This is a genomic window from Paenibacillus sp. 2RAB27 (genome assembly GCF_052115445.1).
Lineage (GTDB): Bacteria > Bacillota > Bacilli > Paenibacillales > NBRC-103111 > Paenibacillus_E.
Window position 1 is genome coordinate 172,524 of the sequence record NZ_JBFRGR010000007.1, and the last position, 57,671, is coordinate 230,194.

Here is a 57,671-nt window from a genome sequence, read left to right on the forward strand (position 1 = left end):
AGGAAAGAATGAGGCAGATAGAAGCTCATATCTACAAAGAAAGCAATGAACACGGCGCAAGGGATGGCTTCGGATTCAAGAAGAAAGGCTTCGCACTGCGAAATGTTCACTGGCGAATCCGACTATTGTTCGGACCGAACTATGGGTTATTTCTAGATAAGAGCAATAAGCAAGGCACTCATTTTATTGTGAAAATTCCATTGCAGTGGGAAGGGGAATGACAAGTGCTTCGAATTTTATTAGTTGAGGATGAGATTAATCTTCGGAATGGTTTTCGTCATTTACTTGAGCATATCATAGGCGGGGTTCAGGTGGTTGGGGGAATGTCCAATGGCCAGGAAGCGATTGAATGGCTGAAGACAAATACGACAGATGCCGTCATTACGGATATCCGTATGAAGGAAATGAACGGGATTGAGATGATGCGGAGGCTTAGTGACCAATACCCTGAACTGCCAGTTGTCATCGTTAGCGGGTACAGTGATTTTGAATATGCACGGGACGCACTAAGGTATCATGCTGCTGATTATTTATTGAAGCCTGTAGACAAGGCTGAACTAGCCATTGTTATAGATCGATTAAAGAAGGAGCTTCTCAAAAATAATCCCCTGCAAGCCGAAATTGCCTCTTCTGCAAAGGAAGGGCAAGAGGAGCGGCAAATCATAAGAAAGGTTAAGGAGCTTATCGATAGTCATCTAGATCAGAACATCTCACTGCAATACTTGGCTGATCAGGTTTTCTTGAACCATAGATATTTGTCCGCATTGTTTAAGTCGGAAACGGGACAGAACCTATCGGAATACTTGACGCAGCGCCGAATAGAGAAGGCCAAGCAGCTATTAAAGACGACACATATGAAGGTTCAAGACATCGGAAGAATGTCGGGATATCCCAATGGCAAGTATTTCATGTCTTTATTTAAGCAGGTCGTTGGGTTGACGCCATCAGAATTTCGAGACCAATAGGAGTACGAATATTCATGCAGATTTTAAAACCAATATCGATACAATTCGAACCTATTCTGAATTTTAGGCCATAAAAGAGCGGGTTCGTTTTCTTTATAATAAAGTTTGTAAACGTTTCACTGAAGCGGTTACATAATACAAATTAAAGGGGAACCCGAATATGAATAAAAAGTTTAGCTTACTTATGGGCACGCTGCTAGTCACAACGTCAGTAGTAACTGCCTGCGGTACCAAAACAGATACGCCGGCAGCAACCGGAGCTACAACAGTGCCAAGTTCGTCAACAGAGGTGAAGGCGCAGAAGCCTGTTACACTGAAATTCAGCATATGGGGAAACGACACGCACAAGAAAATGTATGAGGATATGATTGCCAAATACAAGGAGAAAAACCCGAACATCAGCGTGGAGATTACGATCATTCCTTTTGCTGACTATCAGCAGAAGCTATCGATCATGCAAGCATCAAATTCAGCTCCAGATGTCGCATGGCTCGCTGAACGTATGATTCCGCAATTCATTCAGGGCGGTCAGCTTCTTGAAGTAACTTCTTTGAAAGCGGATACGGCGTATAAATTTGATGAGGTATATCCGACAACGCTTGAATTGTTAACCAAAGACAGTAAAATCTATGGCATTCCATTTTCTACACCTACATCGATGATCTACTACAACAAAACGATGTTCAAAGCAAAAGGACTGGCAACGCCAACTGAACTGTATAAGCAAGGGAAATGGAACTATGAGGAGTTCCTCAAAGCGGCAAAGACATTAGCTGACCCTGGAAAGGGTGTATATGGAACGAATTTTGTACGCAATGGCTGGACCAACTGGCCGGATGCCCTGCAAACCGTATTTAATTCATACGGCGCCGAACTGTTAAGTAAAGATGGTACGAAGTTTACTTTGAACTCCAAAGAGGGCGAGCAGGCGCTTCAGTTGTATTCGGATATGATCTTCAAGGATAAAGTGCATCCGAAGCCAGGGGATCAAACGACGTTCGACACGGGGAAAATTGCCATGCAAAAGGAATTGTTCAGCTATATGGGTAAAGCTAAGGCGATCAAAGACTTCGAGTGGGATATTGCTCCATTGCCTCAAGGGCCTAAAGGTGCGGGCACTACAATGGGATATGCTGGCGTTGTCGTTATGAAGGATAGTAAATTCCCGAAAGAAGCAACAGACTTCTTAAAATATATTACGAATAATGAGAATATGAACATTACGAGCCAATATTTCGTGCCAAGCCGCAAATCGATTTTGGAATCGGAATCATTCCTAAAGCAAGGGCCATCACCTGAGAGTGTGAAGCTTGCCGTCATCGATCAAATGGTAGGGGCTACTACGTTGCCAGCTCACAAAAATTGGCAGCAAATTGATACCAAGATGCAAACGATTCTTGATTTGCTCTATGCGCAGTCAGGTACGGTGAAGGATGTATTGACCAAAGCCGAAAGTGAAGTAAGCCCGTTACTTAAATAAAGAAGCATCATGGTAGTGGAGAAGTTTAGAGTAGAAGGAGTGTCTGACCGCGAGTTATGACCTAATACTGGCTAGCTGACTGAGCATTAGTCAGATCCCTTTTACTCGAAGCTTCTTGCGCTGCTGTGGATTTCGTGTGCTTTTTGATCGAATAACTTACAGAGAACGGAGAGAAACAACATGGATTCCGCAGGTGCGAAATTGACCCCATCCCTGCAGACAGGGCAACCCGTTTCCATCAGGAAACGTGCCAAGAGCCGCCTTGCTTCAAGTGGGGCATGGTATGCATACTTATTTATTTCTCCGATGGTACTCGGATATATCATCTTCTTATTGGTTCCAATTGTGGCTGCATTTGGCATGAGCTTCACCAATTACTCTCTCCTTCACGATACGGAGTATGTAGGGTTGGATAACTACGAGAAAGCATTTCTGAACGACCCTTTATTTTGGAAGACGGTATGGAACACATTGTACTTTTCGGCGGGGCTCATTCCCTTGAATTTGATGCTCGCGCTTGGTTTAGCACTTCTGTTAAATAGAAAAATACCAGGAATCAGCCTGTTTCGAACCGCTATATTTACGCCGGTAGTGACTTCGATTGTCGTATGGGCGATTGTGTGGAAATACATTTTTGCGACGGATGCTGGCTTGATCAATCAAATACTGCTGTTATTTAACATACAGGGACCCGCATGGCTTTACAATTTTAGCTTGGCGATGCCAGTAGTTATCGTAGTCAGCGTATTGAAGAATGTAGGTCTGAATATGGTGATTTTCCTTGCTGCGTTGCAGGAGGTTCCCAAAATGTACTATGAAGCTGCCAAGATTGACGGAGCCTCGCGCATGAGAACCTTCTGGAATATCACCTTCCCTATGATCTCACCAGCGTTTTTCCTAGCGCTTATCCTAACCTTAATCGGTTCGCTGAAGGTATTCTCCCAAATCCAAGTCATGACGGACGGTGGTCCGGGGACTAGTACCTATGTGCTTGTGTACTATATTTATCAGCAGGCGTTTAAGCAATTTGAATTCGGTTACGCATCTTCAATCGCTTTCATTTTGTTTTTCCTAGTGCTGATCTTGACCATCGTGCAATGGAATATGAGAAAAAGGTGGGTGCATCATGAACAATAACCAACAGGGTATACTTCGAAACCTGCCTATTTATACAGTGCTTTCTCTTATATCACTCGTTATCTTGTTTCCATTCCTATGGATGATCACGACTTCACTTAAGGATCCGACAAAAATATTTCTGTTTCCACCGCAATGGATTCCTGATCCCATTTCCTGGTCCAATTTTAAGCAAGTATTCGTCAAACAGCCCGAGTTTCCTCTTTACTTCTTCAATAGCGCTTATATAGCCATCGTGGTTACCATAGCTACTTGCTTGTTTGCGGCACTGGCTGGGTATGCGTTTGGCAAGATGAATTTTCGTTTCAAAAATATCATCTTCCTCATCCTGCTGACCGGTATGATGATTCCGACGGAGGTGACGGCGATTCCGATGTTCGTGTGGATGTCTAAGCTGCATCTGACCGACACGCACTTCCCGTTAATTGTTCCTTCCGTATTAGGTGCAGGCGGAATATTCGGCGTATTTTTACTTCGCCAATTTTTCATCATGGTACCAGATGAGCTGGAGGAAGCGGCGAAAATTGATGGCTGCACACCATGGACAACATTCTGGCGTATCATGCTGCCGCTTTCTACGCCGGCGTTATCCACGCTCGCTATTTTTACATTTCTTCACAGCTGGGATAACTATTTCGATCCGCTGATCTACATTAGCGATAATAAATTATTTACTTTACCTGTTGGACTCAAGTTATTCACGGATACGGCAGGGACGGATTGGCACTTATTGATGGCAGCCTCCGTTATGGCGACTGTCCCTTTATTGCTTGTTTTCTTTATCGCCCAGAAGCGATTTATCGAAGGTGTAGCTTTGACTGGTTTGAAATAAGTAGGGAAGACAATCTACAATTAAAAAGGAGCAAGACTGATGCTAAAAAAAGTGATAGCCAGTTTTATATGTTTTATCATGGTGCTGAGCATTGTAGTCGTTGTTAAACCTAAACCAGCGTCCGCTTTAGCGGGTTTTCCAATTTTCAAATACCAGGGGCAAGTCTTGGATCCGCTGAAATTAAAGTATAATCCTACCGACGAGATTATATTTCCGCAGGTTATTAACGCGAGGGATCACATCGCGAATCCGTTAGGCAATTATTATTTGTACTATGCTCCTCACGATGCGCCAGGAGGGATTAATCTGGCTTACTCCGATTCCTTGAACGGGCCATGGACGGAATACGAGGCTAACCCGTTAATCGCCAATGTTTGGTCTCCTCATTACAGTGTGTCACATGTGTCCTCACCGTATATGATATGGAACGATGCAGCTCAGAAATTTTACATGTATTACCATGGGGAAAATACGACGACAAGGATTGCCTCAACCTTAGACGGCATCAACTTTACGTATGAGCAAAAAGCGCTTGGCACTAGTGATTTTGTTGGCTTGATGGAAACCTCCTATGCCAAGGTGTTCAAGTATACGATTCCCTCCAAAAATAATACTTACATCATGCTGCTGATGGGTAATACCACAGCGAATAAAAGAAACATTTATCTGGCATGGTCGAATGATGGTCTCAACTGGACAACCCAAAAGAATCCATTGATTACCTCCAATGCATCTGAAGGAACCAACTTGTCCGGTCCCACTTATTTTCCATGGAATGGCAAGCATTATGTAGCTTACCATGCGTCTTCGGGCAATGTGCATATCACCGAGGTTGGTGCTAATTTTGATTTGGAGAACCATCTGGGCGTATTGCATGACTCTGATGACGTGATTGACCGGGGACGAACAGCCTCGGCTAACTTTGTATATGATGGCGAAGACTTATACATGTTCTATGAGCAGGGCGACCGATTAGGCGGCGTGCTTGCCTATGCCAAGATGGATCCGAATGCAGTTGAGCCTATAGACGAGATACCTCCACTGCCGCCAGGCCCATTTAAATATTTTAATGACGATATGAATAAGTATTCACGAGGCTGGTCCAAATTGGTCAATGGCCCTGGTTCCGTAACGCAGGACAGCGGGAATGTGAAAATTATAGATGCGAGCACCGGTTTTTCAACGTATTTACTGAAATCCGATTTCACACCTATGGTGGGAGCCTTCACTGTAGAGTATAGAGCCAAGGTAAATGCGGCAAACACCTTAAACGAATTTACAATCAGAAGTGGAAATTATCAGATTGGACTTTATTTAAAGTATGGCGCACAAGGTACGGCACAAAATAAAGCAAGCAGCCCAACAAAGACAACTACTTTGGATACAACCGTGTATCATGATTACAGAGTAGTTGTCCACGCTAATTATACCTATGACTTATACATTGACGGTCAATTAGCCTGGGCTGGAGCAGCCAGTTTAGGTACCGGCGGCAATGTGATGAAAATTGGCGGAGACACGTCTCCGATCGCTGATATTACATTGGACCATGTCAAAATGGGCAGTGGAGAAATCATTCCAGGAACAGCGGTTATTAATGCGGTATCACCCGTTGACGTGAATACGTATGTCAACGTTGCTCCAACATTGCCTTCAACCGTTTCTGTTACGTATAGTGACGAGTCGGTCGAAACGCTGCCAGTTACGTGGGACAGCCTAACACCTGTTCAATATGCGGCGGAAGGTACCTTTACTTTACAAGGAACTGTAGCGGGGACAGCCATACGAGCGGAGGCGCATATCACAGTAGGAGCTAGTCCGGCTGCTATTGTCAGCTTCGAGCCTAAGTTGGTTACGACCGCTGTAGGAGCAGCGCCAGTATTGCCTACTCATGTGACTGCCGTGTATGATAATCAGTCTCAAAAATCACACCCTGTCATCTGGGATACTGTGGCACCCTCGCAATATGCGCAGGCAGGAAGCTTTGTTGTGTATGGTTCAGTAGAGGGGACAGATGTGAGAGCGGTGGCTCAAGTCACTGTTAATCCTAACCCAGTGATTGTTAGTATCAATCCGATTGGGGTGTTAACAACGAAAGGCATAGCTCCAGAGCTTCCTACAGTAGTAACAGCCGTGTATGATGATCAATCTACTTCATCGCAGTCCGTTACATGGGATCTCGTGGAGGCTTCCCAGTATGCTGGGGCAGGCTCGTTTGTCGTAAATGGGGATGTCGCAGGCACAAGCATTCGTGCAGTAGCGAATATTACGGTAACGGAAATTCCGGCTGTTATTTTAGCAATTGAGCCTGTTGCCGTAAGCACGACAACTGGGATAGCGCCGATATTACCGACGGTTGTAACGGCTGTATATGATAATCAGCTAACCTCACAGCTTCAGGTTGTTTGGGACAACATCGCTCCAACGCTTTATGCACAAGTAGGTGCCTTTGTAGTTCATGGATCAGTATCCGAAACTGCGCTGCAAGCGACTGCGAATATAACGGTGACAGCCAGTAAAGACAATGGGGAAAACACGGATGATGGCACGGACGATACGTCTAATGGATCGGGTAGCGGCGGCGGTATCATAACTGTACCTGTCAAAGAAGAGCCCAAGGATCCGAATACATCTACAGTTACCATCCAAGATCTAGACATGGTTAACGCCATTGGGGGAGCTACGAACGGAACGATAAGCTTAAGTGTTTCAGCAGAGTCGACAACGAAGAAGCTTGTCATACAAGTTCCTGTTGCGTTGCTGAACAAAGCGGATGCCAGCCAAGTGAAACAGATCGCATTCCATGCAGGGACCTCTAAGGTCATCCTACCTATTCAAGCATTAAAGCAACAGGCAGGGACAGATGCGAAGAATATTCAGGTTGTCGTAACGAATGTTGAACAGGGAGTGCTTTCAGAACAGGTAAGGCAGTCCATTGGGAGCGGCAGTGTATTCCAATTTGACTTGCAAGTGGATGGAAAGTCGATTAAGGATTTGAGTGCCGAGGTTGCCCGCATAGCTCTTAATTACAAGCTGAAACCGGGAGAATCTCCAGAGAAAGTAATCGTAAGCTATGTGAACGCATCAGGGAAGTTAGAGGTACTTGTGAATGGGGCATACAATGCAGCTACAGGACAAGTGGAGTTCTCAACTGCAGCGTTTGGCAACTATGCTGTATTCTACAAGGATGTTACTTTCCAAGACATCAGTGAAGTATCTTGGGCGCAAGCAAGTATTGACGCATTGGCAGCGAGAGAAATAATCCGTGGTGTGAGTGAAACGAGCTTTGTACCGAATAGCCCGGTTACAAGATCAGAATTTGTGACACTGCTGATGAGAGCCTTCAGCTTCGATCATGAACAAGCTACGTCAAACACCTTCTCAGACATTGATCAGGAAGATTGGTACTACAGCTCTACTGCGACAGCTAGGCAGCTTGGTATCATAAGTGGCAGAGAAGACGGAAGCTTTGGTGCAGGGGATGAGATATCCAGACAAGATATGGCGGTTATGGCTTATCGCACCTTACTGGCGCTAAACGCAAGTATCCAGACGAATGCTGGCTCCAAGGTCTTTGACGATTGGGCTGAAATCTCGGATTATGCGGTAGAAGCAGTCAGCACCATGCAAAAAGCAGGTATCCTTGAAGGAAGTGATGGCAGCTTTATGCCGAACGACAACACGACAAGAGCGCAAGCGGCTGTGATCATTTACCGTTTATTGAATAAGTTAAAATAATAGAACGATCGACAACTAAAAAGGACTGCCGCTAAAGCTTCGAATTCACGAGCCTTGGCGGCAGTCCTATATGGATTTGAATCCATGTTGTGTATTCCGATTTAAAAACTTGGGAAAGGATGCTAATTCCAACCCTACCCGATCACATTCACCAGCCGACCCTCTGCAAAACTCTGCGCATTACTGCTCGCAACAGCCATCAACCTCGCTCTAGCTTCCTTCGTTGCCCATGCGATATGCGGCGTAATGATCACATTTTGCGCATGCAGCAAGGGATTATCTGGCTTTGGCGGTTCAACCGTTAGTACATCGAGTCCAGCGCCTGCTAGGCGGCCTTCATTCAGCGCCCGAGCCACATCCGCCTCGTTAAGCAATCCACCTCTGGCCGTATTAATCAGAATGGCCGACGGTTTCATCATAGCAATCCGTTCCGCATTGATCAGCTCATTCGTTGCAGGTGTCAATGGACAATGCAGACTAATCACATCAGCACGCTGCAGCAGCTCCTCAAGCGATACCCATTCAATGCCTTCCACGGGTTGTGGCACAGTGCGGCCACTGCCTGTTGCAATGACCTTCATGCCCATCGCCGATGCCATAAGCGCTGTTTGCTTGCCGATCTGACCGAGACCAATCAGTCCCATCGTTTGACCGCTTAACTCTACGAGAGGAGAGACACTATAGCTGAAATCAACCGACCCAGCCCAATCTCCTTGAAGCACACTGTCACTATGGCGCTGCACCCGATGGCAGAATTCCAAGACGAGTGCAAAAACCAACTGAGCAACCGAATGCGTGCTATACGCAGGAACATTGGTCACTACAACACCGCGCTCTTTCGCGGCTTGGACATCCACAATATTGTAGCCAGTCGCCAAAACACCCACATATTTCAGTGTAGGCAGCTGCTCCAGCGTTTGTGCGGAGAGAGGTGTTTTGTTCGTTAGCACCATGTCAGCATGTGCGGCGCGTTCTACAATTTCGGACTCAGCGGTACGTTCATAGACCGTCAACTCGCCAAGCGCTTGTAAACCACTCCAGTCCAAATCGCCTGGATTTAACGTATAACCGTCAAGTACAACAATGTTCATGACTCTACTCCTTTAGTCGGTTTGCTTAGAGTACTCCCAAACTATTTTCTACTTCTTCACACCAGGCTCTTTAAAAGGGTTCAAAAACACCTTCGGTATATGCGTCTCGAAACGCATTAACTTGCCTGTCGTCGGGTGCAAAAAGGCTAGCACTCGCGCATGCAAACCAAGTCGATTGATCTCCTTCGATTTGGAGCCATACTTTTTATCCCCAGCAACGGGGTGCCCGATATCCTGCATATGAACGCGAATCTGGTTTTTGCGCCCCGTCTCCAAATTCACCTCAAGCAGAGAGAAGCTCTTGTTCGCTTGCAGCGTTTTGTAATGCGTGACCGCATGCTGTCCGTCGTTGGGGTACGGTGTGGAGAACATTTTGAGCGATTTCGCGTGTTCTTTGAGCCAGGAAGAAATCGTTCCCTCTGGCTTACGCACCATGCCTTCCACTAGCGCAACGTACGTCCGCTCCTTGACGCTCTCTTGCCACGTGTTTTGCAGGTGCTGCTGCGCCTGTTCATTTTTGGCAAACATCATGACACCAGATGTGTCCCGATCTAGCCGATGAACGACAAAAATCCGCGCCTTCGGGTCATGATTCCGCACATGCGCCGTAAGTTGGCGATACGCCGTAATTTGATTTTCCTGTGTATCCGTTGCAATGGATAGAAGTCCTGCATCCTTTTGAATGACAATGACATCGTTATCTTCGTGCAAAATCGTCATGCCAGCGAGCGGAATATCCTCGACGACTTTATCCTTGTTGATCGTGACCGTCATCTCTGGCTGCAAGGGGTAATTATAAGCCGTTACCGCTTTGCCATTCACGGCGACTTGTCCACGAGCGAGGATAGCTTTGACCGCATTTCGGCCTAGACTCGATAGCTTTTCCAACAAAAAAGGTAGAAGCTCTATAGGTTCTTTCACCGTATACTGGCGAGTGCTCGACTCCTGACCACCCTTAACTGCGCCTGCTTGCAACGAGTAGGTTTGCGCTTTCTGAGTACCGAACTTGGGTTTATGGCTGGGGCTTCCTTTTGGACGTGAACCTTGTTTCTTTTGCATCTTAAAATACCTCCTAGTACGATGGCTTACCTTCCGGTCAGATCATTCGACCTCCAATATACCACGTTCATAAAAGCAAATGAAATGATCTACAGCTTCTGAATCGTACTCCCCGTAAAAAAATCCCCCTGCAGCCGCACATGCTCAAAAGGTAAATGCGGATTGGCAATCCGCCATAGCATGCGATCCGCTGCGCGATAGCCAGCCTCTCGTATCGGCAGCTGAGGGCGAGAACAGAGCGGCAGCGTGTCGCTTTGCTCATTCAAGAGGGCAACCAGCGAGCATTGCTGCGGCACATTAACCCCTAATCGGCGAAGCGTGTGATACACAGGCGCAGCTTCTTCATCAATGCCACAAATGACTGCCGTTGGCTGACGCAGCTGATACTTGCTCTCAAAATCCTGTAGCCACTTCTCCGAACCATCCCGCTCTACCGCGTGCTCACTCGGATCCACCGTCAAGCCCGCCTCTTTCATCGCTTCGGCAAAAGCCTGCCACCGAATAACGAATCCGCGTTGATCCTTCGTATCACCTACATAAAGGATGTTCCTGTGGCCCATTCGCACCAACCTTCGCACCGCCTGATAAATAGCCTCGTACACATCCCAAATGACACTGTCGACCCTAGACTCCGGCGGCGGAAAGTTCAACAAAATCCGCGGCAGCTGCAGCTCTAACAGTTTTTGCTCCAAGAGATCCCAATTCATCCTTGGTGCGATAAACACCCCCTCCGCATATAACAAACCTTCTTCTTCGGCCCAGTCATCAAATTGCGAGGGCTTCAATTTAGGTGGTATAAGCAGCGGTTGAACCGTGTGGCCAAATTCCATGAAGCGTTCATGCAAGCCTTGCAGCAACAAGCGATTGAAGTTCAAAGATTGCTTGTTCTGAACGAGCACGAACCTGCGTTGCACAATGGGATACGGTGAGATGAGATCTTGCTGAAGTGTTTGTTTCTGATCTTTAGTCATGTAGCCCAACTCGCGTGCGAGTTTGAAAACTTCACTTCGTGTCTGCTCTGACATACCAGGCAATCCGCGCAGCGCTTTGGATACCGTTTGTATCGTTAAACCGAGCTGTGCGGCCAAATCGTGGAGTGTAATACGTTTACGCATATGTCTGAGATGCTCCTTTTCTGCTACCTTCTGTACCTTCAATTTTAAACTAAATTTAAACTAAAAAGAAGGTTAATTTTAAACTACACTAAGAGAGAAGTAAGGCATGGAATATACATCGGAGTACCAAATAATTAACTTAAGGGAGCGAGTCAGATGATCAAACAGATAGAAGCAGATGTGGTTGTAGTAGGTGGAGGACCAGCGGGTGTCAATGCGGCGATTGCAGCAGGGAGAAGCGGAGCCAAAACCGTTTTAATAGAGAAATACGGCTTCATTGGCGGCATGTCGACGGCAGCGCTTGTGTATCCTTGGATGACGTTTCATACAACGGATGGCAAACAAGTCATTGCAGGGCTCGCGCAAGAAATTATTGACCGCCTCATGGCGATGAACGCATCCCCGGGACATCTTCGGGATACCGTTGGTTTCGTGAATACGATCACACCTTATCACCCTGAAATATATAAAGTTCTTGCTGTCGATATGCTCAAAGAAGCGGGAGTTAAGCTGCTTTTCCATAGCTTTGTCGATCATGTGGAAACCGTAGACAATCGCATTCAATCGGTACAGTTGACGTCCAAATCCGGCCGAATTGATGTAAGTGGCAAAGTGTTTATCGATACAACAGGTGACGCTGATCTTGCGTTTCTATCTGGTGCCCCGTGCCTCAAAGGGCGTGACGGCGATAAAGCAACACAACCAATGACGATGAAATTCAGAATGCGCGGAGTAAATCTGCCTGCCGTGAAACAATACATGATTGACCACCCAGATGAGTTTTATAAAAAGACGCCTTTCTCCGAGCTCGCTGATCTCCCTCTTTCTGGTGTACTCGGCTATTTCAAACACTGGAAGGAAGCGAATCTTCCGATCAATCGCGATCAAGTGCTGTTCTTCACAGGTCCTGAGGACGACGAAGTACTGGTCAATACTACGCGTGTGCAGGGGCTGGATGGCACCAATGTGGAGGATTTGACAGAGGCCGAGGAGCTTGGTCGCAAACAGGTGTTGATGGTTGCTGAATTTATGCGCAATAACTTGCCAGGCTTCGAAAAAGCCTCCATCTCCAACGTTGGCGCACAAATTGGTATTCGTGAAACGCGCCGGATCGATGGTCAATATGCGCTGCAAGTGGATGATGTTGTGCAGGGCCGTCATTTTGATGACGTGATCGCACGCAGCGGCTATCCGATCGACATCCACGATCCATCTGGTAAAGGCGTAACTGCAGCTTGGGTCAAAGGGGACGGTGCCTACGACATCCCGTACCGCTGCCTGCTGCCGCAAAAAATCGAAAACCTGCTCACCGCAGGTCGCTGCATCTCCACCACGCATGAAGCGCTGGCGACTACACGCCTTACGCCAAGCTGCATGGCCACGGGCCAAGCAGCAGGCTCCGCAGCTGGGCTCGCTGTGAAGCACGGCGTTCTTCCAGCGGAGATTAACGTCGCCGAATTGCAAGCTGTCCTTGAGAAGGACGGAGCTTTGTTGAAGTAGTATTGGGTGTCGAGGAGTAACGGATAAATTTAACGTGAAAAAGTACAGTTAATTTCCTGCATGTTTAGGTTGAAACTACTTTAAATGGAAAACCTCCAGCTATTTTTCGGGTTCCTAGCTCATTTGCGGGAAATCCCCGAAATTAACGGGAGGTTTTCCATTTATTTACATTTTCAAGATGAAATCGCGGAATTAGCTGTAGATTTTCCAGTTAATCCTGTGTCTGGACGGGATGGAGGTTGGGCACTCGAATATGCCCCCTCAAATCAGGGAACACTAGCACATACGTATCCTATGAGTATGAGAGGTGGTACCCTATGCTTTTATACCAGTTAACGCAATGGTTCGAAGAACGCACCAGCCTACAGCAAGCACTGCAACGTGAACCGGCAGAATCGGCCGGCGAAATCAGTCAGAAAATCCAAGAGGTCGAGCAGCAGCTTTACTCACATGCTGAACGCTGGAAAAACGCTATCGAAGAAGCCTCCTACCTGCAATTCCCTTATGAAGTCCCCCATTTGGACGATGACATGGTTCTTTAAAGATTTGTTATATTTGCATAATCGCCACTAAAGTCGTCCCGCATGGGAGGGCTTACCTTTGTATTTCCGCGGTTTTCGTGTAGAATTAGAGGGCACGATAACCCAGAATAGAACGAGGTTTTTCCATATGAACGTACTTTTATCCACATTGAACGCCAAATTCATTCATACCTCCTTGGCTTTACGCTATCTCAAAGCGTTCTGCGAGAAGGATTTTGATGTTGAAATAACCGAATATACGATTAAAGATCCCGTTATGAATGTGGTCTCTGACATCTATCAGAAGGCGCCAGATGTGCTGGGCTTTTCCTGCTACATATGGAATATCGAAGAGACGATCAACATTATCAAAATGATCAAAAAAATCCGTCCCGAACTCATCATCGTCCTTGGTGGACCTGAGGTTTCTTATGACACGGATTACTGGATGGAGCGCATCCCTGAGGTGGATTTCATCGTGATGGGCGAAGGGGAAGAGACCTTCCATCAGCTGCTGACAGAGATCTCGACAACACGCAAATACCACTTCGTCTACGGCGTTGCCTACCGCAAGGAGCAAGAAGTGATCCTGATGCCGGGCAGACCGAAGTTGAAGCTGGATGATATCCCGTCACCACATCGCTTCAAGGAAGATCTTCCGAGCTTAGCGAATCGTGTTGTCTACTTCGAGACGAGCCGTGGTTGTCCGTTTTCCTGCCAATTCTGCCTATCGAGTATCGAGGTGGGTGTGCGGTATTTTGACATGGAGCGGACCAAGGCGGATCTGCTGTACTTGATTGATTCGGGCGCAAAGCTGATCAAATTCGTGGATCGAACGTTTAATATTAAACGGGATTATGCGATGGAAATCTTTGAATTCCTTATTCAAAATCACCGTGGCACGGTGTTCCAATTCGAGATTACGGCAGACATTATGCGTCCTGAAGTGCTTGATTATTTGGCTGAAAATGCTCCTCCGGGTACGTTCCGTTTCGAGATCGGCGTGCAATCGACGAATGACACGACGAATGACCTCGTGCAGCGGAGACAGAATTTCTTCAAGCTGAGCCGTACCGTGTCTAAGGTGAAAAACAGTCTCAAAATTGATCAGCATCTCGATCTGATTGCCGGACTGCCGGAAGAAGATTATAACTCGTTCCGTAAAACGTTTAACGACGTTTTCGAGCTAGGACCAGAAGAGTTGCAACTTGGCTTCCTCAAGATGCTGCGTGGCACAGGCATGCGTAAAGATGCCCATAAATATGGCTATAAGTATATGGATCACGCACCTTACGAGATTCTCGGCAACGACATCCTGCCATTCACCGACTTGATTCGCATCAAGCGCGTGGAGGATGTGCTCGAGAAGTATTGGAACGCTCACCGGATGGATCATACGGTGAAACATCTCATCGCGAATGAGTTCCCATCCGCATTCGATTTCTTCCAAGAATTCGGCGACTTCTGGGAAGGCCGCGGCTGGCAGAAGATCGGGCATCAGCTCGAGGATCTGTTCACTCGCTTACGCGAGTTCCTGCTGCATCGCGGCACTACGAACATGCACATCATCGAAGGCTTGATGAAGCTTGACTACTTCCTCGGCCATAAATATAAGCCGCGCAAAATCTGGTGGGACTTCACCTTGGAGAAGTCCGAACAGAATGCGTACCTCAAGCTGCTTGCGGAGCAGCCTGAGCTCGTCAGCGGAGACTTCCACAGCCTCCGCATCAATGAGAAAGACCTCCACAAGCATGCCATGCTTGAGGTCTTGCCGTTCGCTTTGCAGACGTATCTGCAAAGCGGCCACATCGACGAAAGCAGCAAGGAGCTGCTTGTCGTTCACTTCCCGCCGGATGCGCAGAAGCCGGCGTCCTACTACACGATGCCGTTGCAACAGCTGGCAACGATCTAACCATCCATGCCCCTTCACGCCTAGCGTGAGGGGGATTTTTTTCGTGGGAAACGATTGAACACCCGCCCATATGGGTAATCTAGGGTAGTTAAAGCAGTTTGAGACTGAGAGGAGAGCTAACTATGATCGAAACGAAAAAAACACAACTCGAAGAGCAAATCATTCAAGTGCTGAACGCCAATCAGGTGTGCTCCTTTGCGACGATTGACGGTAACAAGCCGAAGGTGCGTTATATGGCTTTGTTTCACGATGGGTTGGAGATTTATCTAACGACGAGTAAGAAAACAGATAAAGTTGAAGAACTCCAAGAGAATCCCCATGTGCATATTCTTGTGGGATATGACGGGAAGTCTACGCCGAACATTTTGCAAATCCAAGCTACGGCTAAGATCTCTTCGGACAATGCGCTTCGCGAGAAGCTGTGGAACGATGATATGAAGGAATGGTTTGAGGGGCCGCACGATCCTAACTATGTCGTGATGGACATTTCTCCGTCCTATATTGAGTATTCGAGCAAGGGTTCTGAGCCCCAAGTTTGGACGAAATAACGCCTTCTCGTAGCCTACTGAACATTTCCCTAAAAAATCCATTGACCACAGGCAAGGTTCAGTGATAAGATTATAAAAATTTACCTATGGATCAATCAAAGGAGAGACTTTGAGCTGCGCTCAAAAATCCCTATATTTAGGAGGAAATGTAAAGTGGCTACGTATTATATGGAACCATCGCGTACGTTTAGTGAGTTTCTGTTGATTCCTAATCTAACGACGAAGGATTGTACACCGGCAAATGTTAAGCTGAAGACTCCGTTAGTCAAGTTTAATAAGGGTGAGGAGCCAGCCATCTCCCTGAATATCCCGTTTTCTTCTGCTGTCATGCAAGCCGTATCCGATGATGGAATGGCTATTGCATTGGCGCGTAGTGGCGGGATTTCGTTCATTTTTGGCTCTCAGTCAATTGAAGAGCAAGCACTGATGGTGCGCAAGGTAAAAGGGTACAAGGCTGGTTTCGTCGTGAGTCGCTCCAACCTGAAACCTGGGCAGTCACTTAGTGATGTGCTAGCTTTGAAAGAAGAGACAGGGCACTCAACCGTTGCGATCACCGATGATGGCACAGCGAATGGAAAATTGCTGGGGATCGTAACCGGCCGTGACTACCGCAAGAGCCGCGATCCGCTAGATCGTAAAATTTCGGAATTCATGACACCTTTCGAGAAATTAATTTACGGTACATCCGGTATTTCGCTTTCGGAAGCGAACAACCTAATCTGGGATCATAAGCTGAACTGCTTACCGATTGTGGATGACAATGGGAATCTGGATACGCTCGTTTTCCGCAAAGATTATGATGAGCACAAAGAGAACCCAATGGAACTGCTTGATAAGAATAAGAGTTACATTGTCGGCGCTGGGATCAATACGAAGGATTATACGGAGAGAGTTCCTGCGCTTGTTGAAGCGGGTGTAGATATTCTCGTGATCGATTCCTCAGACGGTTACAGCGAATGGCAGCATGAGACTGTGCAGTATGTGAAACAGAATTTTGATGTGAAAATTGGTGCCGGTAACGTTGTTGATCGTGAAGGATTCCGGTATCTTGTAGAGTCAGGTGCTGACTTTATTAAAGTGGGTATCGGCGGCGGTTCCATCTGTATTACCCGGGAACAAAAGGGTATTGGCCGCGGTCAAGCTTCCTCTGTGATGGAGGTTGTTGAAGCGAGAGATGAATACTTCAGAGAAACAGGTACGTATATCCCGATCTGTTCCGATGGTGGTATCGTACATGACTACCACGTGACCCTTGCTTTGGCGATGGGTGCTGACTTCGTTATGCTGGGCAGATATTTTGCTCGTTTCGATGAGAGCCCGACAAGAAAACTTAAAGTGGGTAACAACTTCGTGAAAGAATACTGGGGCGAAGGCTCCAATCGTGCCCGTAACTGGCAGCGTTATGATACAGGCGGCAAAAGCAAGCTTTTGTTCGAAGAAGGCGTGGATTCCTACGTTCCTTATGCGGGAAGTCTGCAAGAGAACTTGGACAAGACGCTCGGTAAAATCAAATCTACCATGTGCAACTGTGGTTCCTTAACGCTGGACGAGCTGAAAGCTAATGCGAGAATTGCTCTCGTATCCGCAACCAGCCTAGTTGAAGGCGGAGCACATGACGTCATCCTCAAAGAAAGCAGCCTTTCGGAAGAAGGTTAGCAGCGATAAATAAAAAGCTCTCTGACAGTGCCCGTCAACCACGGCTGCTATCAGAGAGCTTTTTTCATTTTAGCTTACGAAATTTATGGTAAGTAGCTGCGAATCACTGTCATGTTGCCCTCAAGTGAGTAGTTGCCCAGATCAGCTGGAAGCAAGAAACAATCACCAGGCTTTGTCGCAATTTGACCATCTGACCATTGCAGTGTCCCGTTGCCATCCGCGATGACAAGAATAACGAAGCTGTCTGGCGTAGTTGTGAGCTCCCATTGCGGTCCTACAAGACCTTTTTCCACGGTGAAAAAAGGAGAGGACGCGAGCGTCAGCCAAGTTCCGGCTTCCGCCAAATCCGTCTTCATACGCGTGGAGCCTGATCCTTCATACGCGATGACATTGAGGGAATCCTCGATGTGCAGCTCACGCATTTTGCCATCTAAGCCTGGACGGTTGTAATCATACAAACGGTACGTTGTGTCCGAGTTTTGTTGAATTTCTGCTACGAGCACACCCGCACCTAACGCGTGAACGGTACCAGCAGGTATGTAGAAGGAGTCTCCGGCTTCGACAGGAACTTCTTGTAAGCAATCCATAATGCGGTTCTCCGCAATCGCTTCTGCAAGACTTTCCCGTGTTACGCCTTCTTTCATGCCATATATAATTTTGGCGCCTGGCTTAGCATCGAGAATATACCACATTTCTGTTTTGCCAAGTTCACCAGCCGCGAGGTTCTCGTAATGATCATTGGGATGAACTTGTACGGATAGATCGTCTTCACAATCCAGCAGTTTAATCAATAGTGGAAAACGGCCATTTTTCTCGGAAAATCCTTTTGAGCCGAACAGCGTTTTGCCGTATTTCTCACGAATTTCGTCCAGACCTAAGCCAGCTAATTCGCCGTTGATAACTTTCGTCGTTCCGTTTGGGTGATCGCCGATCATCCAGCCTTCACCGATCGCGCCTTCTGGCAGCACAAAGCCGAATCGTTCGAGGGTTCTGCCTCCCCAAACACGTTCTTTCATTTCAGGTTGAAATTGCAGCGGGTATGATTTCAAAACAATCCCTACTTTCTCCTAGTCTATTCTAGCAATCTGTCATTTATTCCACTCTAGCATTATATCATGCGACTACCGTTTTTCTAGAGCCAAGAGATACGGCGCGGAGGCGCTGCGATTGGCAAATTGATACCGCAGCACTTGAAACGCTGCGAGCGGCAAGCTCTCCGCCCAGCGTTCGACTGCTGCGGCTTCTTCAGACCCGCCATCGTGCCCGCTGTACAGTACGATGGTCACAATTCCGCCTTTGCGCAGCAGGCGGAGGGCAGCTTCAAGAGCAGGAATCGTCGATGCCTGCTCTGTGATAATGGCTGTATCGGCTCCCGGCAGGTAGCCGAGGTTGAAGGTGACCGCGGCTACCTTGCCGTGGCGGTCTTGCGGCACCGCCGCTTCCATGAGCGCATGGCTGCATAAGCTCATGGTTACTCGGGCGTCTGGCAGCTCTCTCGCCAGACGCTGCTGCGTTTGATCCAGCGCAGCCTGCTGGATATCGAAGCCGTAGACGCTGCCGCGAGCGCCTACGAGCTTCGCCATGAACAAGGCGTCTACGCCAGTGCCAAGCGTGGCATCAATAACGGTATCACCAGGCCCGACACGTTGTCCGATTAGTTGGTGTACATAACTCAGAACTGAAACAAATCCCATGTGTAGAGTGCCTCCAATGTTTGCTTACTAACGCATTTCTCGACAATTTCCCAGGAAATAAGGAACGAGAGTACGCTATTTGTACAGAAATTGGCTTAGTTTCCGTTCCACCAACTCACGGGTTTGACAGCCACCGCGCGTTGGGAGCTGGGCTGTTTTTCCCGCAGTATTTCATCCATAACTAGTGTGCAGTAACGCCTTCAACACTTTCTTTCCCAGCCCAATACTTCCCTTGCCATGTATTTCGCTCCGTCAGCAATTTATCAAAAGCGTTCAACACTTCCCACTTCTTAAGACTCCACATTGGTCCGATCAGCAGATCCCGCGGGGCATCTCCAGTGAGTCGATGAACAATCATCTCTGGCGGCAATATTTCCAAAGTATCCACGATCAGCTTCACATACTCATCTTTCTCCAAGAACTGCAATAAACCAGCTTCATATTGTTTCACCATGGGTGTTTTGCGCATGAGATGCAAAAGATGGATCTTGATACCTTGTACATCCATCTGAGCGACAGCTTTCCCTGTATCCAGCATCATCTCATGGGTTTCTCCAGGTAAGCCATAAATAATGTGTGCACACACGCGAATATTATGTTTGCGCAATTTGGCTACAGCATCTAGATAACATTGGGTATCATGGGCGCGATTGATGAGCACGGAAGTGGACTCATGGACGGTTTGTAGACCCATTTCCACCCATAAATAGGTGCGCTGATTCAATTCAGCTAGATAGTCAATGACATCATCTGGCAAGCAATCTGGCCGCGTGGCGATAGACAAGCCGACGACGCCAGGCTGCTTCAAAATCTCTTCATAATATTCCCGCAGCTCTTCAACGGGCGCATAGGTATTCGTGTAAGCTTGGAAATAGCCAATATAGTTGGCTTCGGGCCATTTTTGATGCTGAAGATCACGGATCTTGTTAAATTGTGTGACAAGATCGTCGCGGCGACTTCCTGCGAAATCTCCTGATCCACGTGCACTGCAGAAGGTGCATCCGCCTGTTGCAATTTTGCCATCGCGATTCGGACATGTGAAACCAGCATCCAGCATGACTTTGAATACTTTACCGCCTAGATTCTCGCGCATTTCATAATTCCATGTATGGAAACGTTTATCTCCCCAAAGCTGAGGTGATTCCTGAATCATTGTAGACATAGGACATGTATCCTTTCTTTCGTTGCTTCGCTTGCTTCAACCTATATTGTAGCGAAATTTACACATGAAAGCGACCCCTGCCTTTCCAACAAGTTCCCCGATAAAACCACTCAACTACGAGCATGATAACTTTGCACCACAATTTCGAGCTGAGAGGGGAAATGAACTACATGAAAAAGTTTCGCACGATAACTTTGGCGGTAGCATTGACAACAGCTTTAAGTATGGGAGCAGCAGGTGTTCAGGCAACTCAAATGGACACTGGAAATGCGGTCGGAACGGGATCACCAATTGGGACATTGGGGACAGGGACAACGGGGACAACGACATCAACGGGGACTACGACATCAACGGGGTATACAGGAAGCAACTATGATGCTACTTCCCCAGGAATGGGGCTTGGAACAGGCGTCAACAACTTTAGCGGGAATGGAACGAACGGCGTCTATAATGGGACTCTAACGATCCCGAACACGTATTCTGGCTATGGAACAACCGGGAGAGGCACTGGCGTTATGGACCATATGAATGGATATGGAACGAATCCAGTTGAGAGAGGGGCAAAYGCAGTTGAGAGAGGTGTCGAACGCGGAGCCAATGCGGTTGAGCGGGGGGTCGATCGCAGCGCAAACATGGTTGATAGAATGAGTACGAAAAGCGTATCAACTGCATCACCAAGCACTAAGGGTAATTCTTATCGCGCTTATGCAACAACGACTAATAAAGGCAGTAATTGGGGTTGGTTAGGTCTAGTAGGTTTATTGGGCTTAGCGGGACTCCGAAGCAATAACAGTAGAAGAGACGAAAGCTACAAATAAATATCTTCTAAGAGCGAAGCACCTTCCATTTGGAGGGTGTTTTCTTTCATTCTTCCATTCATCTACTAGAGGAAAGTTTTGATTTTTTTTATAGAATCGTCTATGATTTGTATTCGAAAGCATGTACGTGTGGGAGGCAAATGAAGAATGCGTTTACGGGGCAGAAAAGGTATCAGAGAAGATATAGAGCGTCAAAAAGAACTCGTTGTATTAAATGCCAAAGATTATAAGGGCAAATGGTCCGAGTTGTTCGGAAACAATAACCCGATTCATGCCGAGCTAGGTATGGGCAAAGGGCGCTTTATTAGTGAAATGAGCAAGAAATATCCGAATATCAATTTCATTGGTGTGGATATGTATGATGAATTGATTCGCAAGGCAAGTGAGAAAGCTAAGGTTGCACATGAAATTACCGTGGAAAATGAAGAAGATGCGGTGCTTAGCATTCCAAACTTAAGGCTGATGTTGTTCAATATCGAGCATATTGAAGAAGCATTTGCTGAAGGTGAGCTAGAGCGCGTGTATTTGAATTTTAGTGATCCATGGCCGAAGAAGAAGCATGCGCGCAGACGTCTAACGCATCCAGGTTTTGTTGCCAAATATCAACAAATTCTGAACGCCAAGGGCGAAATTCATTTGAAAACCGATTCGCAATCCTTATTCGAATTTTCATTGAATTCTTTTGCGGATATGGGACTAAGAATGCGCAATATTTCGCTGAATCTTCACGTGGATGGCATTCATCCTGATCATGTGATGACGGAGTACGAAACGAAATTCGCAGGACAAGGCATGAATATTCACCGCCTTGAAGTTGTGATCGGACAAGAGGCATTGTCATCACATCAAGAGCAGTTGAAGGAAGCCGCTGCATCCGCCTTAGCAGCTGAATCGAAAGAATCAGCCGAATAAGTTTCTAACAAAAACAGACTATCCATGTTGCCAATGAGCAGCAAGGATAGTCTGTTTTTCATCCTAACAGTTGGAGAATGACTTCTGAACCATCACCCACGGGCAGGTGACTCTTCTTATGTTGATTGGAAACGCGCTTGGCCTGCACATCCGCATAGCGGCTAGCCAGCATGGACAACCAATGCGAGATCGTATCAGCTGACTGGATCGATTCTCCGAAGCCATGTCTAGTAAAATAATGTACGTTTTCTTCCTCTTGGCCTGGAATGGGATCATAGAATAACATGGGAATCGATTTGGCCAGTCCTTCTGAACACGTCATTCCCCCAGGCTTCGTAACGAGCAGGTCGGAGACTTCCATCAACTTGCCAATCTCTTGTGTAAATCCGAGCAGGTGAATATGGGGATGCTGATACCGCGGATCTGCCGCGAGTTTCGCAATGGCCTTGTGGTTATTTCCTAAGCAGAAAATAAACTGAATTTGGTCTCTCCATGTCAGTAAATGCTCGCTCAATGAATCGCCGCCGATAAGTCCCCAACCTCCACCCATAACCAATACAGTTGGCCTCGCTGAGAGATTGAATTGCTGTCGAATTAAAGTTCGATCATGGACTTCTCTGAAACTGGGATGCACCGGGATTCCCGTAATTTCGACATGCGCGGCCGCGATGCCATGAATGATGAGCTTATGTTTAACATCTTCGGAAGACACCATGTATTTATTCACCTCACGGCTGACCCATGTCCCATGAACATCGTAGTCGGTGATAACGGTGCATAAGGGGATATGCAAGCCTGCTCTTTTCAATCGTGAAACAACGACGCTGGGGAAAGGATGCGTACATACGATGGCTTGCGGCGCCCAATGCCTGATCATAGCTGCCGTTTGTGCATAAAAAATGCGATGGAGGGCGAGCTGCGTCAACGGATTAAGCGATTTTTGATATTGAGCACGGTACAACCGACCGTACAATTTAGGCTGTACAGCAATGGTTTTCTTATAAGCGCCGAGAATCCAAGGTGCCAGCGTGGGATGTAGGAAGGAGCCGAGCTCCACAACACGCGTTTCGATCGTAGAGCAGCGCTGTTCTAAGCTGCTGGCTAGTGCGAATGCAGCTTGCGTATGGCCGGCACCGAAGCCTTCTGATAGGATGAGCACTCTTCTTTTTCGCGATACATGTTCCATGTTTTACCCCCAGAATGCGACTGTCACTACCGATACCGTCGTTCCAATCAAGCAACCTACGATACAATCCGATGGATAATGGAGTCCTAAGTACATCCGCGACATACCGACAACTAAGGCAAGAGGGATTAGTAAGAGTCCTAGCATGGGGAAAGCATTCACGCAAGGGATGATTACCGAGAAAATAGCCGTGGTATGCCCAGAGGGAAACGAGTGATCCGTCAGAGGGTTTTTATGTGTAATGGTTTGAGGAAGGACAAGATAAGGGCGAAGTCTAGGATATCTCTTTTTCATAATAGCAACAGGAATATGGCTGATGGTTAAAGCCAACAGGGCTTGAAGTCCAGCTATACGCAGCGAACCTTGCCCAAAAAAGGCCAAGCATAAAGAGATCATAATGGATGCTGTGGCACCGCCCAAATGGGTGATCTTCGTAAAGAATTGATCCAGAAAATGATGTTGGATCCGTTGATTGACGAAGTGGAATAGACGTGTTTCATGATCTTGAAGCCAATGGACAACTTTGCTGCTCATGAGTAACCGCCTCCTTCTAAACTTGGAAATGCTGCTCGCTACCTCTATCATACGATGTGTTTATTAGAGGAGGATTAACTGGATGATAAATATTCATAAATTCAAATTAATGTTGCACTAATCTGGCGTTAACATTTGTATGGTAGGATGGCAATTATCTTCAACCTGCCCCAGCTAAGTTCGTAATATGTATGGCTAGTGTTTCCGAAATTTGGAGCGGATATGCCGCCACAACTAAGGCTTGATATGTCCTAATTGTGAACGACGGACTCTTACAGACTTTGTTATGCGAATGTTTTTAAGGTCTGTAAAGCTATCCATTAACAGGGTATTTAAGCAAAAGTTGTCAGCGAATAGCTGAGTAATTTATAATAAGGACGTCACCAGATAGAAAAGACAGTGTTCGTCTAAATGGTGAACTTTTGGTACACAATATATGAAAAACGATGAAAACAAGACATTTTCGACCTGATTTCAAGCGCATGCTCTATTCGGTGTGTGCGAACCTCCCAAAAATCAAAGAACTGACGCTTTTTCGAAGTTTGCAGACTTTGACAAACAGGGGGAAAGAGAGGAAAATCAGAAACGATTGTTTCACCGTTAGTTTGTTAACATGAATGACCTGTACATAAACGCACTAGGCATACAAAAAGATAGCTGACGTGCACAAAAAAAGGGGGACTTTGCTTCATGCTAGACAAGATTATGCTTTCCGTTCAAGTCTTTTTGGCTTTGATCGGTGCGTATCAGTTGTTTTTAACGTTTTTTGGTTGGTATCGTCCCAAAAACAAAAAGATGTTTGCTCCACAGAAATCGTTTGCTGTATTGGTTGCGGCTCATAATGAGGAACAAGTCGTCGGAGCTTTAATTGAGAACCTGAAGACCTTAGATTATCCGCGAGAGCTTTATGACATCTTCGTGATTTGTGACAACTGCACGGATAACACGGCTGACATTGCCCGTCACCACGGGGTGTATGCGATGGAGCGCCATAACCCGAACCTTAGAGGAAAAGGGTATGCGATTGAATGGATGCTCAAAGAGTTATGGAAGCGTGAGCGTCAGTACGATGGCATCGTGATGTTTGATGCGGATAACCTGGTTAGTCCAGATTATTTGATTCACATGAATAATGATCTGTGTTCAGGCTCCCGCGTGATTCAAGCTTACCTAGATACCAAGAATCCGAATGATTCATGGATTACGGGGTCTTTCGCTATCTCCTACTTCTACGCGAACCGTTTTGTTCAAACCCCTAGATCCAACCTGGGACTAGCCAATTTCCTTGGCGGTACGGGCATGTGCTTCGACTCCAATTTGTTAAAGGAAATTGGCTGGCGCGCAACGAGCTTGGTCGAGGATCTTGAATTTTCAATGCGATGTGTTCAAATGGGAATCAAACCTACATTCAACTATGATACGCGTGTTTACGATGAGAAACCGCTATCCTTCAACGCTTCTGCTAAACAGCGTTTACGTTGGATGCAAKGACACTTTGAAGTAGCCAAACGCTTCTTCTTCCCATTGCTATGGCAAGGGATTAAGACAGGAAGCTGGATGAAAATTGACGCGGCGATCTATTCGGCGAATGTATACAATTTCTTCTTTGGTGCCATATTAACCGTTATGCTTTGGATTCAGTCCATGACATCGCACGGGACGGCTGACTCAGCTCTGGTGCATGTTAATCCGGTTGTCATCAATTCACTTAGCTTGGCGATCTACGTGTTGCTTCCGATGTCTATGCTGATAGAGAAGGCTCATAAGAAGACGTACAAATATTTGTTGCTTTACCCAATTTTCATGCTGTCTTGGTGGCCAATTACGTTCTATGCGTTCTTCACGCAAAACAACAAACAATGGAGTCACACCGAGCATACGCGTGTCATCCGGTTGGATGAAATGAAAAGTAAACAAGTGAGTTGACTTTTCTAGAATGAGATGATAATATGTTTCAAGTAAAGCAGAAGCGCCCGCTTCTCACCTGACTAACGTAACGTTGGCTGGTTTGAATGAATCATCATGTATATTCAATAGGTTTGTCTTAAACCTGTTATTGATGAAGATGTGGGCCCACTGTGCCCGCATCTTTTTTATATTTGGAAGAGAGTTACATACTTTATGGAGGTGGAACACGATTAGCAAAGACCATATGATTAATGACGAGATTCGTGTGAAGGAAGTACGCCTTATTGGGGCGGACGGAGAACAACTTGGTATAACACCAATTCGCGAAGCTCTTCAAATTGCACTTGACGCGAACCTTGATTTAGTAAACGTTGCACCGACGGCGAAGCCGCCTGTCTGCCGCATTATGGATTACGGCAAGTTCCGTTATGAAACGCAGAAGAAAGAAAAAGAAGCACGTAAGAATCAGAAGATTGTGGATATCAAAGAAATTCGCCTGAGTGCGACGATCGATGAACATGACTTCCAAACGAAGCTTCGCAACGCAGTTAAGTTTCTTGGTGAAGGCGATAAAGTTAAAGCTAGCGTTCGTTTCCGTGGTCGTGAAATTGCACACTCGGAGATTGGTCGCAAAGTGCTTGAGCGCCTTGCTACAGAAACTGCTGAAATCTCCTCGCAGGAGCGTGCTCCTAAGCTTGAGGGAAGAAGCATGATCATGATCTTAACGCCAAAAGCGACAACTTAGGCGAGTATACTAAATTAGGAGGAACAACAACATGCCGAAAATGAAAACACACAGCAGCCTGAAAGGCCGTTTCAAAATCACTGGCACAGGCAAAGTGATGAGATACAAACAAGGTAAGAACCACTTGCTTTCTGGTAAATCATCCAAGCAAAAACGCGTATTGTCCACGAACCCAACAATGGCTCCTGGCGATGTACGTCGTTTGCAACAACAACTGTCCCTTATCAAAGGTTAATTGTAACGCAGCATAAAATTCGAACATCATTTATATATCCCAGGAGGTAGTTCACAATGGCAAGAGTCAAGGGCGGATTTATTCGCGCTCACCGTCGTAAGAAAATTTTGAAATTAGCAAAAGGTTATTTCGGTTCCAAACACCGTTTATTTAAAACAGCTAAAGAGCAAGTAATGAAGTCATTGGTATATGCATACCGTGACCGTCGTCAAACAAAACGTAACTTCCGTAGACTTTGGATTACTCGTATCAATGCAGGCGCTCGTCAAAACGGCTTGAGCTACAGCAAATTGATGCACGGCCTTAAATTGGCTGGTATCGAAGTTAACCGTAAAATCTTGGCTGACCTAGCTGTGAATGATTCCAAAGCGTTCAACGATTTGGCAACAGCTGCAAAAGCGAAAGTAAACGCGTAAGCGATGTGCTTAAGAGCTTGTCCCCATCAGGGGGCAGGCTCTTTTATTTTCCTATAAGAGAAATTACACGTCTGAAGCAGGGGGCTGCCTAACAGAAATCCTACGTACCAACATCACAATAAACATAACAATCGGGATCAAGACTTGAAACAAAGGGTAAATTTTCACGCTAAACTTTAGTCCAAGCCATACGTGGGTGGTATAGTTCGATTCAAGAAAAGATGAGATAAAGATAAGCAGGCCCACTAGCATAAGCCAGTAACGCTTATGAATAGCTGGAAACAAATGTGTGAGTGCATATACTGCTCCCCAGTAGAATGTCGTCATTTTCACAAATAAGCCTAGAAACAGCAGTAAAGTGACCATCACGTCTAAGCGTTCTAAGATGTCTCCCACCTCGATGAGTTGCACAGTCTGTAAAAAAGGCAACGTAGCGTTGGCGACGAGCGTCGTACCTAAAATGGTTATATTGAGCACGTTCATGGCAATTAAAAATAGGGCTACCGTGCTATAGGCGATGAGACTGAGCTTCTTTAATTTTTGTTGATCGGGAAACAAATGCCAAATCATAAAAAAGATAACGGTCTGTCCAAAAGGAAAGGACACAATATCCGGAAATGCGGCCTTCAGGACTGGGGCTAAGCCATTCTCCAGAACAGGAAGCACATTGTCGAGATGGATGAGCCCTGCAATGCTAATGAGACAAATAAGGAAGCCATAGCTAATGACGACAACTGGCAGAAGTGCTTCTGTCATTCGGAATAGGGTATCCACACCCATGATGATGGTATAGAAAGCTAATAGCAGAATGATGAACATTGTCACGTATTTAGGTGTTGTGCTAAGTAAGGTGAGATTCGAGATTTCACCGAAATCACGTACATTTCTCATAGACTCATAAGCAAAATAAATGGCAAAAGTGACCCCTATACAGGTGCCAATCCATGTACCGAAACTGATTTTCAGCAGTCCCATTAAATCTTGGTCAGGTGCCCTTCTTTGGATCGCAAGAAATAGGAGCAAGAGCAAGAAGCCGGCCACCGCAGCAGCCAGCATGGCAAGCCAGGAGTCCTGCTTCGCCGAACTGCCTAATGCAAATAGCGGTGTACTTCCGATTTCGAAGAGAATAATCATCACAAAAAGCTGATATTTCGTTATCTGAACAGGCATTGGCGAAGCCTCCTTTCGCTAGTAATCACTCACTGCTTTCATTGGTTATCTCCAAGAAGGATTTGCCGCTCATACCAATTCGTGAGATTTTCACATTCACATTCGCTTCCAATTGCAGATTAGCAAACTGTTCATCCCAAATGGGTTTAACCTGTTTCCAGATCTTCGGATGATGCTTATGAATCGTATCTGCAAATAGGAAGACATCTGCATTTTTCTGAATAGCGGAATGGACAGCATCCGTGATCAACTTCGTGATTTCGGTGCTTGCAGCTTGCTCCAGTGTTTGTAAATCTGCTGGCTGCGTCGGATCATTCGGACAGCCGTTTTCTTCGAGGGTGCCAGAAGCCTGGACATCAACACGCATAATTAAATGTCCGTCATTGGATAGAAGGGGCTTCGTCTTACTCTTGCTATGCGTAATGCGCAGTGCGGCCTTGTAATCCTTTTTGTCCTCCTTACACCCAAAATATAAGGTAGTTCGACTAATCGAATTTCGAATCCAACTAATCCCATATTCTTCATCAGGTGTAAACCAGCCAATGAGCTTATCTTTTTTGAAGATGGACATTCTCCCCAACCGCAACTTGTTGGTGAAGGAGGTATTCTTAAGCTCAGCAATCGAGGTGTTCTCTCCTTTCCCGGAGATTATGATTTCGGGAATTAGGGTGAAAGGGGAGTCGCTGCTCATGCTCATCATCATTTGATACAGCATAAGTTGGTTGTAATTTGAACTGTTGTTCTCCTCGTTGCGGATCATATTTTTGATAGCGGCTCCTGGAACTTTTTCCAGGGGGATGATTTGTTCAAGGATTTTTCTGCCTTCGCCGCCAGTGACCAAGACGCTTACCGTTTCACGTGAATCTGAGTTGCGCAAGTAGACATCCAATAATTGTGAAATGCCTTGTTTTGCGGCTTGTTCACCGATGACAATGACGCGATTGTGTGCGAAAAAAAGCGAACGCGGCATTTCTCGACTGGATTTCTGTACAGCACCCCGAATCGTCCCCCCGCTCGTCGAGAAAACCATAACGGGTGCCTGCTGGCCAGGACTGCCGCCGGTGTTAGGGTTTGCAATAGATTGTGGAATAACAACCTGATAGGAAACCGTCCATTCCTTTCCGTCCCAGTCAAGGGCGGTTGCGGAGGTAATGGCCAACTGATTTAGTTCTCTCCGATCCCAGCAACCMGTCAGCAGCAAACAGAGGGAGATAACAATCACATATCGCATAATACGTTTACGCATGTCGATCGATAACCTCCCTCAGGATATCTTTCTTTCTAGTTACTACTGATCTTCCTTAGGCGGAGAAGGCTTGTCATAACGGGTTTGTCTCGTTCTATTCCCTTTGCTAAGCGGGCGCTGGAACGTTAACCATCTAGGAATACGTATGAAGGTATCATTTAGTCTGCTGAGAACCATAGGCGCCACTGGTGTTAAATAGGGGACACCAAAGGAGCGAAGAGAGACCAAATGAATAAGAATGGCCATACAGCCTGTCAAAATACCGAATAAGCCGAACGTACCCGCCAGAAGCATTAATCCAAATCGTATCAATCGTGCGGCTACTGCCATATTCAGCGCAGGCGTCACGAAGTTGGAGATCGCAGTAAACGAAACGATAATGACCATAGCTGCAGATACTAAGCCCGCCTGTACAGAGGCCTGTCCTAGCACGAGAGCTCCAACAATAGAGATGGCCGAACCGATGACACGAGGCATGCGGACACCAGCTTCACGAAGCACCTCGAACGTAATTTCCATCAGAAAAGCCTCGACAATCGCCGGAAAAGGAACGCCTTCACGCTGCGCAGCTAAGCTGATGAGCAGAGTAGTCGGAAGCATTTCCTGGTGAAATGTTGTAATCGCAATATATAGAGACGGTAGCAACATGGAGACGAAGAAGGACATATACCGAATGAAACGGATGAACGTCGCAATATCGAAACGTTGATAGTAATCCTCACTAGACTGTAAAAACCGAAAAAACGTAACCGGTGCCTGCAAGACAAAAGGTGTCCCGTCCACGAGTATGGCAATTTGTCCCTCCAAGAGACCTGCTGCTACCGCATCTGGTCTTTCTGAGTTCATAATGGTTGGAAAAGGGGAGTAGGTGACATCCTCGATATATTCTTCGATATAGCCGCTTTCGAGAATGCTATCGGTATCGATTTTTTCTAATCGCCTCAAAGCTTCTTTAACGACAACCGGGTTAGCGATGCCCTCCAAATACGTAAGTACGACTTCGGTTTGGGTAAATCGGCCGATACGCATGGAAATGAACCGTAAATCAGGTGATCTAATTTTTCTTCGTAATAAAGAAGTATTCGTTCGAATGTCCTCTGTGAAGCCTTCTTTAGGCCCCCTGACAACGGTTTGTGTTTGCGGTTCCTCAATGGATCTTCTTTCCCCACCTGCTGTTCCTGCAATAATGGCTTCGTTATAGCCGTCTACGATGAGTACGGTGTTGCCTCCGAGTAGTGCAGCGATAGCATCATTGCCTTCTGAACTAAAGCATAGATCGCTGAGTGTAATTGCTTGGCACAACAAATCATGGACGCATACATCCTGCTGCCAGAAGGATTCATTCTCATGAGTCGCTTGAAGCGGCTTAGAGATATGTTCATTTAAGATGTCGTAATTGGCAAGTCCTTCTATGTAAAATAAAGCGATGCTGTTCGTATCGGGATAGATGCCAACTTGGAGCGGACGATAGTGGACATCCGAGCTTTGTCCTAATTTTTGCAGCACCCAGTTAACATTGTCTTGTAAGCTTGTGGTCATGGGGAAAGGGACTTGCAGAGACGTTTTCATTGTAGGCCTCCTCAGAACTTTCCATAGAATTGGTATTATCTTCTCTCACTTTCCATTGTTTTATTCGATCTACCTATTGACTATTGGCTTTCAGATGCATATAATAATCTTTAATCATATTTGATATGGTGAAGCATATGAATGAATCGCTATGAAGAGGAAGAAGTAATAAGGGCACTTATGCGCAGAGAGCGTTGGACTTGCTGAAACCATCGCCTTAATCCCTTACGTACGAAGTCACCTCGGAGCTGTTTTCCTGAAACATGTGGATTGTTCGCACGTAGTAGGGAGAACCGGAAGAGCACACGTTATCGTGCTGAGGGTAATGTTCGTTCATGAACATTCCTGCTAAGGTTATGTGCTGTGAGGCATATAGCAAATTTGGGTGGTACCACGGAAGCTTAAACCCCTTTCGTCCCGTTGAACACGTTTTGTGCGTGTCCGGGATGATAGGGGTTTTTCTTATTTTCATGGCATGGTAGACGATAACACGAATTGACTTTTCGAGAGGAGGATCACAATGAATGTTCAAACTGAACCAAAACGCTCTAAAGAAGAACTAATTGAGAAGCTGACGCAGCCAGACCTGATTACAGGCTCCGAGATTTTGCTAAGAAGCTTATTGCTGGAGGGTGTGGACTGCGTCTTTGGATATCCAGGCGGCGCTGTATTGTACATCTATGATGCGATGCATGGTTTTGATGATTTCAATCACTTGTTGACTAGACATGAGCAAGGCGCAATTCACGCAGCTGACGGCTACGCTCGTTCAACTGGCAAAGTTGGCGTATGTATCGCAACTTCCGGACCGGGGGCTACGAATCTAGTCACAGGTATCGCTACAGCATATATGGATTCTGTTCCTCTAGTAGTTATTACAGGTAACGTTGCAACGAACTTCATCGGTACGGATGCTTTCCAAGAGGCTGACATTACAGGTATTACAATGCCGATTACGAAGCACAGCTACTTGGTAAGAGACGTTAATGACTTGCCGCGTATCATTCACGAAGCATTCCATATTGCGAACTCAGGACGTAAGGGCCCGGTTCTCATTGACATACCAAAGGATGTCTCCGCTCATAAAACGATATTTAAGGCTGCAAAGGATGTAAGCATTCGTGGTTACAACCCTACGGTACAACCGAATAAGCTGCAAGTTGATAAGCTGATCAAAGCCATCGAAGAGGCTGAACGTCCAGTAATCATTGCAGGGGGCGGCGTTGTTTATGCGGATGCTTCCAATGAATTGATCGAATTTGTTAATAAAACACGGATCCCAGTAGCCACGACTTTGCTCGGCTTAAGCGGCTTCCCAAGTGCACACGAGCTATGGCTCGGTATGCCAGGGATGCATGGAACGTTTACAGCGAATACAGCGATCCAGAATGCAGATCTATTGATTTCTATCGGTTCCCGATTCGATGATCGAGTGACGATGAATTTGAATGGTTTTGCTCCAAAGGTAAAAGTAATCGCTCATATCGACGTAGATCCAGCTGAAATCGGCAAGAACGTGAAGACGGATATCCCATGCGTTGGTGATGTGAAAGCCGTTCTGGAGTATGCGAATACGAAAGCGAAGCCTGCGAATAACGCTGCATGGATCGCTGAGCTGCAAGAAAGCAAAGAGAAGTTCCCGTTGAAATACGGCGGAACCGAAACTGAGCTTAAACCGCAATACGTTATTGAAATGATCAGCGAAACAACCAAAGGTGAAGCGATCATTACAACGGACGTTGGTCAGCATCAAATGTGGGCTGCGCAGTTCTATAAATTCAAAAACCCTCGTTCCCTAGTAACATCAGGTGGACTTGGAACGATGGGCTTCGGATTCCCTTCGGCGATCGGCGCTCAAATGGGGAACCCTGATAAACTAGTTGTTTCCATCAATGGAGACGGCGGCGTTCAGATGTGTGCGCAAGAACTTGCGATCTGTGCGATCAACAACATTCCGGTTAAAGTTGTTATTATCAACAACCAAGTGCTTGGGATGGTTCGCCAATGGCAAGAAATCATTTATGAGAATCGCTATAGTCACATCGACTTGGCAGGAAGCCCTGATTTCGTGAAGCTTGCAGAAGCTTACGGCGTAAAAGGCTTGCGCGCAACGACGAAAGAAGAAGCGAGAAGAGTATGGCAGGAAGCCCTCGATACACCGGGGCCTGTCGTTATTGATTTCGTCGTACCGAAGGGCGAGAACGTGTTCCCAATGGTTAAAGCGGGCGATACAATTAGTGACATGTTAATGGGGGATTCGGAATGACAACTAAACATACAGTTTCCGTACTCGTAAACAATCAGCCTGGTGTCCTGCAACGTGTTTCTGGTTTGTTTGGACGCCGTGGCTTTAACATTGAGAGCATCACTGTAGGAGAGTCCGAGGAAAACGGACTTTCCCGGATGGTTATCGTAACCACGGGTGATGATAACACATTGGAGCAAATCTCCAAGCAATTGTACAAGTTGATCGACGTTATCAAGGTTGTGGACTTGAGCTCCAACCCAATGGTAGCTAGAGAACTCGCACTAATTAAAGTAAATGCTGAACCGCTTATGCGTCCTGAAATTCTAGGAATTGTGGAAACGTTCCGCGCGGCAGTTGTTGATATTGGTCCAGCTTCATTGATCGTGCAAGTTGTTGGAGATTCAGATAAAATAGATGCTATGGTCGAATTGCTTCGTCCTTATGGCATTCGTGAGCTTTCCCGTACGGGCGTTACTGCGATGATTCGCGGTTCGGTTAAATAAATTTTTACCAAGAAAAGCCAAGTTTTCTACCAGCAATAACATCTCCTTGAGTGGGGGTTTCAGCGAAGTACCACGGTAAATCGTTGAAACACCCACTCAAGGGGTAGACAAAACGGATTCATTATATCAAAGGAGGATTTATTCGAATGGCAGTTACTACTTACTATGAAAAAGATGCAGACTTAGCGGTACTTAAAGGTAAAACGATTGCGGTTGTTGGTTATGGTTCCCAAGGGCACGCACAAGCACAAAACTTGCGTGACAGCGGGTTGAACGTTATTATCGGACTTCGTGAAGGCCGTTCATGGAACGCAGCTAAAAACGATGGTTTCGAAGTTGTATCTGTAGAAGAAGCAGCACGTCGCGCTGATGTTATCCAAATTCTAATGCCGGATGAAACACAAGCTCGCGTTTACCGTGAGTCCATTCAACCGAACATGAAAAAAGGCGCAGCTATCATGTTCTCCCACGGATTTAACATCCATTTCGGACAAATCGTTGCTCCTGAAGGTACAGATGTATTCTTGGTAGCTCCTAAATCCCCTGGTCACATGGTACGTCGTACGTACGTTGAAGGTTTTGGTGTACCTGGCTTGATCGCAATCGAGAAAGATGCGACTGGCAATGCAAAAGCAATCGGTCTTGCATATGCAAAAGGTATCGGCTGTACACGTGCAGGCGTTATCGAAACTTCTTTCCGTGAAGAAACAGAAACTGATTTGTTCGGTGAGCAAGCAGTTCTTTGTGGCGGTGCTTCTGAGCTAGTTAAAGCTGGTTTCGAAACATTGGTTGAAGCGGGTTATGCACCAGAAATGGCTTACTTCGAGTGCTTGCACGAATTGAAATTGATCGTTGATATGATGTACGAAGGTGGACTTGCTTCCATGCGTAGTTCCATCTCCAACACAGCTGAGTACGGTGACTATGTAACAGGTCCTCGTATCATCACTGCTGAAACGAAAAAAGCGATGAAAGAAGTTCTTTCCGACATCCAACAAGGTAAATTCGCTCGCGATTTCATCTTGGAAAACCAATCCAACTTCGCTTTCATGAACGCAACGCGTCGTAACGAAGCTCAACACCCAATCGAGGTTGTTGGCGGACAATTGCGTGAAATGATGCACTGGATCAAAAAATAATCTTAGGCATTATTGAATTTTATAGGCTGTACATTCCACAGGGAGTGATTGAGGAGAATTTCCCAATTGCTCCCTGTGAATACTATAACGACTTAGAAAAAATATCTTAGCAAATGCTTGCGAAGCAAGTTTTCTATCGAAAACTTTTAGGAGGTGACACGGTGCGTAAAATTTACATTTTTGATACTACCCTTCGTGATGGTGAGCAGTCACCAGGTGTGAACCTGAACACTCAGGAGAAGGTTGAGATCGCCTTGCAGCTAGAGAAGCTTGGTGTGGATCGTATGGAGGCTGGTTTTCCTGCGGCATCCCCTGGGGACTTGGCTGGTGTGAATGCGGTCGCTAGAGCGATTAAGAACGCTTCTGTTATCGGCTTGTCCCGTGCAAGAGAGAATGATATCGAGGCTGTGCGTGAAGCCCTTCAAGGTGCACAAGATCCATGCATTCATCTTTTCCTTGCTACGTCTCCGATTCACCGTCAGCATAAGCTGCGTATGGAGAAGCACCAAGTGCTGGAAACGGCTGAAGCTGCGATTAAATATGCGAAGAAGTATTTCAGCAAAATTGAGTTCTCACTCGAAGATGCAGGACGTACGGAGCTGGACTTTATCGCGGAAGTAACAAGCATGGCGATTCGCGCTGGCGCTTCTGTCGTGAATATTCCAGATACAGTCGGTTATATGACACCGTATGACTATGGTAATATTTTCAAAATGCTGAAAGAAACAGTCCCAGGCATTGAGAAAATTCAATTGAGTGCGCACTGCCATGACGACTTAGGCATGGCGACTGCGAACGCGCTCGCTGCTGTTCTGAACGGTGCCGACCAAATCGAAGGCACAATCAATGGAATTGGTGAGCGCGCAGGGAACACCTCGATCGAAGAAGTTGTCATGGCGTTGGAAACACGCCAAGACTTCTACCAAGCGAAGACTTCACTTGTGCTGAACGAGATCTACCGCACCAGCCGTCTAGTCAGCAAGCTGACTGGCATGGTGGTTCCAGGCAACAAGGCGATTGTTGGCGCTAACGCCTTCGCGCATGAGTCCGGCATCCATCAGGATGGCATGCTCAAAGAGAAAACAACGTACGAGATTATGTCTCCGGAAACAATCGGTGTGAAGGAAAGTAAGCTCGTTATGGGCAAACACTCCGGTCGCCACGCATTCCGTGAGAAGTTGATTGATCTCGGCTACGAGCTCGGCGACGAGCAAGTAAACGTGGCTTTTGCCAAGTTTAAGGATTTGGCAGATCGCAAGAAGCAAGTAGAAGATGAAGATATTCGTGCTTTGATCGAAGAAAAATTGATCGAGACACCGGAAATTTTCGCGCTTGGTACGCTTCAAGTTGCCTACGGCAACCAAATGACACCAACCGCAACAGTCCACGTTCGCTTCCAAGATGGCAGTGAAGTAACTGAGAGCGCGGTAGGTAACGGTTCCGTTGACGCGATTTACAACGCGATTGATAAAGCGACGAAGGAAAACGTGGAGCTTGACGACTATTCCATCAAATCCGTTTCCCACGGGAAAGATGCGCTTGGTGAAGTTCATGTTGTTCTGAAACAGGACACGATTTCCGTTCAAGGGCGCGGTATTTCTACGGATATTCTGGAAGCAAGCGCGAAGGCCTACCTAGACGCTGTGAACAGACTGATTGAGAAACGCAAAAACCCAACAAGCAACAGAAGCAACGTTACGTTAATATAATAATCTCTTAGCTTTCATGGCAACCCGGATAAGCACCTCACCTCCACGATTCGAGGAGGGGTGCTTTCTACAAATGCGAAAGGATGCGTCCCTGTATGAAATATCGATTTTCGAAATCGTTGGAAGGCTTCTCATCGTCAGCTGTAAGAGAAATTCTTAAGCTAACTCAAGGGAGCTCGATTATTTCCTTTGCTGGCGGATTGCCTGCTGAAGAGTTTTTTCCATTAGACGCGGTTAGCGATGCGTTCACGAGAGTTGTTGGCGGCGGGAAGTCTGCGCTGCAATACGGGTTAACAGAGGGCTACAAGCCTTTGCGTGAATCCCTATGCAAGCGAATGGCAGCGAAGAACATGCTGGTTACACCAGACGAGATGCTGCTGACGACAGGTTCGCAGCAAGCAATTGACCTTTTGACACGCGTGTATATTGATGAAGGTGATGTCATTCTCGTTGAAAGTCCGACGTATTTGGCCGCGATCCAAGTGTTCCAAGCCAAAGGCGCGAAGATTTATTCCGTTGACAGCGATAGCGACGGGATGATCATGGAGGATTTAGCGGCTAAAATTGCGAAGCATAATCCGAAAATGGTCTACGTTATTCCAACCTTCTCGAACCCTGCGGGTCGTGCATGGAGCTTGGAACGTCGTCAAGGGTTGCTGGATATTTGCCGCGGCGCGGATGTCCTCATTCTGGAAGATGACCCATACGGGGAAATCCAGTTTGACGAGAGCGAAAGTTATCCGACTGTCTACTCATTAGGTGGAAAAGCTGAGGGTGGAAACGTTGTTTACACGAGCACCTTCTCCAAAACCGTAGCTCCTGCTTTCCGTACAGGTTGGGTGATGGGGGACGAGTCGCTGATTCGTCAAGTTGCACGCTTCAAGCAATCCGCGGATCTGCACTCCAGTACGATTGATCAGCAAACGCTGTATCACTTGCTTGAGCATTTTGATCTGGACGCGCATATTTCCTTAATCCGTGAACAGTATCTGGATCGGATGAAGTTCATGTCAGGACTGCTCAAGGAGCTGAACTGGCCTGGTCTGAAATGGGAAGAGCCAAAGGGCGGCATGTTCATTTGGGTAGAGCTTCCTGAGCAAATTAACGCAGCGGATTTGTTGAAAATCGCGGTCAAAGAAGGCGTTGCCTTTGTTCCCGGCGCTACGTTCTACGCGGAAAATCCACAGTACAACACAATGCGCTTGAACTACACGCACACAGATAAAGAAACGACTGTTCTAGGCATGAAAAAGCTCGCAAAAGCGATGGAATCTTATTTGCAAAATGCTTAAAAGAGATGCAGCACCCAAGGCCGTTGGCTTTGGGTGTTTTTTGTGGCGCAGCGAGGCGGCCGCGGGCGTGGTCAGAAAAGGGGAAATAGCGCCATACGATAGCGTTATTCTGGTTTCTAGAACACTTTCAAGTGAAATAGAATGATGGCATAACGCTATTTTCGTTTAAATAGAATATGGGGGACAGAAATAATGCTCCTGAATGAATGCCTCATAAGAAGTATCAAATACTGACAAATCCAATCTCCCCCCTTTTCAAGAAAATAAAGAAGCCGCTCCCTAGCATCAGCAAAGGCTGACTAGAAAAGCGGCGTGTGCTTCACTACCATTTTTTAACACTTTACCGTAGGTATAATGGAGTGATTAAGCTAGAAGACGGTTTTGGTCCGTTGACTTGGGATTATTTAGAAATTAAGATGGGAAGAGGATATGAGAAAGGGGACTTTCATCGGATGAGTAAACCCTTAAAACCGATCCACCGTAGCCGTGCTAGAATTTATCTCGGGATCAAAGCGTATCGTTTGAAACGATATTTGGCCTGGATATTCGATGACAAAAAGTACGCTACTCATAAACAGAGCGACATGCTCCCTCAACGAGCTTTCACGCACCGTACACCGCTTCTAAGACAGTTGAAAGATGTAGATATGTGGCTTCAGCATAATAAGGTTATCAATTTGAAAATTGCTTCGAAGCAGTTGAATGGCGTGATTATCCAGCCTGGTGAGACTTTTTCCTATTGGCGCTTGATTGGCAGTACACCCCGTAGGAAGGGGTATGTTGATGGCATGGTGCTCTTTCACGGAAAGGTGAAGACAGGTGTTGGCGGGGGTTTATGCCAGCTTTCGAATTTGATCTATTGGATGACGCTGCATACGCCGCTTACGATAACGGAAAGGTATCGTCACAGTTATGATGTATTTCCAGATGCAGGGAGATCTCAACCTTTTGGGAGCGGGGCAACGTGTTATTATAATTACTTGGATTTGCAAATTCGGAACGAGACACAAGAACCGTATCAGCTGATGATCCATGTTTCGGATACCCATTTAGTTGGTGAATGGCGTGCACGTAGTCCCCATCTTCATAGCTATGAAATATATGAGAAGAGCCACAGAATCACACGAGAGTACTGGGGTGGATATGTTCGTCATAATGAAATTCATCGAAGGGTGAAGAATCGAGAAGGGCAGCTCTTAAGGGATGAATGGGTGACGGATAACCATGCGATTATGATGTATGACCCTTTGTTGACAGCCGGAGATGGCAATAGAAATTGATGAATTCTAAATTAAATTTATGGTGAAATTATACACAAATGGTGATCTCTTCATTTTCATGATTGTAAAACCAAGCTACGCACATGCCCTTTCTTGCCACAAGGTAAGAAGGGTATTTTTGTTTGTGTTGACGAATAAATTTTCCTGAATGTGGCAAAATATGGTGTACATGTCATATCGGATTGGAGGTGCAAGCAGGTTGTTGATTCGGAGATGGTTAAAAGGAATAAAATCAGATCCAATCATGAAATCATCCGTACCTCTAAATCAATCGATTTCAGGAGTACTTGACGATGATATTACCACGATTCAAGATTTCTTTACTTTTGCACCAGATCTTTGTATACGTCAGTTTCAATTAAAAACCGGAGATAATGCCGTTTTGGTTTATTTGGATGGGCTCATTGATAAATCTGCCATCAATAATAACATCTTATATCCGCTGATGTATGAGGTCGAGTCGATAAGCGATATTTGGTCCTCTTCCATTTCAATTGCAAAAACAGATGTTGCCACCTTATGGTCGGATATTGAAAACGCGATTTTTCAGGGAAAAAGCATCCTTCTAATTCATGGACAGACGCGGTCAGTTATTTTACACACACAAGGCTGGCCTCAAAGAGCGATTAAAGAGCCGCAAATCGAGTCGACGCTAAAGGGGTCACATCAAGGGTTTGTCGAGACTTCAGGGCAAAATATTGCCTTAATCAGACGTTATCTTCCAAATCGCGAACTGAAAATAAAAGAATACAACATCGGATCTCGGGGAAATACGAGAGTGTCTATGATGTATCTGGAAGATGTTGTACAGCCTGATTTCGTAAAAGAAATGGAGGGCCGACTACTTCAAATTAATGTGGATGCCATATTAAATACGGGTGAATTAGCGGAGTTTATTGAAGATCATCCGATTAGCCTATTTCCTCAGTTAATCATGACGGAACGTCCGGATTCTGCAGCAGCCCATATTTTGCAAGGAAGAATAGTCGTTGTTGTCGACCACTCCCCCAGTGTAATCGTGGCACCTGTAACCTTCTCGGCGTTCTTTCAAAGTGTTGATGATTACAGCAATCGCTGGCTAATCGCCTCGTTTCTGCGTTTATTGCGCTATGTAGCATTAATTACTACGATCTCTCTATCGGCCGTATATATAGCCATTGTTTCGTTTCATTATGAGGTACTGCCTTTGGCTTTGTTAATATCGATTGGGGAATCCCGAGCAAAGGTACCTTTTCCTCCTATTGTGGAGGCGCTTCTAATGGAGCTCGCATTAGAGATGCTGAGGGAAGCGGGTTTACGTCTACCAGGACCAATCGGCCAAACGATAGGTGTCGTCGGGGGGATTGTCATCGGTCAGGCTGCCGTGCAAGCGGGAATTGTAAGTAATATTATGGTTATTATCGTTGCCATAACGGCCATTTCCTCTTTTATTATTCCTGATTATGATATGTCCTCCTCGTTGCGGTTGCTGCGTTTTCCAATGATGCTTTTGGCTGCAGTGTTCGGTATGGTAGGCATTGTGATTGGGCTGATGATTATAGGTGCTCACCTGATTTCAATGGAATCGTTTGGCATATCATATGGAAGTCCAATTGCGCCCATCCGATTGTCTGATTGGAAAGACGTATGGATTCGACTCCCGATGTGGAAGATGAAAAAGCGTCCAGTCTCTGCCCATCCAACGCAACTTATAAGACAGGGGGCAAACAGAGAAGGTGAAGATCAATCATGAAAAAGTATACGTTTAATCAACTTTCTTTGATCCAATACATTTTAATTATTTTCGAAACGCAAGTCGGCATCGGTGTCTTATCCCTTCCCCGTGATTTAGCTATTGCTGCTGGTACGGATGGCTGGATATCCATTGTATTAGGTTCGATTTTGTCGACACTAGTAAGTTTGGTTGTCATTCGAATTATGAATAAAAACCCCGAATCTACGTTATTTGAGCTTTTATCACAATACTTTGGGACGATGGCGGGTAAAAGTATTTATGTTCTTTGGATTTTGTACACGGCCTATGCGGCAAGTGTGGTATTGTTCTCAACCGTCAATATCGTAAAGCTATGGATTGTACCTGATATAAAGGAATCTATCTTGATGATCCTGTTTATTATCCCCATCTATATCATCACCAAGCATGGAATAAGGGTAATCGGACACTTTGCTGAACTCGTCTTTATTATCTCGTTGTGGATGCCATTCTTGTTGTTGTATGCCTTAAAAGATACACATTGGCTATTTCTTCTTCCCATCGGTAAAGAAGGCTTGAGTCCCATTTTGTCTACCGTAAAACCAACCGTTCTGTCGTTCCTTGGATTTGAACTTGCTTTCATTTTATTTCCGTTTCTAAAGGACAAGAAATCCGCGTCCAAAGGTATTATCATTGGAAACTCGTTATCCATGATTGTTTTTGTAATCGTGACCGTAATTTGCTTTGTTAGATTCTCTCCTGATGAGATCAAAGATTACGCCTATCCCACACTCAACCTACTGAAGCTCATCCAATTACCATTTCTAGAAAGGTTGGAAATCATATTTCTTTCCGTTTATTTATTTACACTGTTCATGACGATCATTCCCTACTTGTATACAGCTGTACTAGGTGTAAGTGAATTATTTGGCAAACAGGATCATCGGAATATGTTACGAATCGTCATGTGCCTCTGGTTATGCTCATCCTTCTTTTTTGTCCCTTCTTCTTCTCAAATAAATCAAATGGGTAAATCGTGGGGGACGGCAGGTGCTTATTTCGCTTATATGTTTCCTATTTTCCTTTGGATCTACGGATGGATCTTCCATCCCACTAGAAAGGCGCAAAAGCAATGAAAAATTTGAGAAGTATCGTATTGATTTGGGTAGCTGTATTATGTTTAATGGGGTGCGGTAAGGAAGTATATATTGAGAATCAACGGTTTATGATTGCAGAAGGTATAGACCTTGATGATGATGATAAGTTTGTCATTTACACAGCAAGTCCCGTCTTCAGTAGGGAAGCTACAGATAAATATAAAATCACAACTGCAACTGCGGATACGTTGCGTATAGGTAAGAAAAAACTCGAGTCGAAAATAAGCGGTAGTTTCGGGCCAGGAAAATTGCAAAGTATTCTTATAGGAAAAAAAATGTTGCAGCAAATCAATGTATTACCCTATCTTGATGTCTTCTTTCGCGATCCAAAAAATGAAATTAATGCAAATATGATCGTGGTTGATGGGTCTGTGAAAGATGTTATGTATGCCAAAACGAGTGATAAAGGGCAACTGGGTAGCGTACTCAAACTAATGCTAGAAAGCACATATAAAGCCAGAATTTCAGTTCTAACTACACTACAGAAATTCCATCAGCAAATGATGGATAATGCAATAACACCAAGCATAACTGAAATGAGAGTAGACCAGGGGGAACTTGTCGTTACAGGAACCACTCTTTTACATAAAGATGGTACCTATGCGACTTCATTAAATAATCAAGAAAGTTCTTTGCTGCTATTGTTGCAGAACAATACGAAGAATCCCATACCGTTAACATTTCACCTTCCTTCTGAGATGTTTCATACGGATGAAGAAATGTCTTATGTGAGTTTCAATATTAACAAGGTAAAGGTTAAGATGAAGCCCAAGTTTGAAGGAAGTCATCTTACAGTCGATGTCTTGATGAAAGTTCAGATCGATTTAATGGAACGTATGTTTGATTTAGACATGGAGCGACAGAGCAGACAGTTAGAACGAGCGATTGCGGAAGAACTAAAAAAAGAATGCCAAGATCTAATCAAGAAAGCAGGGAAGTACCAAGTTTATCCATTTGGTTTAGGGATTTATGTAAGATCACACGACTATAAAAATTGGAAAAAGATCGAGGATAACTGGGGGCAAGTAATATCTGATGCCATAATAAATATGTCAACTCAAGTTAACATCAAAAGTATCGGTGTTTCCAAATAAAGCTAAGCGGAAGAAAAAAGGGGGGGGATTAATGAATAAATATTCGTTCAATCAAATCTCCTTGATCCAATATATCCTTATCATTTTTGAAACCCAAGTTGGGATAGGTATCCTATCTTTGCCTCGCGATTTAGCGAATACGTCTGGAACTGATGGATGGGTATCGATTGTATTGGGGTGGATGATGTCTATGCTATTAAGCTTAGTTATCATTCGTATTATGGAAAAAAATCCCGATCACACGTTATTCGAACTCTTATCTAAGTACTTTGGTAAGTGGGTGGGAAAAGGTCTAGCAGTAGTATGGATTCTACTAGCGGTATATGCGGCAAGTATCGTTATGCTTTCAACCATTCATATCATCAAAATATGGATTGTACAGGAAGTACGGAACTATATCTTAATGATCCTGTTTGTTATTCCCATCTATATGATTACAAAACAAGGGATAAGGATGATAGGGCTCTTCGCTGAGCTTGTTTGTTTTGTTACTTTGTGGATACCTTTTTTATTGTTATTTGCATTAAGGGATATCGAATGGATGTATCTTTTTCCAATAGGAAAAGAAGGGGTGTTTCCCATTCTGGCTGGCGTGAAATCAACCATATTTTCTTTTATTGGATTTGAACTAACTTTCATTCTTTATCCGTTTCTTAAGGACAAGAAATCAGCATCCAAGGGAATTGTGATTGCAAATTCATTAACGATGGTAGTCTATGTTGCCGTTACAATAGAATGTTTTATTCGATTCTCTCCAACGGAAGTCACGGATTATGTATATCCCGTACTTAATTTATTGAAAGTAATCCAATTACCTTTTATTGAACGGTTGGAGATTATATGTCTCAGCTTTTATTTGTTTATCATATTTATGACGGTGATTCCTTATCTCTACGCGGCTGCACTAGGAATAAGTCAGTTATTAGGCAAGCAGGATCATCGGAATGCTTTACGAATCATTTTATTTGTATGGGTTTTATCGCCATTCTTTTTTATTCCTACTTCTTCCCAAATCACTCAGATGGCCAATTCGTGGGGACTAGCAGGTATATGCAGCGCTTTCATATTACCACTTGTTCTATGGGTGTACGGATGGATTTTTCATTTCGTTAGAAAGGAATCCAAACAATGAAGAATTTTAAGCCTATTTCGTTAATATTGGTCGTTTTAATGATTGTATCAGGTTGCGGTAAAGCCGTATATATTGAGAATCAACAGTTTGTTCTTACAGAAGCTATTGATTTTAACGAGAATAATAAGTTAGTCGTTTACACGTCAACGCCTGTTTTCAATAAAGAAGCCAAAGATAGATTTAAAATCACTTTCTCAAGGGCTGACACGATGCGTAAATCCAAAGGGGAAATTGATAGTAAGACGAGCGGCAGACTTGCTTATGGAAAATCCCAAAATGTTCTCATAGGAAAAAAACTGCTGCAGCAAAGAAACGCACTTCCCTATTTAGATGTTCTCTTCCGGGATTCTCGAAATGAGATCAATGCGAATGTGATTGTGATTGATGGAACCGTTAAAGATGTCATGTATACGAACATGAGCGATAAAGGCCGAATCGCCAGCGTGATCAAAGATCTTGTAGAGAGTACTAATAAGAGCAGGGTTATCGTGCAAACTTCACTGCAGAAGTTTCATTTACAAGTAAAGGATAAAGGAATGACGCCTGTATTGACTGAAATGAAACCTGAGAAAAATGAACTCGTTATTACAGGTACCACTCTTTTACACAAAGATGGGACCTACGCGGTTTCTTTGAATCATCAAGAGAGTTCGCTGCTCATCTTATTGCAAGGCGACTCGAAAAAAAGCATACCATTAACGTTTCACATTCCTCCTGACTTGTTCCATACGAGCAAAGAATCGTCCTTTGTGAGCTTTAACATCAAAAAAGGAAATCCAAAGATCAAGGCGAAGTTCGAAGAAGATGACCATTTGACAATCGATATTCCGATGAAGGTTCAGATTGATTTGACAGAGCGGTTGTTTCCTCTAGATGTGGATGAGAAGAAAAAAGAACTGGAACAAGCCATTGAAAAAGAATTGAAAGAAGAATGCGCGGCTCTAATCAAGAAAGCTCAAAAATACCAAATAGATCCCTTTCAATTTGGCGTTCATGTACGTGCATTCCACTATAAAGACTGGAAGAAGATAGAGGATAATTGGGGAAAAGCGTTAGCTGAAGCAACAGTGAATATTTCACCTAAAGTGATCATCAAAAGTATTGGGGTTCTAGAATAGTCAATGAGATATGTTAATAGGTGATACCTATAAACGCGATAGATTTTATATCTAAAGAAGAGAGTCTCCTTATGGTACAATGAGTTCAGGATATAACGATAGGAATATGAACGAACTAGGTTTGCTAAAATAAGGAGTGAATGATTGTCATGGCTGATGTTAAAAAAATTGCGGTAATCGCTGGGGACGGTATTGGTCCAGAAGTCGTTGCAGAAGCAGAAAAAGTATTGAAACGTACCGAAGAATTATTCGGATATCAATTTGAAACAGAACACGCGCTTTTCGGTGGTATTGCAATCGATGAGAAAGGTACACCACTTCCGGAAGAAACGTTGAAAGTTTGTCAATCCGCAGATGCTGTACTTCTTGGAGCCGTTGGTGGTCCGAAATGGGACAACAATTCCAAAGAGCTTCGTCCTGAAACAGGTCTTCTAGGTATTCGTAAAGCGCTTGGCTTGTTCTCTAACATACGTCCTGCGTTCATCTTCGACTGCTTGAAAGAAGCTTCCACATTGAAACCAGAAGTTCTTGAAGGCACGGATTTGATCGTTGTTCGTGAGTTGACTGGTGGTATTTACTTCGGTGAGAAATTCCGTCGTGAAACAGCTAACGGCCAAGAAGCGGTTGATACTTGTGCATATAACGTAACTGAAATCGAGCGTATCGCGCGTCAAGCGTTTGAAATTGCGCAAACACGTCGTAAGAAGCTTGCTTCCGTTGACAAAGCAAACGTTCTTGAAACATCCMGCCTATGGCGTGAAACGGTTAACCGTATCGCGGCTGATTACCCAGATGTTGAGCTAGAGCACGTATTGGTTGATAACTGTGCGATGCAATTGCTTCGCCGTCCGTCCAGCTTCGATGTTATCGTAACAGAGAACATGTTCGGCGACATCTTGAGCRACGAAGCAGCGATGCTGACAGGATCAATCGGGATGCTAGCATCCGCTTCCCTTGGCGAAGGCGCATTCGGCTTGTACGAGCCGGTACACGGTTCTGCACCTGATATCGCAGGTCAAGGTATCTCCAACCCAATCGCAACCATCCTTTCCGTTGCCTTGATGTTCCGTTTGACTTTCGGTTACCACGAAGCTGCGGATTCCATCGAGCGCGCTGTGAAAGAAGTCTTAGACGCTGGTCACCGCACAGGCGACATCGCAGTGGATAAGAGCACAGCGATCGGTACGCTGGCAATGGGTCAATTGATTGTTGACGCAATGCGCAAATAAGTATACAAATAAGCTCGCACTTTCGAAGCAGATCTGCTTCGGGAATGCGGGCTTTTTTTCACACAAAAACGTATGCTGAGGAATGAATGCGTTCACAAGGAAATTGCCTCCATGGATTAAAATAATTATTATCTAGTATACGATCTAATTATTGACTTTCAAGTAGGGGGATGATACCATTTTATACGGATAATATAGAATTTAGATAGATTTTGAGGAGGAATTATACCCATGGCAGAACGTTTAGTTGGTAAACAAGCTCCTGATTTTACAATGGAGACAGCTACAGGTGACGGTACAGCATTTGGTAAAGCATCTTTGTCCGATTACAAAGGAAAATGGTTAGTTCTTTTCTTCTACCCATTGGACTTCACATTCGTATGTCCAACTGAAATCACAGCACTTAGCTATGCTGCTGATCAATTCAAAGCTTTGGACACTGAAATTCTTGGTGTTTCCATCGACAGCATCCACACTCACAAAGCGTGGATCAATACACCGGTTAACGATAATGGTCTTGGCAAATTGGCATTCCCACTTGCTGCTGACATTACGAAATCCGTTGCTCGTGACTACGGCGTTCTAATCGAAGAAGAAGGTATCGCACTTCGCGGTCTATTCATCATCGATCCAGAAGGCGAATTGAAATACGAAGTTGTTAACCACAACGACGTAGGCCGCAGCGTAGAAGAAACACTTCGTGTGCTTCAGGCGCTTCAATCCGGCGGATTGTGCCCAATGAACTGGAAACCAGGCGACAAAAACTTGGTTGTTAAATAAGTTTTAATTACATAGGAAGGCCCCTCGGTAAGCATGCGAATGCGGGCGGAGGGGTCTTTCTTCTTAAGGAGATTAGCGTATGGATAGTATAACGACGGAAGAGCTCTATTGGATACGTAAAGAAGATAATGAGGCGGTTGTGGGGCTCACTGACCATGCTTTAGAGAAATGGGGAATGATCCTATTCATTGAGCTGCCAGAAAAAGGTGTGCAATTAACGAAAGGTGCGTTTATGAGTTCACTCGAAACCGCAGTAGATGAGTATGATTTATTTTCACCTGTCACAGGAAAAGTGCTTGCAGTGAACATTCTGGTAGAACGAGCCACTATGCTGCTGTATGAGTCGCCTTATGATAAGGGCTGGCTGTTTCGAGTAGCCTTGGCTTAGTCTCCACCACCACCGCCATCGCCACCGCCAGAATCCCCTCCTCCACTATCCCCTCCACTATCATTGGAGTGCCCGTGATCACTGTGACTGCCATGACCAACATGACCACCATGATGATGACCACTATGATGACGATGATTCTCGTACAGCGAGGAATCGCTAGCAAAACCGCTATAGCTGGTGTCATGGTTGTCATGTCGACGTCTTCGCTTTCGCCTGCGCTGAGACTCTTGGGAGAAAGCAGAAAAAAGAAATAGAATGGCAATTACGAAAATGAAAATGGTGATGAAAGTACCCATATACAGGCCTCCTCGATAAAATAACTGGATTTTCTCCCGCTAATTCTGATTTAACTGTAGAAAAGAAAACCCATCTAATCAACTAATACGGATAAATTCACAAAAAATAAATGTATATTTTCCATTTATGATGAGAGATGGCATGGTGGTCACTACTATTGGGACTTGCCTGTGCTTGAAAAAAGCCGTCCCCCATAGAGAACGGCCGACATCACTCATTGCTATTTGGAAAGCTGTTTGTATTTGTTCAGATATTTGACCACAGTCAGTACATAAGTCGCATGGGACCAAGTAAGTGGAGCAACAGACACCGGTTCGCCGGAGAAAGGATCCAATTGCTCGGACAATACGCCACTTTCCATGGCGTGTTTGACGACCCACTCCAACGTTTTGCGTGGAGCCTCTAGGTCGCCAACAGACTTGGCATACTCGATTTCCCATTCTGCGATCCAGAGGGTACAAATGATCCAAGGATTGCCGGGCACTTTCTCAATATCGGTGGAACGTTGGAAGTAATAATCATGATGATAACGGGCGGAGCCACCGACTTCGGTTTTGATCATGAGACCTTCTTTGTTAGCTAACATCGTGCTTACCACACGTGGATCGTCAGCAGGCAGTACGCCAAATTCAAAAATACCGTACACAGAGCTTTCCAATGTCAAATCTTTCACCCATTGGCCGTCTTCCATATACAAGCCGCGAACGAATCGTTGTTCACCTTCGTCCCACAGATGTTTGAGGATACCTGATTTGATTTTCTCCGCGGTATGCTTGTAGCGATTGCTTCGCTCTTCATCTCCAAATAAGTTACTGAAGTTCGAAGCAGCGATCAATCCGCCATATACAGCCGAGGCTGTGAAGGTATAAATTCCGTAGCGTTCTTCCCACAGATCGTAGCTCGGCTTCGGTAAATTCAGTTCTTGATCAATGTAAGTGGACATGAATCTCGCCGCTCTACGAATGAGGTTCCGATATAGAGATTGCGCAAATTCAAGACTTCCATTTTTCTGGAAATCCTGCCACAGAGCAAATAACACAAGAGCTGTCTCATCTTCCTGAATTGGAAGCTGTACACGACCAGAATGAATATAAGGATGCCAGCTGGAACCTACGGTACCGTCCGGATTGTATTTGTGATGCAAGTAACCTTCTGGTGAAAGCACATTCGCACAGAAGTTAAAGAACGGAATAATCATGCCTTGGTAGCCAGCCATGGACATGGAATAAGCGATTAACGCACCATCGCGCGGCCACATGTAGCTGTAATGATCTCGGTTGCTCTGCATGATGTCAGAATCGTTCGCGGCAATAATAGCCCCGTTCACATCGGTCTGCGTGCGGACGAGCAACAAGCTTTGTTTGAAGAGGCGTTGCACTTCAGGTGTGAGATCGAAGTAGTCGCGATCGATTTTGTTCGCCCAGCGCTGCCAGTACACTGTCACACGGTCTAGCAGCTTGCCTGGGTGGCTGTCTTTGACATAGGAGTCAAGCTTCTTAACTTCCTCCAAATTCTTGCCTGCGCCCATCCAGTAGTAGAGCGTTTGATTGCCGTTAGGAGGGACGAACAGTCGAAAAGAGATCGTACTATCGACAGACCCCTGTGCAATCGCATTGCCCATTAGATGGCCGTCTTCAGCATCGCGCCATGTGCCTTCGGCGTTATAGAACCTTTTGACACCGGTAGAATATTGAAATATCCCTTCCGTGCCAGTACTTCCGTTAAACATAAAGTAACGATCTTTTTTATAATGAAAAACAGTATTCGTAGAAGGGTAGTAAGCGGCTGTATCACCAACCTCTGTCTCATTAATGAGCAAGTCTTGGTTGAAGAACATACGCACTTCACGAACCGTATTCGTGTGATTGGTAATATGAATTCGTTTCAAATAAATATCCTCACGCTGGTGAACACCGTCATTCATAAGCAGAGTAACGCCGAGGCCGGGATGTGTAGCTGTCACTTCAGTGACGAGGGAATCCTCCACATATGCGAGCTTGAATTGCCACTCAGGGGCATTCAGCCATGCGAAGTCGCCATCTACCCAAACACCAACACGGCACTGATAACCGCCAATATGGTTAAGCTGGCCTACGAAAGGATAGTACAGATCCCGCATGTAGGAATGCTGATCGAGGTTAATAAGGAATTTTCCATTTCCGATGACCAGATGTCTTGGCAATACAATCACTTCCCCACTCATTTGTTTGATCGCGCATTCAGATCAGGCCAAGAGGACTGAACGATGGAGCACAAGTCTTGCAATTAGGTTACCTAATTCTGACAAAGGAATCAATGATTCTTTGAAAAAAAACTGAAAATTCTTACTGGTCACGCTTTCATTTGGTATGGATATCCAAATTACTTGATTATTTCCTTTTGATGCGGGGAATGATTGGTTGAAGCAGCCAGATTCGAAATCACAGCCTCGTAAACGTGAGTTGTCAAATATCCAATTTTCTTCCAGTTATATTCACTGTGAACGGTTCGTAACGCGGTAGCAGCAAGCTTAGAGGCGTACTGCGGTTGTTCCAATAGCTGAATGATTTGTGCGGCTAACGCATCCTTGTCGCCTGGCGGACATGTACATCCGTTAACCCCGTGGCTGACAATCTCCGCAAGGCCTCCCGTATCTGAAACGATGAGCGGCGTTCCGCTGGCCATCGCTTCCAATGCGACTATTCCGAAAGGTTCGTAGAGACTTGGGAAAATGCAAATTTCTGCCCTTTGTAAAAGCAAGCTTTTGTCAGCCTCATCGAGAAATCCTGTGAAGCTTACCCGATCTCCGAAGCTAAAGGCGAGTTCCTCTAACGCATCGCGCTCAGGACCCATTCCAGCGATGACGAGTTTGGCATCTGGGTATTGAATGAGTACTTGCGGCATCGCGGCCAAAAGGGTGTGAACGCCTTTTTCATACACAAGACGGCCTAGAAAAGCAAGAACACGCTGCGGCATTTCCGTAGGGGAAATGGCGTTAGCAAGCAGGGGATTCATCGTAAATAACGCTGGATCTGGCTTAGGCAAGGGAGAAATACTGTTTGGAATTACGGTTATTTGGTGAATAGGAATATGAAAGAGCGCCTTCATTTCCTGCCCCATGGATAGACTGCAAACGATGAGATGATCTGCCGCTTCTGTTAATTTACCTTCTATGGTATGAATCCGCTTTTGAAGCGGTGACTCGAGTTTGCCAAGATTACGTCCTGTTTCCGTAGCGTGAATCGTTGCTAGAAGCGGGAGGCCAACTTGATGCTTGGCGACATGTGCCGTGTAGTAAACAAGCCAGTCATGCGCATGCACCAGATCGAATACGATGCCCTGTCGTAAAATGCCCAACATGAGATCCGTGAACGCCATATTCATTTGGAATACACGATCTAGGAAGTGCAAGGAATCTGTTGTTGGAATGACTTCCGCTCGATGAATATGGACCCCCTCGGAAACTTCATAAGGAAGAGACCCTGGGGACTGACAGGTGATGACATGAACGGAATGTCCGTCGGCAGCAAGCCCTCTGGATAAATCACAAACCGCTCTTGCCAGTCCGCCAATGACATGTGGCGGGTACTCCCAAGCGAGCATGAGAATACGCAGCTTGGACGGATGGCTTTGTTGGGGCGCCTCTATGTTCGAGGCAACGGCAACTTCGCTTAAAAGTATGACGCTATCTACACTGGATGAGGCGCGTAGAAGGGCATGTTCAGAGGAAGATGGCTGAAAAAGTCGATAATGAAGCTCGGGTAAGAAAGGCGTCTTTCGTTCCAAAGCGTGCACCAGTGTGGCTAGCTCTTTGTCAGATCCGCCATTGTCTACTGTATTCATAAGGTTATGGAATTGGGATAAATGCGTTTCGATGCGCTTCGTCGCGTAAGAGGTGACCGTATCCGCATCCAGAATAAACGTCCAGTCGCTGCTCTGCGCGAGCATCAGCTCCCGCGCCGCTTGATTCAGCGCCCGCAGCTGCACGCTGCTAAGCGCTGCCGGGTCCTGGTGCTGCTGCGCAGCCAGCACCATGCGATCCTCCGCCGCGTGCAGCCGCGGCGTAACCCACTGGCTGCGCGGCTGCAGCCAGACCTCGGCATAGCCGCCGCGGCCCCAGCTCGACACCGGAAGCGTTGCGATGGTGGTCGGCGCATGGGCGGCGGCGTAGCCGCCGAGCGTAGTCGTCTGCACGACTACGCTTTCATCACTGCGCGCGGCAAGGCCGCGCAGCACGGCTTCGAGCCACTGGTGGCCTTCGTACCACCAGTGCCCAAGCAGTTCGGCATCGTAGGGGCATACGATGACATAAGGCTCTTCAGGCGCAGACGCAGCCTCTGCGCCTAACCCCAGGCGCCGCTCCGCGAGGCGGCGCACTTGCGCCACCCGGCTAGCGATGAAATGCTCAGCATGGAGCTGAGCTTTCTGAGCGGCCCGCGCCGGGTTGTAGGGCACTTTGGCGTCACCATTGCCGGTGACGCTGTAGTACTTGAAGCCCGTGTTGATGCGTGCGCCGTCCGGCAGCACGTAGGGCTTCAAGTAGGCCCACTCGGCTCCGCCTTCGCGGCCGAGGTCGTGCCCGATATCGCGATAATATTCGCGATAATCGGGGTCGCCGGGGTACCCGACCTCGGCGCTCCAGACATGGGCGCCGGCCTCGGGATCCCGGGCGAACGCACAGGCGCCGCTTGGCGTGCGCAGCGGCAGACCTGCGATGTCCTTGTCAGGGTCGCCGTCGCGGCGGGCTAAGGTGTGCGCATGCGTATCTACGATGAAGTAACGTAGATCCAACGCTTGCAGGTGTGGCTCAAGCGCAGGCGAATAGCCGCACTCTGGCAGCCAAATGCCTGCAGGCGCGACCCCGAAGTGCCGGCGGAATTCCTGTACCGCCGACTCGAGCTGCGCACGCAGCGTACTATCGTTCTTTACCAAGGGGAGAAACGCATGTGTCGCGGCGCAAGTAATTAATTCTAAGCAGCCTGTGGAGCTAAGGCTGCGGAACTTGGCAATGAGATCGCCGTGGAGCCGATCGTACAGGAGGCTGAGCCGGTGATAGCGATCCGCGTACAGCTTAGCTAATGGGCCGAAGGCTTCATCGCCCCATAGGCGAATGACTTCACGCTGCCCCAACTCGCAAAGCGAGGAGAGGTGCTTGCGAAGGCGCAGATGCATGCGGGAATCTTCGAGCATGGCAAGTAGTGGTGGAGACAATGACAAGGTAAGTCGGAAGGGCACTTCATCTTCTATAAGCTTTTCCATCATGTCGATGAGAGGCAAGTACGTATCGACAACCGCTTCGAAAAACCAGCGTTCTTCTAACGTAATGTCAGATGCATGATGGCGAACATAAGGGATATGGGCATGCAAGAGCAAAGCAACATAGCCTTGTACGTTAGTGCTCAATCAGTATCGCCTCCAGATTCCATATCTACAAGGTAAGTGTTCTTCGGGACATACACCGAATAGGCCGAGAAATACGCATGTTCATCAGGCGTTACTTGCGGTAAGTGAAGAGACGTTAGCTGGTAAATGAAAGGGTGATCAGTTTCCACTGAAAGATGATCGCTAGGCAGGCTTATCGCTGGGATTTGAATGATATTGGAATGCAGAAGCGGAAGGAAATACCCTTGCTCATTCCGGATACCTAGTTGTGCATAATACGATTGACCGAAGGCTAACCCGCTGAGAAAGCAGGCATCTCCAGGGGGAAGCATAAGCTCTGAGACCCGATCTGCGGGTTGCTGCTGCTTGCTGAAAGACATGCTGGGAGATGGATCGACGACTTCGTGAAACCGTAGTGTAGGAGATAAAGAGCGCCAGTCCTTCTGGAAATGTTCTTGCAGGAGCATCATCTTACTGGAAGAAATCTGCCAATAAATAAACTGGACAGAAGGGGATTGTGCCAGTAAATAAAGGGTATCGCGATCAAGGGCAAAGGGGCGTGCTTGAATAGAGATCAGACTCACCTTTTCTGCTTGCTTATGTTGGAAGAAGGAACAATTGCACTAATCCTATGTTTTATTGTATCATATGCGCCATATAAACCAAAAATCTCCACCCCATAAGAAAGGGGGGAGATTGCTTGTGTACCACTTGCGGTTGCTCATCATGATTGGCCGAGGGTATGGGTGATCTTGTGACTTACTTGGTAGAAATGTTTTCTTCCATGTACCTACTCTCCGTAAGTCTCATTAGAGAATCATACCGATTTGCCGATGTAAAAACCAAGAGATACTCATCTTGTTTTACATTGGTGTAGGAGGCTCTGAATCCGGTATGATACTGAACTGTCATGCTGGAGGATTGATCGTCATACTGCACAAAGGCTATCTGTCTGGAAACACTCGGAATCATGTTCACGCCGCTCTCCCCTTCATCTTAAGAATTCGGAAAACACGTAATGGATCGATCATTACTATAATTATGCTTATTCAAACACATTTAGAATGATTTGGCATACGCTAGCTCTCTTATGAAAAAGGAATTTCACACATTTGTAACGAATATATTAAATTAATCCGGGTTCGACGATTAGGAGGGAATTCCATGAGTTTTTGCTGTGGAGCCAGTATGATTGGAACAAAAGGTACTTTGAAGCACATACGTACACAAATTCACAATGTGCCCATCCTCTTCTGCCCGGTATGTCACCATATTGAGGTTCACTATCTGGTGGAGAACGAATATGAAATCCTTGCTGAGTATGCCCATGGGGATGGTGCTGTTGAAGTCGATTTTATTGAATACGTTGATGGCAAAGATCATCTGTTGCACGACAACTGTGTAAATCATGAAGGCGAAGAGCCGCTCGATATCGTTCGCTGCCAAATTGACATGGCGTTAGATCTGTTAGGATTCGCCAAAACGATTGAGGATCAGGAATGGGAAGAGCAACTTAAGAAGCGATTAAAAATGCTTAGCGCACGCCGCGACAAGCTGAAAAATAAAAAGACCTCTAAGAATTCTTAGAGGTCCGATTAAATGGAAAACCTCCTGCTAATTTTCTGGATTTTGCTGTTTTCGAAGCAATGGCCAGAGAATAGTTGGAGGTTTTTCTTATTTGACTTCCAGCAGCAGTTTTGCGAATTCTTTCTGCAAATCACGGCTGAGGGGGATCTTGACGGAAGTATGCCTCAAATGAATGACAAATCTCCGAGAAGTGGGGAACCCGCTTTCTTTCACAAACGAAACGACATGCCGCAGATTCACTAGATAGCCCTTGAAGGGGCTGAACATATGAGGCGTGCTTTGAGCCAAAATATCCGATAAATTCGAACTGGATTCCATTTGTGCCCCGTTTACCAGATGAATTCTGGAGAGTCGCTTGTCTTCCTTTTCCACAAAGAGAATGGCATCTTCGGAGATAGGGAGTTGTGATTTTTGATTTTTAACGGTAATCCACGTTGCTGAACCAGGCTGTGGTTCTTCCGAAATACGGCTACGATCTAATTGGATTTCTGCAATCGTTTTGCGGATGGCCGCTTGAAATTTCGGCAGCATAACAGGTTTGGAGAGAAAATAGACAGAATCAAGCTCATGAAAGGCGGTCAAGATATGCTCGGTATTCGTTGTTCCGCTAACCATAATGACCTTCATTTGATACCCCGATAGTCGTAAGGCTTGCACAACGCTGATGCCATCCAATTTACCTTCAAGCCCAATATCCATGAGGAGTATATCAGGTTGCAGCTTATCGTAATCCCTCAGAAATTGTTCCCCGTCCGATACAATCGAAATGACCTGTAATCCACATTGCTGACAATAGTTTTCAAGTAATTGACCTACCCAGTAATTATCTTCTACGATGGCGACTGTAAAGCCATGCTTCATTTACTGATCTCACTCCAATCCTTTCTAAGACAATAACAGGAACTTTTGTCATCTTATACGCTATAACAGCCAACTTAGTCCACTTTGAAGGCAAAAGTATGAATATCTTGTATACTTTTAAATGTAATTAAAGAAATTGTCAGGTTGCTTATCGCATGATTTCATCGCTTAGAAATGAGGGAAAGCGCCATTGTTCACATGGGTAAAATTGATACTAGCTATTATTCATTTTGTTCCCATGCTCTTATTCTCCTTGTTGCTATTTCGGATTCGAATAAAGCCATATTGGAAACAAATATCGCTAGCCGTGCTGGTAGGCTCACTGCTCTCGTTAATTAATAATTCGCCTTTAATATTGGTTTGCATCATATGTATTTTATTGATGTGTGTATGGAAATATCGGTTTGTACCTGCTTTACTTATAGCACTTTCGGGCTACATTATGCCAGTTCTTATATCTACGACTGTCATTGTGTGCGTCGATTTCACACAAGATGAAGCCTATAATGTGATCAAGAATGATCAAACAATTACTTATGTGACGCGCTTCTTTATTCAGCTGGGCACATTCATATTCCTCATGACGCTATATAAGCGGAGATTAGGATTTACCTTTCTTTCGCATTATACGAGAATTCCGTTCAATCGAGAAAATGTCGGGGTATATTTATACATGATCGTTGTTATTATTGGCATGATCTACCGTCATGCTTTAAGTGATAATGTATTCAGTGTAGTGATGCCTATTCAGCTATTGAGTATGGCAACGATTCTCTTCATCTATGTCATGCTAAGTAAAGAACTTGGCTTTCAACGATGAGGGACATTGAGTACCCAATGATTCCAAAGCGTGTCCATTATTAAATGCGACATAATCAAGAATAGTTTGATGATACTTCTTTTGTGGTATTGCTGCGGCAATAATGAAGGGTGCATTATCATAGGTATCAAAATAAAGTTTGCCTTCTGCGGAGGCATACTTTTTTATTTTGTTCAGATTTACGAAAAGATGCATATCCATTTTCACAAAATGATGCTCTGTTAATGTTTCAATAAAGTGTGTAAAGGCCACCAGAGATTCGACCTGTTCTTCTCGCATGCCGTCTTCTGAATAGTAGATAATGGATTGGATGCCGAATTCGACATACCAGATCGTATCCAGATTTGCTTGCGCAGGCTTCGACCAGGTGGAAGTTTCTTCTAGATATCCTGCCTTTTTAAGTAAATCCGTATACGGGTATTGATAAGCTTGTGCCAACTTTCTCAAGGTCTCGGGAGAAGGTTTAATGACATCATTGGTCGTTCGATTACGACCCAGTTCCAAATCTCTAATATATGCATGAGATAGGCCGCTCTTATTAGCTGCTTTACGCAATGAAGCTTTGCCTCGTAACGTTTCAAGAAACTTACCGAAGTTATTGCTTGCTTCCATTTGAAACACCTCCCTGTCGTACCACCTCTATTCAACATTGCTCATCTGAGAGGGCATCGTGATAGAGGTTTTCTTAATATTATAAAGGATTGATAAAGCAATTGAAACCGTAAACAAGGGTTTATTTGCCAGTAGGTGCTCAATTAGAGATCTATGTTATAATGAATCAGCAAATTATTTATAAATTTCATCATACGTACCCCCCGAATTGTTATATAT

General features: G+C 45.6%; 51 protein-coding genes and 1 other annotated feature (1 of these 52 only partly in view). Of the genes, 33 read left to right on the top strand and 18 right to left on the bottom strand.

Features of this window, described 5'->3' with window-relative positions:
• From AB4114_RS13145 to AB4114_RS13170, 6 genes are all read left to right on the top strand, one after another.
• Positions 1 to 221, top strand: partial view of a sensor histidine kinase gene (locus tag AB4114_RS13145; protein WP_441988866.1) — the 3' end only. The gene continues 1,537 nt to the left of window position 1, outside the view; the window shows 221 of its 1,758 coding nt (coding positions 1,538-1,758); its start codon lies beyond the left edge, outside the window; it ends in the stop codon at positions 219 to 221.
• A 3-nt stretch (positions 222 to 224) separates the two neighbouring features.
• Positions 225 to 965: a response regulator transcription factor gene (locus AB4114_RS13150; protein ID WP_441988867.1), complete on the top strand. Its 741-nt coding sequence runs from the start codon at positions 225 to 227 to the stop codon at positions 963 to 965.
• Between the two features lie 160 nt (positions 966 to 1,125).
• Positions 1,126 to 2,445 (top strand): ABC transporter substrate-binding protein, encoded by a 1,320-nt coding sequence (locus tag AB4114_RS13155; RefSeq protein ID WP_441988868.1) that lies wholly within the window; start codon positions 1,126 to 1,128, stop codon positions 2,443 to 2,445.
• A gap of 180 nt (positions 2,446 to 2,625) precedes the next feature.
• Positions 2,626 to 3,582: a carbohydrate ABC transporter permease gene (locus tag AB4114_RS13160; protein ID WP_441988869.1), complete on the top strand. Its 957-nt coding sequence runs from the start codon at positions 2,626 to 2,628 to the stop codon at positions 3,580 to 3,582.
• Positions 3,572 to 4,414, top strand: a complete 843-nt coding sequence (locus AB4114_RS13165) for a carbohydrate ABC transporter permease (RefSeq protein ID WP_056609069.1) — start codon at positions 3,572 to 3,574, stop codon at positions 4,412 to 4,414. The genes AB4114_RS13160 and AB4114_RS13165 overlap by 11 nt, the downstream gene beginning before the upstream one ends.
• 39 nt (positions 4,415 to 4,453) lie before the next feature.
• Complete coding sequence (locus AB4114_RS13170) at positions 4,454 to 8,152, top strand: Ig-like domain-containing protein (protein ID WP_441988870.1); 3,699 nt, start codon at positions 4,454 to 4,456, stop codon at positions 8,150 to 8,152.
• Positions 8,153 to 8,286: 134 nt separating this feature from the next.
• Here AB4114_RS13170 and AB4114_RS13175 read toward each other — a convergent pair whose 3' ends face one another.
• The 3 genes from AB4114_RS13175 to AB4114_RS13185 all read right to left on the bottom strand — a co-directional run bounded on the left by AB4114_RS13175 (position 8,287) and on the right by AB4114_RS13185 (position 11,417).
• Entirely contained in the window at positions 8,287 to 9,243 is a 957-nt protein-coding gene (locus AB4114_RS13175; RefSeq protein WP_441988871.1) for a D-2-hydroxyacid dehydrogenase, read from the bottom strand.
• A gap of 48 nt (positions 9,244 to 9,291) precedes the next feature.
• Positions 9,292 to 10,302: an RluA family pseudouridine synthase gene (locus AB4114_RS13180; protein WP_441988872.1), complete on the bottom strand. Its 1,011-nt coding sequence runs from the start codon at positions 10,300 to 10,302 to the stop codon at positions 9,292 to 9,294.
• A gap of 89 nt (positions 10,303 to 10,391) precedes the next feature.
• A complete protein-coding gene (locus tag AB4114_RS13185; RefSeq protein WP_441988873.1) occupies positions 10,392 to 11,417 on the bottom strand; it encodes a LacI family DNA-binding transcriptional regulator in 1,026 nt (341 codons plus the stop codon).
• A 156-nt stretch (positions 11,418 to 11,573) separates the two neighbouring features.
• Here AB4114_RS13185 and AB4114_RS13190 point away from each other — a divergent pair, with 156 nt between their 5' ends.
• The 5 genes from AB4114_RS13190 to AB4114_RS13210 all read left to right on the top strand — a co-directional run bounded on the left by AB4114_RS13190 (position 11,574) and on the right by AB4114_RS13210 (position 17,554).
• On the top strand, positions 11,574 to 12,917 hold the full coding sequence (locus tag AB4114_RS13190) for an FAD-dependent oxidoreductase (protein ID WP_441988874.1): 1,344 nt from the start codon (positions 11,574 to 11,576) through the stop codon (positions 12,915 to 12,917).
• 317 nt (positions 12,918 to 13,234) lie between these two features.
• On the top strand, positions 13,235 to 13,459 hold the full coding sequence (locus AB4114_RS13195; protein WP_441988875.1) for a hypothetical protein: 225 nt from the start codon (positions 13,235 to 13,237) through the stop codon (positions 13,457 to 13,459).
• A gap of 127 nt (positions 13,460 to 13,586) precedes the next feature.
• Positions 13,587 to 15,350, top strand: coding sequence for a B12-binding domain-containing radical SAM protein (locus AB4114_RS13200; RefSeq protein WP_441988876.1), 1,764 nt, complete (start codon positions 13,587 to 13,589; stop codon positions 15,348 to 15,350).
• Between the two features lie 122 nt (positions 15,351 to 15,472).
• Positions 15,473 to 15,898, top strand: coding sequence for a pyridoxamine 5'-phosphate oxidase family protein (locus AB4114_RS13205; protein ID WP_441988877.1), 426 nt, complete (start codon positions 15,473 to 15,475; stop codon positions 15,896 to 15,898).
• A gap of 153 nt (positions 15,899 to 16,051) precedes the next feature.
• The gene (locus AB4114_RS13210; RefSeq protein WP_441988878.1) at positions 16,052 to 17,554 is read left to right on the top strand and encodes an IMP dehydrogenase; all 1,503 of its coding nucleotides are present in this window, start codon (positions 16,052 to 16,054) and stop codon (positions 17,552 to 17,554) included.
• Between the two features lie 83 nt (positions 17,555 to 17,637).
• Here AB4114_RS13210 and AB4114_RS13215 read toward each other — a convergent pair whose 3' ends face one another.
• The 3 genes from AB4114_RS13215 to AB4114_RS13225 all read right to left on the bottom strand — a co-directional run bounded on the left by AB4114_RS13215 (position 17,638) and on the right by AB4114_RS13225 (position 20,410).
• Entirely contained in the window at positions 17,638 to 18,603 is a 966-nt protein-coding gene (locus tag AB4114_RS13215; RefSeq protein ID WP_441988879.1) for a type I phosphomannose isomerase catalytic subunit, read from the bottom strand.
• Between the two features lie 72 nt (positions 18,604 to 18,675).
• A complete protein-coding gene (locus AB4114_RS13220; protein WP_441988880.1) occupies positions 18,676 to 19,248 on the bottom strand; it encodes a class I SAM-dependent methyltransferase in 573 nt (190 codons plus the stop codon).
• Positions 19,249 to 19,429: 181 nt separating this feature from the next.
• Entirely contained in the window at positions 19,430 to 20,410 is a 981-nt protein-coding gene (locus tag AB4114_RS13225; RefSeq protein ID WP_441988881.1) for a TIGR01212 family radical SAM protein, read from the bottom strand.
• Between the two features lie 170 nt (positions 20,411 to 20,580).
• On the opposite strand from AB4114_RS13225, the gene AB4114_RS13230 reads away from it, so the two are divergent.
• Together AB4114_RS13230 and trmB are read left to right on the top strand one after the other, a co-directional pair.
• Positions 20,581 to 21,228 (top strand): WGxxGxxG family protein, encoded by a 648-nt coding sequence (locus tag AB4114_RS13230; protein WP_441988882.1) that lies wholly within the window; start codon positions 20,581 to 20,583, stop codon positions 21,226 to 21,228.
• 147 nt (positions 21,229 to 21,375) lie between these two features.
• A complete protein-coding gene (trmB, locus tag AB4114_RS13235) occupies positions 21,376 to 22,140 on the top strand; it encodes a tRNA (guanosine(46)-N7)-methyltransferase TrmB (protein WP_171631203.1) in 765 nt (254 codons plus the stop codon).
• A 58-nt stretch (positions 22,141 to 22,198) separates the two neighbouring features.
• Here the strand turns inward: trmB and AB4114_RS13240 are convergent, their stop codons facing one another.
• Together AB4114_RS13240 and AB4114_RS13245 are read right to left on the bottom strand one after the other, a co-directional pair.
• Complete coding sequence (locus AB4114_RS13240; RefSeq protein WP_441988883.1) at positions 22,199 to 23,326, bottom strand: MGDG synthase family glycosyltransferase; 1,128 nt, start codon at positions 23,324 to 23,326, stop codon at positions 22,199 to 22,201.
• 3 nt (positions 23,327 to 23,329) lie between these two features.
• Positions 23,330 to 23,860 (bottom strand): phosphatase PAP2 family protein, encoded by a 531-nt coding sequence (locus AB4114_RS13245; RefSeq protein WP_441988884.1) that lies wholly within the window; start codon positions 23,858 to 23,860, stop codon positions 23,330 to 23,332.
• Between the two features lie 690 nt (positions 23,861 to 24,550).
• Here AB4114_RS13245 and AB4114_RS13250 point away from each other — a divergent pair.
• The 4 genes from AB4114_RS13250 (at position 24,551) to rplT (ending at position 27,164) form a co-directional block, all read left to right on the top strand.
• Positions 24,551 to 25,786 (top strand): glycosyltransferase family 2 protein, encoded by a 1,236-nt coding sequence (locus tag AB4114_RS13250; RefSeq protein ID WP_441988885.1) that lies wholly within the window; start codon positions 24,551 to 24,553, stop codon positions 25,784 to 25,786.
• 29 nt (positions 25,787 to 25,815) lie between these two features.
• Positions 25,816 to 25,960 (top strand) — a sequence feature (ribosomal protein L20 leader region).
• 52 nt (positions 25,961 to 26,012) lie between these two features.
• The gene (infC, locus tag AB4114_RS13255; RefSeq protein ID WP_056609101.1) at positions 26,013 to 26,513 is read left to right on the top strand and encodes a translation initiation factor IF-3; all 501 of its coding nucleotides are present in this window, start codon (positions 26,013 to 26,015) and stop codon (positions 26,511 to 26,513) included.
• Between the two features lie 31 nt (positions 26,514 to 26,544).
• A complete protein-coding gene (rpmI, locus tag AB4114_RS13260) occupies positions 26,545 to 26,748 on the top strand; it encodes a 50S ribosomal protein L35 (protein ID WP_028553997.1) in 204 nt (67 codons plus the stop codon).
• 56 nt (positions 26,749 to 26,804) lie between these two features.
• Positions 26,805 to 27,164 carry a 50S ribosomal protein L20 gene (gene rplT / locus AB4114_RS13265; RefSeq protein WP_028553998.1) on the top strand — a complete coding sequence of 120 codons (360 nt, stop codon included), beginning with the start codon at positions 26,805 to 26,807 and terminating at the stop codon, positions 27,162 to 27,164.
• A 63-nt stretch (positions 27,165 to 27,227) separates the two neighbouring features.
• Here the strand turns inward: rplT and AB4114_RS13270 are convergent, their stop codons facing one another.
• From AB4114_RS13270 to AB4114_RS13280, 3 genes are read right to left on the bottom strand one after another with little or no spacing between them, the layout of a single operon-like run.
• Positions 27,228 to 28,334 carry a GerAB/ArcD/ProY family transporter gene (locus AB4114_RS13270; RefSeq protein ID WP_441988886.1) on the bottom strand — a complete coding sequence of 369 codons (1,107 nt, stop codon included), beginning with the start codon at positions 28,332 to 28,334 and terminating at the stop codon, positions 27,228 to 27,230.
• A 25-nt stretch (positions 28,335 to 28,359) separates the two neighbouring features.
• On the bottom strand, positions 28,360 to 29,580 hold the full coding sequence (locus AB4114_RS13275) for a Ger(x)C family spore germination protein (protein ID WP_441988887.1): 1,221 nt from the start codon (positions 29,578 to 29,580) through the stop codon (positions 28,360 to 28,362).
• A gap of 42 nt (positions 29,581 to 29,622) precedes the next feature.
• Positions 29,623 to 31,149, bottom strand: coding sequence for a spore germination protein (locus tag AB4114_RS13280; protein ID WP_441988888.1), 1,527 nt, complete (start codon positions 31,147 to 31,149; stop codon positions 29,623 to 29,625).
• Positions 31,150 to 31,669: 520 nt separating this feature from the next.
• Between AB4114_RS13280 and ilvB the strand changes: the two genes are divergently transcribed.
• The 14 genes from ilvB to AB4114_RS13350 all read left to right on the top strand — a co-directional run bounded on the left by ilvB (position 31,670) and on the right by AB4114_RS13350 (position 47,911).
• Positions 31,670 to 33,415: a biosynthetic-type acetolactate synthase large subunit gene (gene ilvB, locus AB4114_RS13285; RefSeq protein ID WP_441988889.1), complete on the top strand. Its 1,746-nt coding sequence runs from the start codon at positions 31,670 to 31,672 to the stop codon at positions 33,413 to 33,415.
• Positions 33,412 to 33,900, top strand: a complete 489-nt coding sequence (gene ilvN, locus AB4114_RS13290) for an acetolactate synthase small subunit (protein WP_171631212.1) — start codon at positions 33,412 to 33,414, stop codon at positions 33,898 to 33,900. Before ilvB ends, ilvN begins: the two co-directional genes overlap by 4 nt.
• A 146-nt stretch (positions 33,901 to 34,046) precedes the next feature.
• The gene (gene ilvC / locus AB4114_RS13295) at positions 34,047 to 35,039 is read left to right on the top strand and encodes a ketol-acid reductoisomerase (protein WP_056609110.1); all 993 of its coding nucleotides are present in this window, start codon (positions 34,047 to 34,049) and stop codon (positions 35,037 to 35,039) included.
• Between the two features lie 161 nt (positions 35,040 to 35,200).
• Positions 35,201 to 36,748: a 2-isopropylmalate synthase gene (locus AB4114_RS13300; RefSeq protein ID WP_441988890.1), complete on the top strand. Its 1,548-nt coding sequence runs from the start codon at positions 35,201 to 35,203 to the stop codon at positions 36,746 to 36,748.
• A 95-nt stretch (positions 36,749 to 36,843) separates the two neighbouring features.
• Complete coding sequence (locus AB4114_RS13305) at positions 36,844 to 38,040, top strand: aminotransferase-like domain-containing protein (protein ID WP_441988891.1); 1,197 nt, start codon at positions 36,844 to 36,846, stop codon at positions 38,038 to 38,040.
• 452 nt (positions 38,041 to 38,492) lie between these two features.
• On the top strand, positions 38,493 to 39,320 hold the full coding sequence (locus AB4114_RS13310) for a VanW family protein (protein WP_441988892.1): 828 nt from the start codon (positions 38,493 to 38,495) through the stop codon (positions 39,318 to 39,320).
• Between the two features lie 244 nt (positions 39,321 to 39,564).
• A complete protein-coding gene (locus AB4114_RS13315; protein WP_441988942.1) occupies positions 39,565 to 41,052 on the top strand; it encodes a spore germination protein in 1,488 nt (495 codons plus the stop codon).
• Complete coding sequence (locus AB4114_RS13320; RefSeq protein ID WP_441988893.1) at positions 41,049 to 42,149, top strand: GerAB/ArcD/ProY family transporter; 1,101 nt, start codon at positions 41,049 to 41,051, stop codon at positions 42,147 to 42,149. Before AB4114_RS13315 ends, AB4114_RS13320 begins: the two co-directional genes overlap by 4 nt.
• Positions 42,146 to 43,264, top strand: coding sequence for a Ger(x)C family spore germination protein (locus tag AB4114_RS13325; RefSeq protein WP_441988894.1), 1,119 nt, complete (start codon positions 42,146 to 42,148; stop codon positions 43,262 to 43,264). The genes AB4114_RS13320 and AB4114_RS13325 overlap by 4 nt, the downstream gene beginning before the upstream one ends.
• A 31-nt stretch (positions 43,265 to 43,295) precedes the next feature.
• Positions 43,296 to 44,396 (top strand): GerAB/ArcD/ProY family transporter, encoded by a 1,101-nt coding sequence (locus AB4114_RS13330; protein WP_441988895.1) that lies wholly within the window; start codon positions 43,296 to 43,298, stop codon positions 44,394 to 44,396.
• Entirely contained in the window at positions 44,393 to 45,514 is a 1,122-nt protein-coding gene (locus AB4114_RS13335) for a Ger(x)C family spore germination protein (protein ID WP_441988896.1), read from the top strand. The genes AB4114_RS13330 and AB4114_RS13335 overlap by 4 nt, the downstream gene beginning before the upstream one ends.
• Positions 45,515 to 45,663: 149 nt before the next feature.
• Positions 45,664 to 46,743, top strand: coding sequence for a 3-isopropylmalate dehydrogenase (gene leuB, locus AB4114_RS13340; RefSeq protein WP_441988897.1), 1,080 nt, complete (start codon positions 45,664 to 45,666; stop codon positions 46,741 to 46,743).
• A 231-nt stretch (positions 46,744 to 46,974) separates the two neighbouring features.
• A complete protein-coding gene (locus AB4114_RS13345) occupies positions 46,975 to 47,523 on the top strand; it encodes a peroxiredoxin (protein WP_028554012.1) in 549 nt (182 codons plus the stop codon).
• Positions 47,524 to 47,602: 79 nt separating this feature from the next.
• Positions 47,603 to 47,911, top strand: coding sequence for a glycine cleavage system protein H (locus AB4114_RS13350; protein ID WP_441988898.1), 309 nt, complete (start codon positions 47,603 to 47,605; stop codon positions 47,909 to 47,911).
• Here AB4114_RS13350 and AB4114_RS13355 read toward each other — a convergent pair.
• The 5 genes from AB4114_RS13355 to AB4114_RS13375 all read right to left on the bottom strand — a co-directional run bounded on the left by AB4114_RS13355 (position 47,908) and on the right by AB4114_RS13375 (position 54,544).
• The gene (locus AB4114_RS13355) at positions 47,908 to 48,210 is read right to left on the bottom strand and encodes a hypothetical protein (protein ID WP_441988899.1); all 303 of its coding nucleotides are present in this window, start codon (positions 48,208 to 48,210) and stop codon (positions 47,908 to 47,910) included. The genes AB4114_RS13350 and AB4114_RS13355 overlap by 4 nt on opposite strands.
• A gap of 221 nt (positions 48,211 to 48,431) precedes the next feature.
• Positions 48,432 to 50,393, bottom strand: coding sequence for a glycoside hydrolase family 15 protein (locus tag AB4114_RS13360; RefSeq protein ID WP_441988900.1), 1,962 nt, complete (start codon positions 50,391 to 50,393; stop codon positions 48,432 to 48,434).
• Positions 50,394 to 50,572: 179 nt separating this feature from the next.
• Positions 50,573 to 53,593 (bottom strand): 1,4-alpha-glucan branching protein domain-containing protein, encoded by a 3,021-nt coding sequence (locus AB4114_RS13365; protein WP_441988901.1) that lies wholly within the window; start codon positions 53,591 to 53,593, stop codon positions 50,573 to 50,575.
• A complete protein-coding gene (locus tag AB4114_RS13370; protein ID WP_441988902.1) occupies positions 53,590 to 54,156 on the bottom strand; it encodes a DUF4912 domain-containing protein in 567 nt (188 codons plus the stop codon). Before AB4114_RS13370 ends, AB4114_RS13365 begins: the two co-directional genes overlap by 4 nt.
• A gap of 175 nt (positions 54,157 to 54,331) precedes the next feature.
• Entirely contained in the window at positions 54,332 to 54,544 is a 213-nt protein-coding gene (locus AB4114_RS13375) for a hypothetical protein (protein WP_312886319.1), read from the bottom strand.
• A 192-nt stretch (positions 54,545 to 54,736) separates the two neighbouring features.
• On the opposite strand from AB4114_RS13375, the gene AB4114_RS13380 reads away from it, so the two are divergent.
• Complete coding sequence (locus tag AB4114_RS13380; protein ID WP_171633026.1) at positions 54,737 to 55,159, top strand: hypothetical protein; 423 nt, start codon at positions 54,737 to 54,739, stop codon at positions 55,157 to 55,159.
• Between the two features lie 87 nt (positions 55,160 to 55,246).
• Here the strand turns inward: AB4114_RS13380 and AB4114_RS13385 are convergent, their stop codons facing one another.
• Positions 55,247 to 56,020, bottom strand: coding sequence for a LytR/AlgR family response regulator transcription factor (locus AB4114_RS13385; RefSeq protein WP_171633028.1), 774 nt, complete (start codon positions 56,018 to 56,020; stop codon positions 55,247 to 55,249).
• A gap of 190 nt (positions 56,021 to 56,210) precedes the next feature.
• Here AB4114_RS13385 and AB4114_RS13390 point away from each other — a divergent pair, with 190 nt between their 5' ends.
• Positions 56,211 to 56,840: a hypothetical protein gene (locus tag AB4114_RS13390; protein WP_441988903.1), complete on the top strand. Its 630-nt coding sequence runs from the start codon at positions 56,211 to 56,213 to the stop codon at positions 56,838 to 56,840.
• Here AB4114_RS13390 and AB4114_RS13395 read toward each other — a convergent pair.
• Positions 56,811 to 57,452, bottom strand: a complete 642-nt coding sequence (locus tag AB4114_RS13395; protein WP_441988904.1) for a helix-turn-helix domain-containing protein — start codon at positions 57,450 to 57,452, stop codon at positions 56,811 to 56,813. The genes AB4114_RS13390 and AB4114_RS13395 overlap by 30 nt on opposite strands.
• Positions 57,453 to 57,671 lie beyond the last annotated feature (219 nt).

What these genes read in the sequence shown, in the direction of transcription:
- AB4114_RS13165 (WP_056609069.1), top strand. Translation starts at nt 3,572, where the DNA reads ATGAACAATAACCAACAGGGTATACTTCGAAACCTGCCTATTTATACA.
- AB4114_RS13375 (WP_312886319.1), bottom strand. Translation starts at nt 54,544, where the DNA reads ATGATTCCGAGTGTTTCCAGACAGATAGCCTTTGTGCAGTATGACGAT.
- AB4114_RS13160 (WP_441988869.1), top strand. Translation starts at nt 2,626, where the DNA reads ATGGATTCCGCAGGTGCGAAATTGACCCCATCCCTGCAGACAGGGCAA.
- AB4114_RS13190 (WP_441988874.1), top strand. Translation starts at nt 11,574, where the DNA reads ATGATCAAACAGATAGAAGCAGATGTGGTTGTAGTAGGTGGAGGACCA.
- AB4114_RS13310 (WP_441988892.1), top strand. Translation starts at nt 38,493, where the DNA reads ATGAGTAAACCCTTAAAACCGATCCACCGTAGCCGTGCTAGAATTTAT.
- AB4114_RS13195 (WP_441988875.1), top strand. Translation starts at nt 13,235, where the DNA reads ATGCTTTTATACCAGTTAACGCAATGGTTCGAAGAACGCACCAGCCTA.
- AB4114_RS13335 (WP_441988896.1), top strand. Translation starts at nt 44,393, where the DNA reads ATGAAGAATTTTAAGCCTATTTCGTTAATATTGGTCGTTTTAATGATT.
- AB4114_RS13225 (WP_441988881.1), bottom strand. Translation starts at nt 20,410, where the DNA reads ATGTCTACAATGATTCAGGAATCACCTCAGCTTTGGGGAGATAAACGT.
- AB4114_RS13385 (WP_171633028.1), bottom strand. Translation starts at nt 56,020, where the DNA reads ATGAAGCATGGCTTTACAGTCGCCATCGTAGAAGATAATTACTGGGTA.
- trmB (WP_171631203.1), top strand. Translation starts at nt 21,376, where the DNA reads ATGCGTTTACGGGGCAGAAAAGGTATCAGAGAAGATATAGAGCGTCAA.
- AB4114_RS13305 (WP_441988891.1), top strand. Translation starts at nt 36,844, where the DNA reads ATGAAATATCGATTTTCGAAATCGTTGGAAGGCTTCTCATCGTCAGCT.
- AB4114_RS13185 (WP_441988873.1), bottom strand. Translation starts at nt 11,417, where the DNA reads ATGCGTAAACGTATTACACTCCACGATTTGGCCGCACAGCTCGGTTTA.
- ilvN (WP_171631212.1), top strand. Translation starts at nt 33,412, where the DNA reads ATGACAACTAAACATACAGTTTCCGTACTCGTAAACAATCAGCCTGGT.
- AB4114_RS13355 (WP_441988899.1), bottom strand. Translation starts at nt 48,210, where the DNA reads ATGGGTACTTTCATCACCATTTTCATTTTCGTAATTGCCATTCTATTT.
- rplT (WP_028553998.1), top strand. Translation starts at nt 26,805, where the DNA reads ATGGCAAGAGTCAAGGGCGGATTTATTCGCGCTCACCGTCGTAAGAAA.
- AB4114_RS13350 (WP_441988898.1), top strand. Translation starts at nt 47,603, where the DNA reads ATGGATAGTATAACGACGGAAGAGCTCTATTGGATACGTAAAGAAGAT.
- AB4114_RS13240 (WP_441988883.1), bottom strand. Translation starts at nt 23,326, where the DNA reads ATGGAACATGTATCGCGAAAAAGAAGAGTGCTCATCCTATCAGAAGGC.
- AB4114_RS13205 (WP_441988877.1), top strand. Translation starts at nt 15,473, where the DNA reads ATGATCGAAACGAAAAAAACACAACTCGAAGAGCAAATCATTCAAGTG.
- AB4114_RS13270 (WP_441988886.1), bottom strand. Translation starts at nt 28,334, where the DNA reads ATGCCTGTTCAGATAACGAAATATCAGCTTTTTGTGATGATTATTCTC.
- AB4114_RS13180 (WP_441988872.1), bottom strand. Translation starts at nt 10,302, where the DNA reads ATGCAAAAGAAACAAGGTTCACGTCCAAAAGGAAGCCCCAGCCATAAA.
- AB4114_RS13320 (WP_441988893.1), top strand. Translation starts at nt 41,049, where the DNA reads ATGAAAAAGTATACGTTTAATCAACTTTCTTTGATCCAATACATTTTA.
- infC (WP_056609101.1), top strand. Translation starts at nt 26,013, where the DNA reads ATGATTAATGACGAGATTCGTGTGAAGGAAGTACGCCTTATTGGGGCG.
- AB4114_RS13170 (WP_441988870.1), top strand. Translation starts at nt 4,454, where the DNA reads ATGCTAAAAAAAGTGATAGCCAGTTTTATATGTTTTATCATGGTGCTG.
- AB4114_RS13280 (WP_441988888.1), bottom strand. Translation starts at nt 31,149, where the DNA reads ATGAAAACGTCTCTGCAAGTCCCTTTCCCCATGACCACAAGCTTACAA.
- ilvC (WP_056609110.1), top strand. Translation starts at nt 34,047, where the DNA reads ATGGCAGTTACTACTTACTATGAAAAAGATGCAGACTTAGCGGTACTT.
- AB4114_RS13245 (WP_441988884.1), bottom strand. Translation starts at nt 23,860, where the DNA reads ATGAGCAGCAAAGTTGTCCATTGGCTTCAAGATCATGAAACACGTCTA.
- AB4114_RS13395 (WP_441988904.1), bottom strand. Translation starts at nt 57,452, where the DNA reads ATGGAAGCAAGCAATAACTTCGGTAAGTTTCTTGAAACGTTACGAGGC.
- ilvB (WP_441988889.1), top strand. Translation starts at nt 31,670, where the DNA reads ATGAATGTTCAAACTGAACCAAAACGCTCTAAAGAAGAACTAATTGAG.
- AB4114_RS13220 (WP_441988880.1), bottom strand. Translation starts at nt 19,248, where the DNA reads ATGGGATTTGTTTCAGTTCTGAGTTATGTACACCAACTAATCGGACAA.
- AB4114_RS13325 (WP_441988894.1), top strand. Translation starts at nt 42,146, where the DNA reads ATGAAAAATTTGAGAAGTATCGTATTGATTTGGGTAGCTGTATTATGT.
- AB4114_RS13175 (WP_441988871.1), bottom strand. Translation starts at nt 9,243, where the DNA reads ATGAACATTGTTGTACTTGACGGTTATACGTTAAATCCAGGCGATTTG.
- AB4114_RS13315 (WP_441988942.1), top strand. Translation starts at nt 39,565, where the DNA reads ATGAAATCATCCGTACCTCTAAATCAATCGATTTCAGGAGTACTTGAC.
- AB4114_RS13330 (WP_441988895.1), top strand. Translation starts at nt 43,296, where the DNA reads ATGAATAAATATTCGTTCAATCAAATCTCCTTGATCCAATATATCCTT.
- AB4114_RS13380 (WP_171633026.1), top strand. Translation starts at nt 54,737, where the DNA reads ATGAGTTTTTGCTGTGGAGCCAGTATGATTGGAACAAAAGGTACTTTG.
- AB4114_RS13200 (WP_441988876.1), top strand. Translation starts at nt 13,587, where the DNA reads ATGAACGTACTTTTATCCACATTGAACGCCAAATTCATTCATACCTCC.
- rpmI (WP_028553997.1), top strand. Translation starts at nt 26,545, where the DNA reads ATGCCGAAAATGAAAACACACAGCAGCCTGAAAGGCCGTTTCAAAATC.
- AB4114_RS13345 (WP_028554012.1), top strand. Translation starts at nt 46,975, where the DNA reads ATGGCAGAACGTTTAGTTGGTAAACAAGCTCCTGATTTTACAATGGAG.
- AB4114_RS13155 (WP_441988868.1), top strand. Translation starts at nt 1,126, where the DNA reads ATGAATAAAAAGTTTAGCTTACTTATGGGCACGCTGCTAGTCACAACG.